Source organism: Pseudoalteromonas sp. GB43, from assembly GCF_054923805.1.
The window spans coordinates 807,401-865,071 of record NZ_JBPCHJ010000001.1 but is presented as its reverse complement, the minus strand read 5'-3'; the positions used below and the strand labels follow the sequence as shown (position 1 = coordinate 865,071).

The window sequence follows — 57,671 nt, the reverse complement described above, 5'->3', positions numbered from 1 at the left end:
CTGCACCAATCGTTTCATGGTCTATTAGTGGTTTGATGATTAAAGTTCAAAAATTAGAGGAAACACATCGAAAACTAGCAATGTATGATCATTTAACAGGATTGCTATCTCGTCGAGAGTTTCTAGCTCAAGGGAATGAACTATTGCAAATGTGTCAAAGTAATAATCAACCAGTTGTATTTGCTTATTTAGACTTAGATCACTTCAAAAAAATTAATGATACATACGGTCATGCTGCTGGAGATGAGGTATTGGTAAGTTTTGCAAACCTAGTCAAGAAAACTTTAAGGCAAGAGGATTTACTAGGTCGTTTAGGGGGCGAAGAGTTTGCTCTAATTTTGGTAAACACGCGAGTGGTAGAGGCAAAACAGAAGCTAGAATTGCTCCGTAAATCTGTCGCAAAGATGACAATTAATTACGCTGAGCAACCGCTAAAGATTACAGTTAGTTTAGGGGTAGCTGATTGGGACCGTCCTCATAAAGAAAACTTAATATCGTTAATGAAAAGAGCTGATAATGCACTTTATAGTGCTAAATCATCTGGGCGAAACCAGCTTGCATTTGCCAAGCTATTTTAATGGCTTGCTCCATAAAAACACTGATATATTGTTTGTTTTTGAAACATCTAAATTCTTTAAATAATTTTATTTTTTAAGTAGGGCGCATGTTACGATTTTTTTCTATAGACCAAGGTGTGATCACAGAAACAGAGCCAGCTGCTGATATGCCTCTTGCAACCGCTATTAAGAATGCCCATTGGATTGATACTATAAATCCGACTGAAGAAGAACGACAAGCGCTGGCAAGCACCCTTAATATCACCTTACCCGGCGCTGATGATGTTGAAGAAATCGAGGCCTCTTCCCGTTGCTTTATCGACCATGAAGGCTTGCATGTGCATGCGCTTTTCATGTCACCAAACGAAGGGCGCTTTAATACGGTAACCGTAGCTTGTTTGTTACAAGACAACTGTTTGCTGACAATCCGCGATGATGAACTAGCCGATTTTCGTCTATTACGACTACGTGCTCGGAAAGGGCAAGTGGCGTGTGATAATCCAAAGCAACTTTTGGTGACTTTATTTGACCAAAAAGTCGAAAACCACGCTGATATGCTTGAAGACATGCATCATCAGTTAGAAAAACTCAGTGCCTATGTACTTGAAGAGGATGACTCTGACTTAGAAGAAGCCGTTAGCCGAATTTCTCGCCTTGAAGATAATAACGGTAAGGTGCGTTTATGTTTGATGGATACGCGCCGGAATATTTCGTTTTTACTGCGCCACCTAGGAGCGCCGACAGAAGACCGCGAATCACTACGTGAAATTGTACTCGATATTGATACCCTTATGTCTCACTGTACATTTTTGTTTGATAAGGTGAATTTCTTAATGGACTCGACTCAGGGTTTTATTAACATCGAACAAAACCAAATTATCAAAACCTTCTCTATCGCCTCAGTGGTGTTTTTACCTCCAACCGTTGTCGCCAGTATTTATGGGATGAATTTTAACAGTATGCCTGAACTGCAATGGGCATGGGGTTACCCGTTTGCAATTGGCATTATGTTGCTGTCTGGCTTTGCACCTTACTTGTTCTTTAAACATAAAGGTTGGTTGTAACAAAGCATAAAAAAGCCCAGCAAATGCTGGGCAAGGGGTCTTCGGATAGACCTAGGGGGTTTAACCTTTCAATTCGCCGGTAGACGATTCGATATGTGCACGAACAAACCATTGGAATTGTTCTAAATCAGCCAGTTGGACCAGTGATCATATCTTCAGAAACTGGGTCTAGCTCACCAAGCTTATCGATAGCTGCACGGTGGTCTTTATTAACACCGTTATACACTTTATCAAGCGCTGTTAGGTGGTCAGTAACTAAGCCTTTACCAATTGAATAATCTTGCCAAGTACGGCGTTCTACAATTGATTGAGGTGTGCCAACAGGTACGCCGCCCATGGTTGCAATACGCTCTGCAATCGTGTCAGTCATCTCTTGCACTGCGCTTACTTGTGGGTCTAACATTTCGTGTACACCAATAAAATTAGGACCAACAACATTCCAATGAATGTGTTTTAAAGTGAGGTGTAAATCGATTAAAGCGACCATGCGTTGGTCTAGAATAGCAATCGTGTCCGCTGCAGCTTGGTCTTTAACACCCGGTGCTGTAAATTCTGCGATTTTTGATGATGAATTACTCATTACTCCTCCGAGATTATCTGTAAATTTCCTTTCGCTTTTAATCTAAAAAGCATGTGTAATTACACAGAAGCAAGCGTTGTGCCTAATAATTTTTAAATTATAAAATATTGAATTTAAAAGATTAATTTTATTTAAGTCTTGAGTGAGGGTGGTACTAGCTAAGAAGAAGTATGAAAACTCTGCACACCTTCTGTAAAAAATTCAGTGTGCAGATACAAAGTTACGACTTAAGAAAGTAAAGCCGCCGCTAAACGAACAAAATCAGATGAGGTTAGAATGCCCACTAGGTTGTTATCTTTATCAACCACAGGCATGCAGCCATGACGGTTTTCAACAAAAAACTTAGCAACTTCGTGTAGCGGTTGCTCTGGCGAGATACTGGTAAAATCGGTAGCCATAATATCAACTACTTTAGTTTGCTTTTCCTTGCGTTCGAGGGCGCTGGCACTGTAATTAGCCATGATATTCATTACCTGAGCAATCATGATTTTTTGCGTTAACATGCCAACCAAACCACCATGCTCATTGATCACAGGGATATGACGAACATTTTTCTCTTTCATTAGATTATGAGCATCATGCAGGGTATTTTGCGCGCTAATAGCAAATGGGTCTGGCGTCATTAAATCACTAACTAGGTGTGTCATGGCTACATCCTTACAATTAATCAAGTTGTGGTAAGTTTAGCGCTTATCTAGTTAATTTCACTTAAGTGAGATCAAAGTATTAGTGATTAACGGTGTAATTACTTATGCAGTTCAGCCGTAGGTAAAAAGATGTAATGAGGATAATTTTTACCTTTAAATATTAATTTTATGAAATTATTAGCTTGTTCAATTAGCGTATAAGCATCATGCGCTTTTTCACTTGGTTTTATGCCTTTTCCTAAAATGATTGTTAATTGTATGATGATTGTGCGCTCTAATAACGTTGACTCATGCAGTGCTGGCGAAGTTTGACTTGTGCAGGTTAATAAACCGCAGTGTGCTCTTTGCTCAAAACGTGGTTTGTTAGTGGGCTTGGAACGCTCAACATCAACTGCCTGCTCGGCAACGAGAAACCAGTCATAACCGGTGTCTATCGTAATGTTGGCGGCTTGCAGCATACTTTGCTCAAGCGCTGAGCGCTTTGAACCGTGACGAGTCTCGTATCGAAGGATATATTGATTATCTGCAAGCTGCTTAGTTGTTAGGCCAGGAATGTTTTTATCATTCGAATGTTGGCTGCTGGTGCAGCCAATTAATACAATGGCAATATAAGCTAATAATACGTGTTTCATGATTGTCTCGCTTATTGCCAATGGTTATTTAGTGCTTGTTGTTCGGCGTTACAATCTAACGGTTGGCCTTGAATGTGCTCGTCGATGTAACTATCAAGCGCAGGTGTTTTACTTGCTAAGCGATAGCTTTGGCTTGAAATTGCGCGTTGCTCGCTCGATGCATGAAGCTGCCAAATTCCTTGTTGTTTACAAGCAATATGTGTTTGCTGGGTAGTTTTAGAATACAGCGTGTATTGGCGGCAAAAATCGCCATTAGTATTAACAAAGCTAAGCTGTGCAGTTAGGCTTCTGTTTGTATCTAATAGTGTGTTGTCACCACTCAGTTGTTGATCTAATGCGTTGGCAATGGGTTGTTCCAAACCTTGTTGTTGAACAAAGCTAGCAATAGCGACTGTAAAAAGCACCGCAATACTTGCTGCAACGGCCATTTGTTTGCGACCAGCTAGTTTAATTTGCTGCCATTTAGATAGCGAAACGACATTCTCTTTATTATGTTGCTCGATTGTTTGTGCAAGTTCATCAGACAAGGGCATTGCATCAATCTGTGCTGCGTGTTGTTTAACGAGCATGTCAACTTCAGATAGTTCAGCTAGGCGTAAAGCGAGTTGCTCATCTTCAGCAATTGCATTACGTATTGCGTCCATTTCGTTTGCTGGTAATTCATTGTCTAAAAAAGCACTGAGTGTTTGGTCATCAATCTTCATGCGTTTTCCTTAGTGAAATCAGGCTTAATTAATTGATAAAGTGCAGCTCTGGCTCGTGACAATTTACTCATCACGGTGCCAACAGGTATTTCGAGGGTGTGCGCAACATCTTTGTAAGCCATACCTTGCACTGCCACGAGGGATACAATAGCGCGTTGTTCATCTGGCAAGGTTGTTAAAGCGTTATTTACCCGCTGCAAAGTCTCTTGGGTTGCGAAACTCTCTTGTTCATCGTCACAGATGGGTTCTTGAAGTTCTGTATTTTGAACTGCCTTTAAGCGCACTTTTTGCGAGCGGTATTCGTCAATCCAAACATTGCGACAAATCTTGAAAGCCCATTTTAGTGGTTCAATATCATCGGGCATGCCTTTTTGTAAAAGTTTCTCGATGGTCATTTGTACAATATCATCGGCATCTGCTTGATTGCCGGTAAGCGAAAATGCAAAACGTCGCAGCGCTGGTAATAAACTGGTTACTGTATTTGTCATAGTTTCCCTTATTGGTTAGGGCAAGGGCCGATTAATGAAATAACTCATCAATGATTCAGCCAACTCACACTACTATAACGAGCAAGAAAAAGTTTTATTCCCAATAAATGCAATTTTTCTTTCACTGAAACGTTATAGTAGTACCTAACTAAATGAGAAGTCACTGTAACATGAAATTGAAATCAGTCATTTTAAGTAGTTTGCTGTTTACTTCAAGTACGCTATCAGCTGCGATTATCAAGCCAATAAATGGTGTGATAGAACAGGTAGATCCTGTTATTAATCAACTTGAACCGCGCATAACCAGCCAAGTAGAAAGCATACGCAAACATGAGTTAATCGACGACGCAACAGCCATTGTGACCTCGCTACCCAAAAGGCTAGAGATACTTAATCAGTTGCAGGCTCCTGCATTTGTTGAAGTCGACGTTGAGCATGGTTTTCGTGCAGTTGAAAGGCAATGGATAATGCTCGCGAATGAACAACATCAGGCAAAACTGTTGCAAATTGGTGCGCAAATTATCGTCACTAAACAATACACGTCATTGGGTTTGTCATTAGTGCGGTTTGTTGTCCCGACCAATTACGATTCAAAAGCGCATTTGCAACGTTTACTTTTACTCGATGATGCAGCGTTACTGGACAGAAATCATATTTATCAAGCGCAAAATGGTTCTCAACAAGATGCGTCTTCATCAAAGCTTACAGCAATGTGTGACTGGTCTGTAAAAATTGGCATGATTGATAGTGCGATTGATACGACTCATCCGGGATTTAGTAACACACAGATAAAAATGCAGTCATTTCTTGCAAATGACTTAGTTTCACCCGATTTGCACGGCACTGCGGTTGCTGGCGTTTTGGTAGGTAAGTATGAGCAGCTCATGCCGTTATTAACTGAGGCAACATTATACAGCGCGGCGGTGTTTTATCAGCAGTCTGATTTATCACAAGGGGCGACATTAGCTGCAATAGTTGAAGCACTTGATTGGTTGGTTGCTAACGAGGTGCCTGTTATCAATATGAGTTTTACTGGGCCCGACAACGCTATTTTAGCGGCAGCAATCAATGCTACAGCGGCTAAACAAGTAACTTTAGTGGCGGCTGCAGGCAATGAAGGACCTGCTGCGCTGCCACTTTATCCTGCGGCATACCAACATGTCATTGCTGTCACGGCACTAGATAGCCAAAACCGAATTTATCGCTGGTCAAATAAAGGTGATTATATTGATTTTGCGGCATTAGGCGTCAATGTCATGACGTTAAAAGCTGGGGGGATCTTGGTCGGGAATCTGGAACCTCTATTGCTGCGCCGCGTATTTCAGCGGCGGCTGCATGCTTAGCGGCAAAGCCAAATGCTTCTCCTAAAAACATTTACCAGGCGTTACAGCAACAAGCGAATGATTTAGGTGAAGTAGGCAAAGATGCGGTGTTTGGACATGGCGTAATTGATTAAAAGCTGGCTTTTAATGACAGCGAAGCAATACTTTGGGTATAGGTGTTTGCTGCCAGCTTAGATTGATAATCGCCGTACTCTGCTTCAGTAACAATTTGCAAAGAGTCAAAAACAGAAAGCTGCCAAAATGCGCTGACTACACTGCGACTTTCATCCCGAGATGGCTCGCTTTGTGTAAGTGGTTGGCTGATAACTTCTTGGTAGTTTTTATCTTGATAGCGCCATCTTAATCCTGCTTTATTGCTTATATCAAACGCTTTAAAACGATGAGTGATGCCCGTATTTAAGCCCCAACTTTTAAAGTTAAATTGCTCTGAATCAGCATTTTCTCTATCTAAACTAGCGCCTAAAAGCAGCATCGTTTTACCCTGGTTAATAAAGTAATACAGGTTCGAATCAAACCCTAACCCTTTTGCATCGCGCATTGACTGTGTGGCGAATTGTTTATCTGAAGCCCTAATCGCAGTGCGCAGATAGGTTGTTGGATTAAAGTAATGGTCCACATACAAACTTGCTTGATCCAAGGTTAAAAATGTTTCTTTTGCTACTTTTGCTAAAGCGCCGTCATAACGAATACCTACATCAGTACCAGAAAGGCTATAGCTAGAATCAAGGCTGTATTGATGCAACGCCAAGTCGTACTGGTCAAGCTGATTATAATTGGTTTGCTCGTATCGATAACTTGGTGTGAACTTAAGGTTGTCAGTTGCATGTAACTCAGCGCTAACGCCGGCTTTAAGTATTGAACCCGTATCACTTTGTGAAGAAATATCATCTAACTCTTTAATGGCTAAATCGGAGTTAGTCGTTAAGCCAATTTGTGCATCAGCATGAAAAGTTGCATCCGAAGCAAATACTTGAATGCTTGTGGTTAACGCACTTAAAGTGATGAGCTTATTAATTGAACGCATAATAATCTCCTAAAGGAGCGCCGGGGGATAACCCGGCACGCTATTGGTTAAAGGCCTAAGTTCAGGCTGTTTTGAATGTTATTAACGACTTCGGTAGTTGTCGCTGCGGTTATTTGCTCAGCAACTTGTTGGTTAACGCTGTTGCTAACAGTTGATGAAATGGTTTGCTCAACACTACTTTGTACAGAGCTCATTGCAGCTTGTTGTACATTACTAGTCAGTGATGATTGCAGGTCATTAGTGATTTGCGAGGCTTGACTTAGACCAGCAGAGCTTAGCTCACTAGGCTCTAAAGACGCTAATACATCTGTTTGCTGACTCAATTGATTTTGCAATGCGTTGGTTGTGTTCGAATTAGTGTTCGCGACGGCTACATTACTAACAGCAGATGTCGCAGTTGACAGCATTGATTCACCAGCTAGTACTACGGTATTGGCAGCTTGAGAAGCGCTTGATACCGAGTTTGTTAAACCTAGTTCGGGTATAGTTTCAGCAGGCTGCTGTTCATCGTTTTTAAGCGTTGTTTGATTATTTGCTTGGCCGCTATTTGAGCTTTCAGTATTCACACCATCTGATGAATTTTGTGTTGTTTCCGAGCCCGACACTTGAGTTGATTGCATCATTGTCGTATTCGACGTTGCTTGGTTTGAACCAGTCGAAACTTGATTATCACTGGCTGTTTGCTGTTCAGATGCGACTGATAGTTGCACGTTAGCTGCTGATGAAGCCGCTGAAAAGCCTGTTGCAGTTACGACACAGATTGCGATAAGTGATTGTTTTAAATTTGTCATTGTCTCGTCCTCTTTTTTGCGAATTGACATAGAGGTAACGAGTGGGTGAAAGGTTTATTCCAAAAATTTTTAACTTTTTCCATCAAATTAGCTAACTTATTGAAAGCTAGACAGAGCTTTCACTTTTTGTTCATTCACAGGTCACTAAGCTTTAAATTTTTAAAGAAGCTACTGCAATGAAAACATGTTTAGTTTTAGCCTTATTATTTTGCTCTGGATCGGTTTTGGCTAATAGCGTCTGTGGTGGAACGACTGCCAATGGCTATGTGCGTAATGCAGTAAAACTACCCAGCAAGGGTGATAACTTTACCAGTTACAGCAAAATGGCAGAGCTGGCAGGGCGTACGTATGTTCATTCGCAGGTAAAAAACATCATTGTTGATGCCTACCAAGCGCTCCAGAAATCCCATCCTGATAAACGATACAAATACGCTGAAACGGGCTTAGAAAATGGCGGGAAATTTAGCCCGCATAAAACCCATCAAAATGGTTTGTCGGTTGATTTTATGACACCTGTTATTAACGAAAAGGGGCAATCAGTTCATTTGCCAACACATGTATTTAATCGTTTTGGCTACGATATTGAATTTGATAAACAAATACAGGTTTGAACAGTTTAAGATTGATTACACCGCTTTAGCAGCTCATATTGTTGAGCTACATAAATCGGCAACAGCAAAAGGTTACGATCTTTGGCGCGTGATCTTTGCCCCAAGCCTGCAAGCTGGGCTTTATAAAACCAAGTATGCCGATTATTTAAAAGAGCATATTCAGTTTTCGACTAAACCATCCTGGGTGCGACATGATGAGCATTACCATGTCGACTTTTTAGTGCCGTGTGAAAAATAGTCTTCAATTCATTACGGTTAGAATTGTTAATTAGATTATACGGTTTTAGTGAATAAGCAGCTGAAAGCTGATAAAGTGCGTTGCGCAAAACATGGATGTTTCAACTTGTGCCACTTTTAAGTAAGTCCCTCACGTTTTCTTTAAGAAAAATAGAATCATGCCTCTGTTTGTATTTAATATGCTTAAAGCCTCACTATGCACATAGCTTAAGCATTTTAATTTAGAATTTACTATTAAATATAGAATTTAAAAATATGAAAAAATTAATACAAATCTTTGCTATTTTATTCTTTGTATCAACTTTATCTGCTTGTATGACAACTTATAACCCTGTTCCTCAAGGATATCAGGGCGAAACAGCAACTATAGATGACACCTTCAGAACCATGGCAACTAGTACAGGTCGCTTCTTTTACTTGAGTAAAGTGAATGGTAAAGATGTCAATAACGCTATTAGGGCAACAAACCAAGCTACTTATGGACAAGGTATGGTTCTGTCACCAGTGGGGTTTAGTCGAAAAGTACCAGCAGAGGAAATGACACTAACACTTGTAGCGCAGGTCCATCATGCCGCACCTATTAACTATATGTTTAATTCAGGAACGAATTACATTGTTACAGGTGATGTATCTTTTATTCCAGAAGCAGGACAAAGCTATCTAGTAAAGGGATATTTGAGTAGTGACTTTTCGTCTGTTTGGCTTGTAAATAGCGCTGGTGAGCAAGTATCTGATGCTGTTGTTTTAAAAGGTGATCCTGATAAGAGTACAGCTGTAATCGCCAAATTAGTTAAGGGTAAAGTTGTACTTCCCGAGCCGCCAAAAACGCAAGCGACTATTAAAAAGCAGGTTGCTATCACAACAGAGTCATTTGATAACCCATTGTTTTTTCTTGAGCAGGGGCTAAGCGCAGAAGCTATTATTAAGAAGTTAGGTGAGCCTGATCATATTCGTTATATTGAAAAAGGCTTTTTTAATAACAAGCCTGAAATACAAATATTTCATTTCACAAATCTTGGCAGTGTTCAAATGGTTAAGTCACCTGCAGATGGGCAGTTTTACTCAAAGTTAACTTATAATGTTAATAGCCAAGAGCATTATCAGTTTGTTGATGTAGTGAACCAAGCTGATGGTACCGAAACTCAAATCCTTGGTAAGAAATTTTATAATATCGGTGTTTATAAAGAGCAATACCTAGACGCATTAGCGAATAAGCTCTGGCAAAATAAATATACTGTCGATGGGCGTATGCTAGATGGTGTCGCGTACTATTGTAAAATTATTGCCAATGCACAAACGATGCGTTATCAAGCTATGCTAAAAAGCCTTGTTGCAGATAAAGATGTTCCTTCAAAGTTACGTCGTCATTGTAAAGCAACCAAAAAAGACATAGACAAATTAAAGCTCGCAACTGTTGAGCAGTTTGAATTTATGTAGTTTAAATCCAAGCCAATTCACTTAATCAAGTGAATTGGTATTTCAATCTTAATAATTATTTAAAACAAACTAAACATCACTGAAGCGATTAACAGTATTGCCATTAGGTAGTTAAATGCTTTTAAGCGCTTTGGGCTGGCAAGCCAGTGTTGTAGCTTTTCGCCAAGTAGAGTCCACGAGCTGACACAAGGCAGGTTAATTAAACCAAATACGAGGCTTACGATTAACACTGAGGTGAGGTTTTTATCTGGGGCATATAAACTAACCGCGCTTAATGCCATTGCCCACGCTTTTGGGTTCACCCATTGAAATAGTGCAGCCTGAATAAAAGTAAACGGCTTACTTTCACTACTGGCTTTTTGTTGTGCGTTACTTGTGGCAATTTTAAACGCCAGATAGAGCAAGTAAGCAATGCAAAATACTTTCAATATCAAATAGCTTGGTGGAAACAAGTCAAATAGCTGCATGATGCCAAGGCCCACCAAAACTAACATCAACATAAAGCCAAACGTTACGCCAAGTAAGTGTGGTGTGGTTCTTTTAAAGCCAAAGTTAGCACCTGAGCTCATCAACATTAAGTTATTTGGCCCGGGTAATTGATGATACCAAAGCAAATAATGCCAAGGCTGTTAAAATTTCGAAACTCATCGCTATCTCTCCATTTGAATTAAGATGCAATTATAAGTTGTAATGCGCGCAATTTTTGCGCTTAATGTTGTTTTGTATATTTAAAGTTCACAATGAAAAATGAAAAAAGATAAAATTAACGACAGAATATTGCATGAGCTTAAACGCAATGGCCGAATTGCCAATGCCGAGCTGGCAGATAAAGTGGGTTTATCGCCATCGGCATGCCTTCGTAGAGTGCAAGAGCTAGAAAAGCTTGGGGTTATTGCGGGGTATCGGGCGGTTATTAATAATCAGGCTGTTGGCCTTGGGTTTATCGCTTATGTTGGGGTTGGTTTAAATGAGCACTCAACCGTCTCTCAGCGAGCATTCGAACACGCTCTTGAGTTTATTGATGAAGTAAAAGAGTGCCACAATGTAACTGGCTCGTTTGAATATTTGTTGAGAGTTGAGACGGCGGATCTCAAGTCCTATAAAGCATTTCATGCTGATGTACTTGGCTCAATCCCACAAGTACGAACCATTACAACTCATGTAGTGATGGAATCGCCGAAGGATGAACGCGCTTAGTAAATAGGTTTAGAGCCTTTATATAGAAAACGTTTGGAAAAAGGCATTAGCAAGCGCTAGTGCCTTTTTTGTTTAACGGACAGTTAGCGCAATAATCAGCGGTTACAAGTTGGTAGTGTAAGCAGCAGGTTTTACGCATAAATGTCAGCGTATTGTTTTGATCACGAAAGCGATGTTTACCACATAGCTTTTGCCATGGTTGAAAACGCTTTGCTATAAATTCTATCGATTTCTCTGGTCAGCAAGCGATTAACGCTGCGTGGAAAGTATCACTTTGTAAACGTTTTAATAATCCTTTATTTAGCCTGTATTGCAATGGCAAGTTATTATACCAAGCTTGCTGGTGGTCAAATAAATGATTGGCTGCCAGTTCAATCAAATCTGCATTATTAAAAGAGTCTTGTTGAGCCATGATATTTAAATTAGCCAAACCATAAATATGTGAGCCCGTTACCCGCTGCTTAATATTGACCAGATCAGGAATGCAACCAAGGTGCTCTACACAGGCTACTAATAAGTAAATAACTTGCCAGCTCAGTTGTAAATAGAGGTTGATTGCGACATATCCCTCAGTAACATTTGTCCCTCTTAATTTTATAGCGTTAGCTAAATCGGTTAATTGCTTGCTAGTTAAACATTGACTGCTAAACCATTGCTCATCGATTGTTGGAGTTAAAAACGTCAGCAGTGAGCACTGCTGACGTAAGGCTAACTCAAGCTTATTATGCTGTTGTGTTTGCAAGTGCATATTGCGCTAATGGGTTTTGCAAATCACCTGCATACTGCAAGCTTGAAGCTGGGTCGGTAATATCAACCATTTGTTGGTTGTTACGCAGCTGTAAGCGGTTTAAGCAAGATAATGGGAATGACTCAGCAAATAAATCATGCTCAGCAAACTTGTCTTTAAGTGCAGGATGACTCGCCTGATACTGAACAATTGTATCGGCGACGGCTTGCCAAAACTGTTGTTCGGTCAGTAGGCCATCAGTTACTAAAATTGCCGAAAGGTAACGGAAGAAGCAATCGAAAATATCAGTAAAAATAGACAACACGGCAACGCCTTCTGGAATGGTTACCTTAATCCGCTTTATTTCATCATTCAGCTCGATATTACTATTTAATAAGGCAATTTCTTCACCAATGTCTTTAATGAATACCCCTACCGGAACATGATTATTAAATCGAACGATGAGATTTTCACCATGTGGCATAAAGACTAAATCATACTGGTAAAAACAATGTAGCAATGGTGTCATATAAGCCTGTAAGTAGTGGGCTAGCCACTTATCAGCACTAAGCCCCGATTTGGCAATTTTAGCACTTACAAATGAACGGCCTTCGCTATCGATATGAAGCAGACTTGCCATAGTGGCAAGGCTTTCATTCTCGTCCATATATTGAGCAGGATTTTCACGCCAAAGAGCCGCCATCATTTTCTTATAAGGGTTATCGCCAAGCGCTGGATGAGTGTAATACTGCTCATCAAAGCCAAGGGTTGCGACTTCTCTTAAAGGTTGAAACTTCAGAGATTTTAAATAGCTATCTTGGTTTACTAAGTCGAACAACCATTGATTTATTGCCGGAGTTACTTTCATATAGGCGCTCGATAAGCCCCGCATAAAGCCCATATTTAAAATCGATAAGGCGGTTTTAACATAGCATTTGTGTGGCTTGCTGATGTTATACAGGGTACGAATTGATTGCTGAGGTAAATAACTATCTTGTGAGTAGCCTAAACAGACAATATGTTTTTGCGAGATGTGATAGCTATAAACATGGACTAATTTGTTAAACCATTGCCATGGGTGCATAGGAAATAACAGATAGTCACTTGGCTTTAAACCTTGCTCAGTCAGTGCTTTTTCAAAGCGTAAACGCTCAGCTAAATCAAGCTCATCGGCAATCAAGCTCTCGTATTTATAATCATCGGTACTTTTAAAGGTGGTGTGCTGTTTGTGACACGCAAGCCATATAATTTGAAATGGGTTTGCGGCTTCCGGCGTATATTGGTGAAAATCTTGTGAGTTAAAACCAATCCGACCATTGTTGGCAATAAAGCTTGGGTGACCCATGGTCATTTGGGTTTCGATCACTTGAAAATCTGCGTCTGCTAATTGCTGAGCGCTATAGCGATTATTTTTAAATTTAAATGCAAAGCCACTGAGTGTGCTCGCGAGTTCTTCGAGATAGGTGCCAAGCATTGATTTATCTATGTTTAACTTGTCATTACACTCAAGCACAAACGCAATAGCATCTAATGGTTGACTGTGATCAAGCGCCATTTTAGTAATGCTACTTGGCTCAACTTGTAGGTGATTAAGCAGCATTGATTCACCTTTAAACTGATAGCTTTGCCCACCCATGGTATGCAACACGTAATGGTTTGGTTTTTCACTGTCGTAGCTAAATAGTCGTTCGTGATAAAACTCACTGAGCATTTTGGCAATCAGTAAACGGTTTGCGTATTGCCACGCTTGTTGGTCTAGATGTGAGGTACTGCAAGATGGCGTTGCTTGTTGCACTGCGGGACCTTGCTGTGAAGTGTCGAAGCGAGACGAAAGATGCTGTAAGTAATTAAAATAATTCTTTTTCTAAACTACCTAGTAATGCAGTTTTCTCACTCAATTTAATAACTTTATGATGGCTGAAACCTGCCTTTAAGTTAAGGCGATGAATTTTATGATTGGCTACATCTGGCTCCACAATCACTCGCTCACATGAGAGGGTATTAAACATAAACTCTAACACCGACTGCATAACAGCAAGACTAAACCCTGCCACAGAGAACTGCTTTGGAGCGAGTAAAATATGCATGCCTAAATCGCCGTTTTTAAGCGCTAGGTGGTTCTCAAGTTTTAGTATGTGTGGTTTGTAAATCTCAATTAAAGCAATCGGTGTTTGGTTTATTTCAAGCAAATAGGCTTGTTGAGCCTCATCTTTATTAAGTGTTGTATAAAAATCTAAAATCTCTTCGGGAGAATGTTCCATTGCTCCCCAAAATTGAGCTTGGGGATGTTTAAGCCAAGGGGTAATCGTCGTTAGATCGTGTTCAGGGTTTAATGTTCTGATTTTTACATCACCAAGCAAAGCGTGCTTAATATGAGTTTCAGTAATATTTTTCATAGTCGTGTTCTCTTAAAAATTAATAACTGTGAATAGGGTCTGTTGAGGTATGTTTGTTGCGTAAAAAAAGCAGATAAAACAAACATAAAGTGATGGCAAAGCCAACAGAGCCCGTCAGTAATGGGGTGTTTAGTTCAAAGCGAGAGACTAAATCTCCCGCTAAAAATGAGGCGCAGATGACGCCGATATTTTGCATAAAATGAAGCTTGGCAAAGTCGCTTGAGTAAAAGCGTGGTTCGCTCATTGCAAACAACATGACTTGCAGACGCACGGTCAGTAAAAATAGCCCAATAGCAAATACAACACGGCCGAACACAAGCCATTGCCAGTGTGAGCTAAGTTGTATAAATAGGCCGATACTGCTTAATACAAGTGCATAGGCGATTGTTTTACTGTGTTGATTGGTTGCAGGTTTGTTTTTGGTTGTAATCAAAATGACAAGTGCAACCCAAGCAGGGATAGCAAACACAGCGCCAGCTAACAGTGCATTGCTGAAATCACTTACTTGTTGCCAAAGTAGCGTAAAGTATGGCGTTGCTAAGAACATGCTGAAGTACACGCCCATAGATATAACCCCTAAGCGAATAATGTAGCCAGGGAAACGCTTTCGTTTTACTGATGATGCGGTTAATTCCCGTGGCTTGTAGCTTACTTTTAATAAGTAAATTAAATACAAGCAGAGCATAACCTGTAAGCAGTCGCCCGCAGCCATCACTAAATATAAAAAGCGCGGCTCAATACTTTGAATGATTAAGCCACCTAATAAAGCACCGCCAATACCACCAAAGTGTAAAAGCACACTAAATAAAGCAACGACACCGAGGTGCTGTTGTTTTTCTTCGATACTTAGAACAAAGGGGTAAATAAGCAGGTAACTTGCTTTAAATACCAGCATCAGCTGTGATAACAGCCAAAAGCTCCACACGTTTTCGCTGTAAAAGCACGCAACACCCAATAGCCCAGCCATTATCTGGGTAATAGCCCATAAATACAGCTCGTGCACGTGCTGCGCTATTTTCGCCCATACAGGGAAAGCACACATCACAGTGATGCAGCAAACAGCGATATAGGCACCAATGTGATTACTTGATTGCAAACCAAATTGGGCACTAAAAAACTGCGGGTAAAAGGGCAAAATCATGGTGTCGCAAACAACAGATATAATCGTCAGCAGCACCAAGCTTGACTTTAATGCGGGTTGTTTCATGCTATTTGCTTCTGTTTTTCGTTGACAACATCGGGTAAACCAAACTCTTGAAAGGCAATTTGTGTTTCAACAGGGTAGGGTGCATAACCTAAGATTGAGCGCAGAATATGGCTGTTTCGATAGCGGCCATGCCCAGATCTGGCGTTACAAAACCATGACTGTGCAGCTCAGCATTTTGTACAAACAACCTTTGTAGCTTGTCGATACTATAATTTCGCTCAACAGCAAAGCACCCGTTATCTAGCCAATTTATTTCGCTCATCAAGCCACTTAGAAAATCGGGTAGCTGATAACTAAAGCCTGTTGCCATAATGACCTGATTACTATGTAAGCTAAATTCAGCCTGCTGTTCACTGTGTCTAAAAACTAGTTTACTGCCTTGTTTTTTAATGAGCTCGCTGTTGGTTAGTAACCTTGCACGGTTCACACCTTGAATATCAAGTTGATAGAGCTGATCATAAATCTGATTAATTAACTCTGAGTTGATACCTTTGTATAAATTACGTTGCGTGGCTAGTAACTCCTGTTTGGTGGTCTGTTCTAGGTTATAAAAGTAATCAACATACTCAGGAGAGGTCATTTCTAGCGTGAGTTTCGTGTACTCAAGAGGAAAGAAACGCGGCGCTCGCGTTACCCAATTGAGTTGGTAGTTATGTTGTTTAATATCACACAACAAATCATAAAATACTTCAGCAGCACTTTGCCCTGAGCCAATTACAGTAATGCTCTTGCTATTTACTAATTCATCCCGTTTATACAGATATTCAGTGGCATGGCAGAGCTGTGTATCTTCTGCCTGAACAGCGGGTGGGTAATAAGGTGAGGGACCTGTGCCCAGTACCAAGTGACGACAATAAAGCGTTTTAGTTTGCTTTGCAGATTCGACAGTGAGTACATAGAGCTGCTTAGTGTGATCAAATTGGCTATGAATGACTTTATGACCAAATTGTATGTTACTTAATTGGCTTGCTGCCCATTGGCAATACTGGTTGTATTGCTCGCGCAGTAAAAAGAAACTTTCTCGAATATAAAACTGATACAGCTTACCTTGTTGTTTCGCATAGTTTAAAAAGCTGTATGGATTGGTTGGATCTGCCAATGTAACTAAATCTGACATAAATGGTGTTTGTAATGTAACGCCATCGAGCATCAGCCCTGGATGCCAATTAAATTCATCACGTTGTTCTAAAAATAACGAATCAAGTTTTTCAATTGGCTCAGCTAAACATGCCAAACTGAGGTTAAACGGACCAAGACCTACGGCAATTAAATCGTACACTTTATTCATAGCTAGTTTCCTCTACTTTTAGACGTGCCTTGATGCTGTAGGCGCAGGCTTTAATATCAGCTGCAATACTTTTAATGTCTTCAATCTGTGTGTTTGGATTAAGTAGCGTGAACTTTAAGTAGTTGATACCTCTAAATTTGGTGCGAGCAATGGCACACTCACCTTGTTTGAATAGCTCATCTTTAATTTGATAATTAAGCAGGTTTAATTGCTCATCACTGAGGTTTTTATCGTTAAAGCGAAACACTAAGGTGCTCAGTTCAGGTTGATGAATTAGCTCAAATTCAGGGTCTTGTTTGAGTGCCACATAACTACTACGGGCTAATGCCATAACAGAAGAAAACACTTTGCCAATCTGTTCGTGACCATAATGCGTAAAGTTAGCCAAAGTTTTAAGGCATCAAAACGGCGAGTCGTTTGAATGCTTTTATCAACAAGGTTTGGCGCTGCTTGCGGGTTGTCGTTAAACGGATTTAAATAATCAGCATGATGAGTTAAATGTTTAAATTGTTTTTTATCAGCAACAATAAATGCACTGCTGCTGACAGGTTGTAAGAATGATTTGTGGTAATCTAACGTCACCGAGTCAGCCAGTTCAATGCCATTGAGTAAGTGACGGTGATCATCAGCGGCAAGTAGTCCACAGCCATAAGCTGCATCGACATGAAGCCATAAATTATCAGCTTTGCACCGCGTTTTTAGCTTATCGATAGGGTCTATTGAACCAAAGTCAGTTGTGCCTGCGGTGGCAACAAGCGCTATAGGAATATTGCCTTGTGCTTTACATTCATCAATCGCTGCATCAAGTGCGGCTAGGTCCATTTTAAACTCTTTATCAACTGTAACCGGAACAACCGCGTTATAGCCAAGGCCCAGTAAAGCGGCTGACTTTTGAATACTAAAATGGCTGACTTCAGAGCAAAAAATACGGTAGCGATGAGCATCTGGGCCTAAACCAAAATCGCGAATAAGGTGCCCTGATAAGCGCTCTGCTGCATGGTCTCTAGCAAGTAACAATGCCATTAAATTAGATTGACTGCCGCCACTTGTGAATATGCCATCGGCAGTAGCACTTAAGCCAATGCGTTCGATACTCCAGTCAATTATCTTTTGCTCAATGAGCGTCCCGCCAGCACTTTGGTCCCAGGTGTCTAACGAAGAATTTATAGCAGTTAATAACTGTTCGGCTATCACCGCAGGGTAAGCAACGGGGCAGTTTAGATGGGCAACATACTTTGGATGATGAAAATAGACAGCATGATCTAAATACAACGATTTTACTTCATTTAGCGCTTGCTCAACGTTATTGAGAGGTTGATTTAGTTCTACTCTGGCTATTTGTTTACTGAGCTCTTTGTGGCAGACGCCAGAATGAACTTGTTTTGCAGAACGCAGCGCTTGATGGATGAGCGACATTGTTTGCATTGAAGCCATCTCATATTTGAGTAAATTATTTTCGTTAAAAATAAACGCATGGGGCTGTTCATCAACGTTTATTGATGAATGAGCATTAAGCACGGGGGCTAATTGATTCACGACTCAATTCCTTCTTGGTTAATTTGAATTGGGATCGTAATGATAGTGATTATCAATATCAATAATAATAAATCATTAATTTACTTTACAATTTAGTTACCTTTAATAAGTTGAAAGTGTTTTGTTTTTAAATTTATCTAGTAATAAATAATTGCCATTTAGTCATAAATTATGACTAAGTTAGTCCCTTTTTCAGGTTCTGTTTGACAGCATTTTTTGCTTTTTCGATGAAAATGCTCACAAATAAAAGCAATAAAGCCATCATTTAAAAAAACAATAATAGGTAGGTGAGAGGTTTTAAGAGCTAAGTAAACACACTTTGAGCTGCTATAAAATGCGTAAGCAAAGGGAGGGTTCTGCGAATAGTTATTTTAAGAAAGACTGTGTTACAAATTTGGTGAGTATTAAATTAATTAAAAAAGTTGCCATCGCTCTTAGCGAGAATGGCAACAGGGAACTTTAGTTTATAAAAACACATAAGCAGCGGGGAGCAGCATACCGCCAATGACTAAAACTGAGCGGCTGCCCCATGGGCTATTTTTACCTTTGATCATAAACAAGCCGCTGATCGCTAAAAACAGCAGCAGCCCTGCAAAAATATCAGAAAAAATAACCCACGATTCGTTTGTCTCGTTCAAGTGTAAACGGTTAAATGCTTGAAATACATGACGAGGCTCAATGGCTTCATAGCTTATGATATCTTTATTAAGTTTAAGGCTGAGATTGTTACCGTTTTTTAAAAACACCTTAAACTCTTGCGGCGACACCCAATAAGAGGCCTTTACCGGCTCGCTTACATCAGCATGAGAGATAATTTGTTCAATCAGCAACTCGTCATTATCTAATTGCCAAGTTTCATCGCTCACACTGATTTGCTGGTGGCTTACTTTGTAGTTTGGGTTCCAATCATCTTTGTGGTTCACTGCAATGCCAGAAACCGCAAAGATAATCACTAAACCAACACAAAAATAACCAATATCGCGGTGTAAGTTTCTGTTTAACTTAAACCAGTTGATACTTGATTTATTACTCAATGATTTCAACTCCGCTCGGTACGAGCTGATAAATAGCCATTGCTTCAGTCACTGAATTTGCATCAAAGCTTTCGCCGGCTTGCTGCGCTTTGTGAGCAAGTAACGCTTTAGTGCGGCCAAGGCTAAGCTGAATTTTATCGAGCTTACCAGTTACGATAGCTTTACTGCCTTTAGCCGTCATCGGGAATACCATGTCGCCATCTTCAACTTTGATACGTAAGTTTTCAAAGCGTTTGTCTGATGCGAGCGTCATCCAGCAACCACGTTTTTCGCAAACCCCAGTGATAGTCCCTTCCACGGTAATTGGACTTGCAAGGTAATCGTCTGGTGAGGCCATAACAGTCGAAATTTTAATGAGTTTGTCACTGTCGACTTGATTGCCAAACTGTAAGCTAAAGGCGTGCTGGCTAAAGCTTAAAAGCGCCAATGAGAATACAATAAATGTTTTTGATTTTAGGAACATAGCGGTTGCTTCTTGAAATAAAATTAAGCCTTAGTTTAAGCGATTTACTTGTATGATAAAAGCTTAATGAGATTAAAAATGATTTGTAATTATATCAAACCTAGATCAATTGCTTTTAATGCTGCACGGGTTCTATCACGTACATCTAGCTTTCTGAGAATAAAAGACACTTGATTACGGATAGTCCCTTCAGACTTATAAAGTGCCTCGGCGATTTCACTATTTGAATAGCCTGCAGCGATTAAATTGAGCACTCTAAGCTCGCTTTTACTTAATTTATCAGGAGTTGCTAAAGAAGTATCGGTTGTTTTAGTGGGCTTATTCAAAATTCGCTCGGTGATCGCAGGAGCTAGCGCTGAGCCACCTTTAGCAAGTGTTTCGATGGCGCTGACCAAGCGCTCTAAATTAATATCTTTTAACGCATAACCCTTAGCGCCATAGCGAATACATTCTAGCACTTGTTCACTATCATCAAAGGTCGTGAGTACCAGTACTGGTTGCCTCAGCTGTTGTGCTTGCATACTTTTCAGTACGCCAATACCGTCTAGAATAGGCATGCGAATATCAAGGAGTACAACATCAATAGAATGTTGCTTGAGCATCTCAAGAGCCGTTTGGCCATTGTCAGCCTCAGCCACGACTTGAATACTTGCTTTAAGGGCGAGTAAGCTTTTTAAGCCTTCTCTTAATAATGTTTGGTCATCAACGAGTAATACCCTAATCATTTTTTACGCCAAAGTATGTGGATTAAGTTTATGAGGTAACGTTGCAGCAATCGCAAACCCATTATTATTTTGTTCAAACTCGATTGCCCCTCGCACTAAAGCTAAGCGCTCTTGCATGCTTGTTAAGCCATTGCCTAAGTTCAGCTTGGGCATTTCGCCGCCGTTATCATAAATAGTGAGATGCACTGAATCAGATTGGAGGTCTAAGCTTACCGACAGCTCGGTCGCATCACTGTGTTTAATACAATTCGTAATCGCTTCTTGCACAGTATGAAATAACGTTTGTGCCAATAACGTATCACTTATTTTTATATTTTCATCGTAATTGAGTGTGACATTTAAGCCTGTAACATGGCTGCACAGTGAATTAAGCGATGCATGTAAATCAATGGTTTGGTTTTCTCGCATTGACGAGACAGAGTCACGCACATCATTTAATAACAAGCGGGTAATTTGCTGTGCTTTAGTTATGTGTTTTGGTGCTTCATGATTAGCACAATGATTGGCGACTTCTAAGTGAATACTGAGTCCTGTAAGGTGGTGGCCAAGGGTATCATGTAAATCTCTGGCAATACGAATACGTTCATCGCGAGTTGCGGTGTCGTTTAAAAGCGCTTGAGTTGCTTTTAATTCACGTAATAAATGGGCTGCTTGTTCTTTGGCTTTACGCTCAGAAATAAGCCGAGTAGCAAAGCGATAGGCAAAGCTATTGTATAAAGTGAAAGCCAACCCGTTGAGCAATACAAATTGCTTATCAAAGCCATAGTGAAGCGTCAGCGCCATCAAAAAGGGCAGGCAAATGAGTAAATAGAGACTGGCTTTGTTTGGCTCGTAATCGCTGAATTTAACTAAGAAGATGATCAATAGAATTGCAACAAAGCCAATATTAAATAGCCACATCAATAGCACAACATTAGCGATAGTGAAGTTCAAAATACGGGTTTGATAGTGCTTAAATCGTGATCTGAAAAACTCAAAATAAATTAAAAAAGCAAAAAAGCTTATAAATAACACACTGATCAAAAACGTATTTATTGTACTAAAACTTAGCTGCGCTGACTCTGCTCTTTGCGACCAAGCGTGCAGAGTATAAATAAACACAAACCCCCAGGTGATTGCTGAGAGTATGAAATCGCTTCGATGTATCAACGTTTGCAAGAGTTTGTTCATACGCTTAGTTTAATTCGCAATTATTCGTTTATGTATATGACAAATGTCACGATTAAATATGTGACATTTGCAGCAAGTCAGCCCTAATGGTGAGGCGTTAAACTGCATTAAAACACCAATATAGGGACATTATCATGACCAAACATGAATTTCTGCGAAATAGTCTTTTTTCTTATCTGTTGATTGCAGCTTATTGTTTAGCAGCATTATTTGTTGATGATGCCAAGACCGATGAGCAATCACAGCAATGGCAAATGGAGGTCGGTGCTGCACAATTGGCTATTGATACAGCATGGCGAGATCACGATATTCAAACCATGGTCTTGCCATATTTCAACGCCCGAAAAGGCAACTGGCGCATAGGGCCTAAATATGGCTTAGTGCAATATGCCTTTTTACAAGGCGCAGAATTTGAAGCGTCAATGGGGCTTAGTCTCCGAGATGAAACCTACGATAGCAGTTTAATCTTTAGTGATGAGTTGTCGGATGATGAGGTTTTCACTGACTATAAAGACGGTAAAGGTGAGCTAACTTTCAGAACTCAGCTGCAATATAAACAGCTTTTTGTTCGTTTAGCGCAAGATATTTCGAATCACTCCGATGGACTTACGTTTCTTGCCCGCTATAACCTACCGATTTATGGCCAAGGATTAGGGTTACAGCTAAGTGCTGATCTCGGTTTTTATTGGCAAGATAAAAAATACACTCAATACCTGTATGGCATAGCTAATGGCAATATCGCCCCTGAGTTTGGCAGATATGAATATCAGCCAAGTGCAGCCCTTAACCCATTTACCTCGCTAAACCTGACTTATGTTTTTAATGAGCAGTGGTCTGTTTTTACGAGCTTGCGGTATGAGCAACTTGACTCAACTATCAAAAAAAGCCCGCTCGTGGGTGAAACTGCCAAGCAGCAATTCGCTGCAACTATAAATTATCGTTTTTAGAAAAAGGGATGAGCAATGAATTATCTACTGAGATTATGCATTTTACTCTTACTAACTGGTTGCAATAGCGCTGAAGAGGAAGTGTTTGACGAAGACGATTTATACCAAGGTGTCTATGAAAGTGACTATTATGTTTATAACTTTAGCGAGTACCCGGTTGATTTTTATATGATGAACCTACGAAACAACACACCAACAAGCGCAATTTATAAGGAGCAGAACTTCCAAAAATCAATCGATGGCTACGGTGGTTTTGAAAAGCTTAACTTTAAGCGTTCTGTGGTCGGAAAGGTTGGCTTTGCAGCTTTTTATGATGCTGAAATAAAAGCTCATCTACAAAAGTGGGTTGTTAGTGATATAGCTAATTATGTGATCATTTATATGGATGGCGGAACGCTGAAACTGGCTTTTTTAGCACGCACTGAGGCTGTAGTTAGTGGTGATTACCCTGTGGTTAGGCTGGTTAGTTTTATCGGCAATACGAACTACAGCTATAAACTTGCTAATAGTGAATTAACTGAAGCAACAGCAACAGCTTATATACCGTTAACTCATTGCGCTAGTGACTTACAAATTGCTGGTTTTGAATTTGATTTTTGTAACTTAGAGCTGCGTGGTTACTTAATTGTGCTGCTACCTAATGAGCAACTAGCAATCATCAAAGAGTAGTGCTTTATGACAATTTCGTGAATATTGTGATAATGTAACTTTTTATTGTTTCATTGCTTTATAATGCCTTTTTTATTTGTATGATAAAGCTGGTTTTTAGCTTGGAGTTAGCATGGTTTCACGTCGAGAATTTTTAGTAGGGGCGGGCACATTGGCCTTTTTAGGATTATCAAAAAGTGCCATAGGTAAAGTGTCGTTAGGTGATTTAAAAACAACGGCTGTGGGCTTTGGTCCGTTAATTCCTGATCCAGATAAATTGCTCGACTTACCCGAGGGCTTTAGTTATCAAGTAGTTTCAAGCCTAGGTGAGAAAATGTCTGATGGGTTTACAGTACCGGACAAAGCTGATGGCATGGGCTGTCTAGCGCTTGGTAATGACCGTGTTGCATTAGTGCGAAACCATGAGCTGAAACCAAAAGACTTAGCGAAAGCTGAAGCAAGTATTGCCAATCATAAAACACCTCTGGCTTTTGATACTAACAGTGACGGTGTGGCGTTACCGGGTGGCACAAGTCATATCATTTATAACCTAAAAACCCATCAAAAAGAGCAAGAATACTTGTCATTGGTCGGCACTATTCGTAACTGTTCTGGCGGTATCACGCCTTGGGGCACCTGGCTTACGTGCGAAGAAACCACAGATACCAAAGCCGATGGATTTAACCAAGATCATGGTTATATTTTTGAAGTACCCGCAAATAGCAAAGGCTTAATTAAACCTGAGCCATTAAAAGCCATGGGTCGATTTAACCACGAAGCGGCTGCTGTTGATCCGCGCACCGGCATTGTTTATTTAACTGAAGATAAAGGTGATAGTGTCTTTTATCGTTTTATTCCAAATGAATATGGCAAGCTGCATAAAGGCGGGCAATTACAAGCTATGGTGGTAAAAGGTAAGCCACAATTCGATAGCCGTAACTGGAATAATAAAGCCATGGGGCTACATCAAGAGCTTGAGGTTGAGTGGGTCAATCTAGATAACCCTGAAAGCCCGAAAGACGACCTACGCCTACGCGGCTACAAACAAGGTGCAGCATTGTTTGCTCGCGGTGAAGGTATTCACTGGGGTGATAAAGAGCTTTATTTTTGCTGTACCAATGGTGGTAAAAAACAACTTGGTCAGGTTATGAAATATCAGCCATCAGAATTTGAGGGCACAGATAAAGAAGCACAGCAACCTGGTAAGATCTCGTTGTTTGTAGAAAGTACTAGCAAAACTCTCTACAACTTTGGCGATAACCTAACCGTGTCACCTAATGGTCACTTAATTGTCTGTGAAGACCAATACACCGATGTGGTTGATAATCATCTTCGTGGTGTGACACCCCAAGGCCAAGTTTATAATTTTGCCCGCTTAGTGGCGCAAACTGAGCTGGCTGGTGCCTGTTTTTCACCCGATGGTAGCACTTTGTTTGTGAACGTTTACTCACCTTCAAAAACACTTGCTATAACAGGCCCATGGCATCAATTTAGTGTTTAATTAAAGTCTATTTTAAATAGCCACTGCGAGGTGGCTTTTTTTGTATCACGAAAATTTATGTTCCTCTTTTTATAATCAGCTGTTCTAGTTAGAATCACTTTGTTTCACAGGAAAATAATAATAAAACGAAAATGGAGTTGATATGTCTGTTACTGAGCAGAGTCGAGAGCAAGTTAAAGCAAAACTAGTTAAGCAAAGTCCACTTGCAGCCGCAATCGGCGTAGCGTGCTGGAGTATCCCAATCATTATTTTATGGATCACAGTATTTTCAATTAAAAGTGCTATTGGGCCAGTAATGTTAGTGATTAGCGGCGTACTCGTTGGCCTAGCCGTTCGTATTCATGGGCGTGGCTATGATCGTATCTTTTCAGTTATTTCACTTATTGCATACCTATCTGTAATCGCTGTTGCGCTCAGTTCAGAGGTTTTGATCAGCGGTACATTGTCTTTATCAATTTATGCTTTGTTATTTGCACTTGGCTCTTGGTCAGCAGCATTTATTGCACGTAAAAGCATTCCATTTATTGACCATAAGTTATTTGCTGAGGTGTATGAATCGGGGGAGCTGGCAGGGTATAAAAAAATTAAAAATCATTGGTTGGTAGTATTACCGAGTACCCTAATTGCTACATCATGTTTGAGTTTTGCAGGCGCCGTTGGTGCATTTGCTCACCAGCAGTATTTGTTTGTTGAAAGACAGGTGGAGCAAGAGCAACATCAAGCAGCTAAGTTTAGAGCAAAACATATTCCAACAGATGATGAGTTTCTTGCAACCTTGTCTGACAAAAAAGCATTTAGCTATGCTTTTGCCTACTATTCGGGTCGTCACTTTGATGAGCGAGGCGTTTATCAGGGGAATTTTCCACAAGATACATTTAAATCAGAAACTATTTTACGTTATCTCGTTGAACATAAAAATGAACCTAGAGCGCAATTTATTCTGGGTAGAATGCTTGCTTTTGAGCGTGGTGAAGCACTCATGGCAAGCTCAAGGCAGAGCGGTGATCAGTTCGCTCGGCTATATGACATTTATCAATTCGGTTGCCATATAGATGCAAAGCAAGGACGTACGCTATTGCAAAGCTTTAAAAAACTCGTAACAGAGCAGTCGGTGATCATCGATATTCAGCAAATGCAGAGTAATGATTTTCGTGATTATTGCGACATTCTAGATGACACCGAATTTGATTACCGTTATATCCGTGATTACAAAAGCTAATCCCCAAGGTCACTAATTATTAGTAACGGAAAGTTCTTTGCTGAGCGGGGCTGCCAATCTGCAAACTCAATATTACTCACATTCAGTGTATTGAGTGCTTTTTTTGAGTAGCTCCAGCCTCTGGCTTTTTGTGCCACAGCTGCACGTTTTAGCTCTTTAGATAAACCAATCGTTAGCAAGTCATGATTAACTCCGCGTTTTGCATAAAAGGCTTTTTCACGAGCCATGGCTTTTGCGATTATTTCATCGTATTGAGTGCGCAAAGCCTGCCACTTGGTTGTTTTTTCTGGCTCTTTTAAATGGCTTACCATGGCATCAATATCACTATCTCGCCAGCGAGCTGAAGCGGCATCGCCGTGCCAACCGACAATGGCGTTCTTAGCTATGGTGGTAGGGTTTCCTGCAAGTAATACGTAATTAGCACACGACGAAAAGCAAAATTGTTTTACATGAACTTTTAAATTATGCGCCAAAATCAATTCGGCGAGATCCATACCTAAATCAATGTTTCCGCCACCACTGGTGATTTGTATGCTGTTTATGTTTTGCTGCTCAGCCAAAAGCTGTGCAACATGTTGATTGTTTTTGGCATTAATTTCGCCTTGATAAATAATGCGCTGCTCGCTCAGTGACACACCGGCAAAGCTTAACCAAGGGATGATTAAAAACAGACTAAAAAATACACGTAACATAAAACGCTAACCTTATAAATTATATGATAATTCTATCATGCTTTTAGGGTTTTTTAGCGGCTTTTTTGGCGCTGACTTTAGCTGCATGTTTAGCTATCCACTTAGTCATTTTTTTCATTAAAGCGGGCGGAAAATCATGGCCCATTCCGGGCACGACTCTTAACTTACTGCGCTTTATTAACAGGGCGGTGTTGATACCCGCAGACAGCGGCATAACAAGATCAGCACTGCCGTGAATTACTAACGTGGGCGCTTTAATCTTTTTTAGTAATTGCTCGCGATAAGGCGTTGCGGCAATGGCTGCAAGCTGACGTTTAAAGCCTGTTTGATTTGTGTGGTCGCTCAATATAGCGTTCAGCGTTGGCGTATAAAGCGTGTTCATCTTGTGGGTAGGCTGGGCTGCCAATGAGTTGGTTGAGCCTAACATTGTAATCAATCGCGGCTTCTTTATTATTGCTTCGGGGGCGTATTTTAGCGAGCTTTACCAACAGGTTAATGTTTGAACCCGAAAACGATAACGGCGAGCTACTCGACATAATTGAAGTTAAGCTCAGTACACGTTTTTTATACTTTGCCGCGGCAATTTGCGCAATCATGCCACCCATCGACGCCCCCACTAAGTGCGCTTTTTTGATAGCCAGTGCATCCATTAATTCTTTTACATCGCGAGCCATGTCATCGAGCGAATAGGGCAGCTTTGCGCGAATGGGTAATCGGCGGCTAAGCCAATGCTTTACTAGACTCGGCTTGCCTAACTCATCTAACGATGAGGATAGCCCTGCATCACGATTATCAAAACGAATAACCCGAAAGCCTTTTTCGACCAAGCCAAAATATAGCGACTCTGGCCAAACGGTAAATTGAGCACCTAAGCCAATAATTAAGATGATCACCGGCGCATTTTTATCGCCTTCATCTTGATAACTAATACAGATACCGCTGGCTGTAAGGATATGTTCCATAGACTGACAAATAGGCTTACGCAGGTACCATCAGCTTAATGTGTGAAGTTGGCAATTTAGTGACAGTAAAAAGAATACTGATAATAGGAGCAGTAATAGGGACGGTAAGAAAAATAGACAGCATATGACTACATGCTGTCTATTTTCAGGGAGCTTACTTAGAAGTAAGCGGTAACGCCAATCCAGAAGTTACGGCCTTTATCTTTAACGTTGTAGTCGTCTGTGAATGTAACTTCGCTAACTACACCGCGACCTGTTAGGTATTCGTACTCACCATCGCCATTTAGGTCGGTATAGCTAGTGCTATATGAGGTGAAATCTTCGTCTAATAGGTTGTTTACACGGGCATTGATTTGCACGTACTCATTTACATAAAACTGCGCACCTAAATTAAGTAGGTTGTAGTTTTTGTAATACAGCGCTTTATCGTGCACGTTATCCCAACCGCGGTAACGGTCTGAACGATATACACCTTGTAGGTATAAGTTCATAAAGTCAGTCGCTTCCCAGTTTAGGGTTAGGTTTGCCATGTGCTCAGCTGAGTTAGTTAATGGTTGACCTTGTTCAGGACCGCTCTTTTGTTCGCTATCAGTCCACGTGTAGTTACCGTTAATAGACACTGTTTTAGTGATTGTGTATTGACCAGCAATTTCAACACCTTGAAGGTCTACTTCGTCGATATTGATCTTTTGGCTGTAGCTATCGTAGCCAAGCTGATCATATTGACCTAGGTTCACACATGGACGTACGTCGTTAGTTTGTTCACAGCTTAAAATTGTATCGCCGCTGGCAATTTTGTCTTCAAACTTGGTGTTGTAGTAAGTCACGTTAATGTTGTGATCGTCATCAAGTGAAGTCCAGTAAAGTGCAACTTCTGAGTTAACACTGGTTTCTGGTTCTAATTCAGGGTTACCTGCAAATGGGCTTGTGCCTTGGCCACCAAATCCGGTGATCCCGTCATAAAGGTCAGTTGTTTTTGGTGTTTTGTAACCTGTACTTACACCACCTTTTAAGGTCCAAGTGTCAGATAAGTTATATACACCGTAAACACGAGGTGATACTTGGCTACCAAATACATCGTGGTCATCGTAACGAGCACCTAGTGTAAAGGTGAAGTTATCAGTTGCCATCCAGTTATCTTCGGCAAAGATTGAGTACATGTTTTGCTCTTGTACTTTGCCAGCTTGATCACTTTCAAGACCAAATACACCGTCTTTTAATTCACCGTCGATAAGCTGGCCACCAATTGCTAGGTTATGGCTGCCAAAGCGCCCCTCGATTGGAATATCAAAACGTAAGTCATAGGTATATTGGCTGCTTTCAAGTGGGCGAGCAGGGCGTGGTAAGAATGTTTCTTCAGCTAAGTCTTTACGTGCTTGCTCGTCCATTCCTTCGTATTCGCCAGTACCATCGTACATAGCTTGCAGCTCTAATCGCTCGCTTACACTCAGTGGTAAAGTACGGCCATTGTTTTGCGTATCAACATAAGACACAGAGGCTTTTACCGTTGCCCAGTTAAGATCGCCATCATAACTGAGTGACCACCATTCACGGTCAAACTCTTGGTCTGCCGCGTAACCTGCGCGCGGGTTTACTTGGCCGCGGCGATCTTGCCAAATTGATTCAATGTTATCTTTAGTACCAAGTGGGTAAGTAATGGTGCCTGATTCAATGTCGTAGCTAGGTGTGTTGTCGTACACTTGGCTTGAATTGTCATAATCAAAACGTAAATGATGAGATTCAAACGGGGTATAAGTTAACGTAAAACCATACTGCTCATTTGTGTTATCAACGGTACGACCGCCACTGCCAAAGCCTAATGAACGAGTATGTACAACACCGTTAGGATCGGTCGCAGGTTCAAATGTTGGCGATGATGCTTGTTGTTCGTAAACACTGCCGCGCACACCTAAACTTAATACGTCTTTAATTAGCGGGCCCATCACACTAAAGTCAGTGGTAATGTCATCACCAAAATCATCGTTTTGCTGTAGTGAACGGCTAAAAGATACTGCACCACTCCAGCTGTCAGTGTGCTTTTTAGTGATGATATTGATTACACCACCCAGCGCATCTGCACCATAAAGTGTTGATGCAGGACCGCGAATTACTTCAACTCGCTCAATCGCATCAACCGGTGGTACGTGGTTAAACGCGTTGCCACCAAAATTGTTTGGGTAAATGTCGCCATGGTTATTTTGGCGTTTACCATCAATTAGTAACAGGGTGTATTCACCTGTTAAACCACGCATACTCACACTGCCTTGGCCCGTTTTATCACGAGTTGTGCCAATGTCGATACCTTCTAAATACTGCACAGCATCAAGTACTGAGGTGAAGGCATGAGACTTAATATCTTCATTGGTGATAATTGAAATACTTGCAGGTGCTTCGGTAACTTTTTGCTCAAAACCTGTTGCAGTGATTACTAAGCGTTCCATATCTTGTTTTGGCTTAGCGTCATCAGCAAAGGCTGAAAAATGTGTTGCTATGGCAAGTGCCAGTAAGCTTGGTTTTATTGATTTCATTGTAGGGTTCCAGTTCTTTTTGTAGGTTATCCCTTTGAGGGACGCTGCGTATAGTACAGAAATGAAAAATACAATCAATAATTATTCTTATTTAGATTAATCTTTTTCAAGTTGCATTTACAGTTATTACAACTTTTTTCTATTTATGTTTTTGTTGATTAGTAAAATAAGATGATTAAAGCGAAGTCAATTTACAATCTTAAAGCCTGTTAATGTATAGTGCTTCCATCATCACCATAAAAATTAAAATAATGAATTCAGACATCTCTTTAGCGCGCTTTAAGCAGTTTCCTGTGCTTATGTGGATCTTCTTATTTGGCTCGTTTATTACCCGTGGCAGCTATTACATGGTATGGCCATTTCTCGCGGTGATTTTGTACGAAAAGTTTGCTTTATCGGCAACAGAAGTCGGGTTGGTACTTACCAGTGCTGCGGTGATTTCGGTGTTTACCAGTTTTATTGGCAGTAGCCTATCCGATAAAGTGGGCCGGCATACGCTGATGTACATTACCGGCGTGCTGTATATCATTTCTTTCTCGCTGTTGGCTGAGGTAGAAACCGTGGCCGGTTATGTGATTGTGATGACCTTATGCTCGATTGCGACTGCGCTTTGGCGACCATTAACCAGTGCGGCAATTGGCGATATTATTGATGATGCACAAACTCGTGAGCTGGCCATGCAGTCGCTGTACTTTATTGTTAATGTGGGCTGTGCGGTGGGCCCATTAGCTGGGGTATGGCTAGGTTTAACCGGTGAGCAGTCGAGCTTTTATATTACCGCAGGGGCATTTGCTATTTTATTAGTGCTGCTTGTTTGGGGCTTTAATTTTAGTGATAAAGCCGCCAAAAGTACTGCCGCAATCGACGAGCCAGAAGAGAAAAAACCAGCTGTACAAGGCAAGCAAATCTTACGTATTCTATTTGCAGATAAGCTGCTGCAGTGTTTAATTTTAGCCAATATTATGTGCATGTTTATTTATGCGCAAATGGATAGTTCACTCATACAATACCTAACTCGTGCAGAGGCACCCGACCTACTTGCATTGATTTCTGCGCTTATTTTTACCAATGCGTTAGTGATCATTTCAAGTCAATTTCTGCTGTTAAAAATGATGGCGCGATTTAGCCTAACGGTGCGCATTCAAATTGGCTTGGTGCTATTGATGATGTCGCAGTTTTGGCTAGCACTTAATCCAATCGATTTATTCTGGGGCTGGATTGGTGCGATAGTGGTGATGAGTTTGTTTGAAACCATTTTGTTTCCGACGATGAACGTTCACCTTGATAGGTTGGCGCCTTCACATCTTCGTGGTGCCTACTTTGGCGCAGCTTCGTTTTATGATTTAGGGTTTGCTTTAGCGCCACTAGGAGGTGGTTTAATTTTAGACTATTATGATGGCCCAACGTTATTTTTCGCAGCGGGAGGGCTTTGCATTGTGGTGATTTATTTATACGCCATACTCGAAAAGTTACCCAGACCCGATTTTGCAAACCCAAGCTCGTAACCTTTAAATAGCCCCTTCATGGGTTTAAACAATTAATGACAGCGATATCAATTTACGTATTTTTTCCGAGATATTAGTTTGTAGTATCGGCTTATAATGTTAAAAAATTGTTTACCATACCGATAAGAACTCAATGAACGCACCTTACTCTTTGTGCAAACGCTCGCTATTATGCTCGGCTGTATTGCTGACACTTGCTGCTTGTGGCGGCTCAGGCTCAGATGAAAAACAAACAACAACCCCTCCTGTAACCGAAACACCACAAAATCAAGCGCCGCAAATCAGTGGTCAATCACAGACTTTACGTGTTGGTGAAACCTTAAGCTTTAGTCCTGAAGTCTCTGATCCAGATAATGACCCTCTTACTTTGTCTGTAACAAACTTACCAAGTTGGCTAAGTTTTAATGAAGCCTCAGCAAGTATCAGTGGCACGCCAGAGCAAGCAGGTAAGTATGCAAACATTGAGTTTACGGTCACTGATGGGCAGCTGTCTGCCCAGCTTTTGATTGATATTAATGTAGAAGCCAAGCTTGTCGAAAATACGCCGCCAACGCTCACGTCTACACCATCGGATAGCAATGAAGGCCAAGCTTATACTTACCAGCTAACATTTACTGATGCACAAAATGACACTGTGGTAATAAGTGAAGTTAGTAAACCTGATTGGCTTAGCTTTGATGCGACTAACCTCAGTTTTAGCGGCACGCCCTTGTTTGCGAATACGGGCGAACAGCAAATTCGTTTTCGTTATTCAGATGGCGAAGTGACGCAGCAGGCAGAGCAAACATTTAACATCGCTGCCAGAGCAAACTCAGCGCCAGTGGTTTCTCCACTGAGTAGTGAAGTGCGTGCTGAGCAGGCATTGAGTGTGCAGTTAGTCAGCAACGATGCAGACAACGATGATGTGAGCTTAACCGTAACAGGTTTACCAACGTGGCTAAGTTTTGATGAGCAAACTAGCACCTTATCTGGCACCGCGAGTAATGAAGAACTTGGTGAACATAAATTCACAATCACAGCCTCTGATTCACGTACAGAGACTAGCTTCGAGTTTGTGTTAAACATTACTCAAAGTTATGTGACCGAGGCACTCGAAACGGGTAATGCGCTGGTTGTGCCAAACAGCGAATTACTTCTTGATGCGACACTTAATGAAATTGATACCCACAAAGCGCGCTTTCAAAACATTAAAAATAGCTTATTTGGGTTTGGCTCAAGCTCCACCCTTGATGAATTAAGCTGGTATCCAACCTGGGATGCAACGCTATTAAATGCCACGTATCCATTCAATGAGCCGGTACTACTTACCAACAATAGTTGGCAAGATGGCTACGAGACAAAAATTAGAAATCTTGCTTTAGTCGGGACTAGTGATGGTGAGCAAGGCCGTTACTTGGTATTTGGTAGTAATCCTTATCGAAATACCATTAACGAGCAAATGACTCAGTTTTTGAAAAACAGCACCACATGGTTAGCTGGCAGAGAAATAACCGCAGAGCAGCCACTCAAACTTGTATTAGCACAACTAGATCAAAGCTATTACTTTCAAGATAGGATCAAAACGCGAGAGTGGTTTGATAGTCAATATGAAGGCATGGTGAGCTATAACGACAATGCAAGTTGTGACAACGACGCTTTAGCGGCGTGTTTAACAACTGACACGGATGTACTGATTATTTCTCAGCATGAGCGTGAAGGATTAAATATTGATAATGTTGTGGCTGCAGTAAAGCAAGCGCAAGAAAACGATATAGCAGTGATCTATATTCAGCGTGATGGTAGTCAAACGGCATTAGGTAAAGCGCTATTTGAATTACTCCATGTGAGCGTTGCAGGTGATAACTACTGGCACCGATTAGAACTGGCAAATTGGAACCCAGTTGCTATCAACGACAGCTTGCCAACTGATGCGCAAACTATTAAAGACTTACTTAGCCGCTTTAAAAGCAGCGAATTTAGTGTTGATTTAAGTGCTTGCGATAATCGAAGCTGTCCAGCTGAAAGCCAATATCAGCAACAGTTTAGTGATGCGGCAACGATCATTAATTCGGTGTTTAGAGGTTTTGACCAAGCGAAAACAGATATCTTTACTGAGCAGGGCTATCGCTTTTACCAGTTACTGGCGCTGCTTGCAGATCATTATCGCCAAGTTGTGAGCTTCCCGATGGATAAGCTAAGCACCGAGAATACAAGCTTCTTTCGTGCCCTGTTTACCGATCATGCGGTATTAAATATACGTAAAGTTAATCCACTTCAAGTTGATATGGGGAATTTCAGCCGTAGTGATTTTAGTCATGTAACACCTAAAACCGTCACCGTGAATATGCAGAGTAAGGCGTATTTTCGCTCAACGGGTGTGTATGCCTTGCCGGGTCAAACATTTGCTATCAAACGCACTGATAATCAAGCAGTGAATACCAAGGTGTTTGTTAATACTCTGCGCGATGGCGCAACACATTACATGAGCAGCAATGGCTATAATCGACCCGCTAAATTGCAGTCGGTTCATGTGCCTATAGAGACAAATGAAACGGTCTATTTTACGTCACCTTATGGTGGACCAATTCAAATTGAGTTTGATCAAAATGATTTAGATGTCAGCTTTGAATTTAGCAATGTAGGTGAGCACCCGTATTGGCGTAGCAGCAGTGATGATGAGCGCTTTGCTGAGTTGCTTGAAAAAGGGGATTATGATTGGGCTGAGGTCGCAACCGGTGGTTTTGAGGTGCATTCAAAGCTCGAGAAAATGCGTATTTCAATTAACGATGGTTATTGGCGTTTGTAGCGTCTGACTTCGCCCATGCTGTAGAGCGTTATACCCATAACTATCCACATGTACTTGCTGGTTTCAAAGGGCCGGGCATCGATGTGGTTAGCGAAATTCATGACTTTGCGAGTGAACGCAATATTGAAGTACAAACAATTGATATTGTAAAACATATGAATGCAGACCAACCGACCTGTGGTTGGGGCTGTTCGGGCAATCCGTATGACGCAGGTTGGAATTTTAATCCAACAGGGCATGGCGATATCCATGAGTTAGGGCATGGTCTTGAAAGAGGGCGCTTCCGTATCGAAGGGTTTGGTGGCCATTCAAATACCAATTTTTACTCCTACTACAGTAAGTCGAAGTTTGAGGATGAAACCGGCTTTTCGGCATCGTGCCAAAACTTGCCATTCGAGAACTTGTTCGATCATTTACAAGCCAGTAAACAAAGCGCAGACGCATTTGCTTATATGCAAGATTTAGCGATGTCAGAGTGGTCGCAAAGTCACGCTATTTATTTACAAATTATGATGGCCGCACAGGCACACAATAAGCTTGAAAACGGCTGGCATTTATACCCTCGCTTACACATTTTGGAGCGTGCGTTTAATCTAGCTGATAACAGCGAGACTAATTGGCAGGCACAAAAAGATACACTTGGCTTTTCAAGCTACAGCTTGTCAGAGGCACAAAGCATAGGCAACAATGATTGGCTCCTAATCGCACTTTCAGAAGCAACCGAGCTCGATTTGAGCGACTACTTCAGCATGTGGGGCATGGCAACGTCAGACAAAGCAAAACAGCAGGTTAAAGCGAAAAACTACACGGTATTAGGTGATGTTTACTATGCCTCATCTGCCACCGGCTATTGTACGACGTTAAATCAAACAGAAGTTGCAATTAATGGGACGCAAAGCTGGCCTGAATAATACACCGCGTTGTTAAGTTGATTGGTATTCGTATTTAAAACGCCAGCGAAATATTTCGCTGGCGTTTTTATCATTAGATTAGTGAAATTAGCTACAACTGCTACCTTTATAACTCACACATTTAACGTTGAGGTGTAACATGGCTGTTTCTGCAATCCCAAAAGGTTACCATGCGGTAACCCCGTATTTGGTTATTGAAGGTGCCACTAAGGCGATAGAGTTCTACAAACAAGCTTTTGCTGCTGAACTTGTAATGCAAATGCCTCTACCTGATGGTGGGGTGGCACATGCTGAAATAAAAATAGCCGACTCTCATATTATGCTTTCTGATAATTGCCCTGATGTGCAATTTAAGTCGCCGCAACAACTTGGCGGTACGCCGGTGAGCATTATGCTGTATGTTGAAGATGTCGATGCTGTTTTTGCTAAAGCCTTATCGCTTGGGGCGAAAGAGCTGCGTCCAGTACATGACCAATTTTATGGCGATAGGTCAGGGACTCTAGAAGACCCTTTTGGTCATATTTGGACTATAGGGACACACAAAGAAGACCTCAGTGAGCAAGAGCTTATGCAACGTATGAGCGAGCTTATGAGTAAAGAGCAAGATGCTTAATACCTATCTGCAAATTATAGTTAATCATTTTGTTCTGATATTTAAATCCGGATAAGAAGGGTATTCGTATGTATGTTAAAACATATGAGTTATCCCATGAAAAAACGAGTTTTATATTGGCTACAAAATGATTTACGCCTAGCTGATAATGAAATTTTATCTGAATTAGCAGATTTTGCTGGCGAGCTTGATTTAGTGTTTGTGATTGAACCGCGTTGGTTTAGGCAAACAAATTACCAACAGAAGCCATATGGGGAACATAAGTACAACTTTTTACTTGAGAGCCTATCTGCATTTGCAAACGCAGTTGAGAATCTTGGCCAAACACTTCATGTGATCACAGGTGAGCCTGAGTATGTAATCAGCCAGCGTTTGCAAAAATATAATATTGAAACATTGGTTTGTACCGAGCAAGTTGGCGTTTATGAGCAAAAACAGCTCGAAAAAATTAAAGCTTTATGCCCTCAAGCTGCCGTGAAAACTTATCAGCAAGATACCTTGTTTAAAGCAGCGGACTTACCTTTTCAGCTTGATGAATTACCAAAAAATTTTACCGCCTTTCGAAAAAAGGTAGAAGCTGAGCCAACCTTTATAGCTGCACCGCGACCTGCGGTCAGCCGATTACCTCACCCAGTACAGTTATGCGCTGAACACAATATTGCTGACGTAGTTACCCAGTCAGCTAGCTTTAAAGGAGGTTTATTTGCAGCTCAGCAACATTGCAGTGCGTACTTTTCCTCAAAAGCACCAAGCAGCTATAAAGAGACTCGCAATGAGTTAGATGGCTTTAGCAACAGCACTAAGTTTAGTGTTTGGCTCGCTGGAGGCACAATTAGTGCTAAACAACTGTATAACGAAGTTGAAAAATATGAGCATCAAAACGGTGCAAATGAGTCGAGCTATTGGATAAAGTTTGAATTGCTATGGCGCGAATATTTCAAATGGCATGCACTGCAAGCGGGAGCAAAGCTTTTTTTATTCAAAGGTCAAAAGCAAAATGCGCCGCTAACAACGTTTAACAGCCAGCGTTTCACTGCTTGGTGTAATGGCTGCACTCCATTTCCATTGGTAAATGCGATAATGCATGAACTCAACACAACAGGCTTTATATCTAACCGCTCGCGGCAGATTGCGGCAAGTTGTTTGGTTAATGAGTTAGCTCTTGATTGGCGCTATGGTGCAGCTTACTTCGAACAGCAACTTATTGATTATGATGTGGCTGCAAATTGGGGCAATTGGCAATATATTGCGGGTGTCGGTGTCGACCCTAGAGGTGGGCGTCACTTTCATATCAATAAGCAAACAGCGCTTTATGATCCTTTGTCACGTTACATTCGCAAATGGAATGGCGAGCAAACGACCACAACGCTTTTTGACTCGGTTGATGAGGTTGACTGGCCGTCAAGGTGAAAAATACCAATCCGCAATAAATCTGTAAGAGTATATTTATTTGATTATATTTTAGTATTTTTTGCCTTTTTAACTAAAATAATGAATAAGACTTAATTGTTTATCATTAGGCTAGTTATTAAGGCAGATTATGGCATTTAGTGAAGCTTACAATGAACTAAAGTCGCAGCTAGGACTAGATATTGCACAGTTGCTTCTCGAAAGTGGTGATGTGGGAGTTTGGCTCTGGAATGTGCAAACAGGCGAAACAATTTTTAATGATAAATGGGCAGATATCATTGGCTATTCTCTGTGCGAACTAGAACCCGTTTCAATTGATACTTGGCTTACCTTTGCTCACCCTGAAGACTTAGTGAAATCTGAGCAATTATTAAATGAGCACTTCGAAGGTGAATCAGCGCGATATGTCTGTGAAGCGCGTATGAAACATAAACGAGGCCACTGGGTTAAAGTGCTTGATAAAGGCCAAGTACAAACGTGGGATGAAAACGGTAATCCAGAATGGATGGTTGGAATACATATTGATATTACGGAACAATGGCAAAAAGAACGCGAAATTGAATTCCTACATCAAGAACTAAAAAAGTTCATTGATAACCTCCCAGGCTTTGTTTATCAATATGTAATAGACAATAAAGATGAAGCGTTTTTCCCATTTGCTACATCAAAAGTATTTGATATCTATGGCTGCTCTCCCAAAGATATTGAGTCATCAGCAGATAGAGTTATGCAAGCGATACATCAAGATGATCTGGAACGTATTGTACGAAGTATTGAGCATTCACGTGCAGAGCTAACTGATTGGTGTGAAGTGTTTCGCGTTAACCACCCCAAAAAAGGACAGATCTGGATTTCGGCAAAATCATCTCCTATAGCCCGAGCTGATGGCAGTGTAGAATGGAATGGTTATTCTGAGGATGTTACAGAGGAAGTTAAAAGTAATGAGAGAATTAAACTATTAACGGCTGTTTTTTCTACAACTAGCCGAGGGATTCTGATCACCACCGCTGAGTCTGTGATTGTTGATGTAAATCCTGCTTTTGAGCAAATAACAGGGTTTAAGAAGCATGAGGTAATAGGTAAAAAACCTTCAATACTTTCTGCAAAGAAGCAACCAGATGAGTTTTATCAACAAATGTGGACTGAGTTGCTCGATAAAGGCTGTTGGCAAGGAGAGGTATGGAATAAGCGAAAGTCAGGAGAGGTGTTTCCTGAGCAATTATCCATAGATGCACTGTATGATGAAAATGGCTTAGTTTCTCATTATATCGGTGCATTTGATGATATCTCTTCGGCGGTAGAAAAGCGCCAGCTTCTCAATGAGCTAGTTAATCAAGATCCACTTACTAAGCTATTGAATCGCAGAGGACTCGATATTCAATTGCGTGCTTTCTCACAAAGAACGCCAGCAGAGCATAACCAATTTGCATTGATCTATCTTGATCTTGATAATTTCAAACTCGTTAATGATACATATGGTCATGAACAGGGTGATAATTTGTTACTGGACATTAGTCAGCAATTGCGTTTACAAATGAGAGATAAAGATGTGCTATCGCGCATTGGTGGTGATGAGTTTGTTATTGTTTTACCTTCATTAACAAAGGCTAGTTTGTGCCAAGATATAGCGCTACGATGTCAGCAGGCGGTTAAAAAAGTAGCGCAAGATTATGAAACGGTTCAGCCGGTAAGTGCGAGCTTTGGTATCGCCATGTATCCTTTACACGGACACAGTGCAAAGGAACTTTTGGCCATCGCTGATAAACAAATGTATGAAATGAAATTGGCTCTAAAAGTCTCACCACTCGGTTGATATTTCAACACTAGGCAGTTTATTCAAAAGCGGAAGTAATGCGCGTTCTTTGCGCAAATCTTTACGCTCGTTTTCTAAATCTTTGCGTTCTCGATAAAGCTCTTTTTGCTGAGTATTATTAAGTTGGTTACTGTTAAGCTCGCCACGAATATCTTTTAATCGACGGTCGATATCGTCAATGCGATTATCAATATAACTCAGTCTTTGTTGCACTTGATATCTATCGTTACCTTCTTGCCATGCTTTACGAAACGCTGTGCTATTACAGACACCATTGTATGACGCGCCTTGCATGCCTAACGTAAAGCCATTTTCCGGTTCACAGTATGTAGCGATATCCTGATCGTATCCCACTTTATATTTAGCAATGTCAGCATTTACACCATACTCACTGCATTGTGATAGTGCATCTATGCCATCGCGATACTCAGTGCCATCTGCACCATGTTTATAACCAATACCATACCAGTCAGCTTGTAAACATTCATTTTTGCTAACCGAGGTGCAGCCTGCTAATACGATTAGGGGCAGTAGAGGAAGAGTCCATTTTCTCATTAAAATCTCAGCTTATGATATTAATAACCTAATAGATTCTAGCCCGAAAAGTTCGTTGTTAGAAAGCTGTTTTTACTTCAAAGCAATTAATTCAAAATGATGGCCTGAACTTCATTCACCATTGGCAGAATTTCTGAGCAACACGTAAATTAGGCTGAACATTCTTTAAATGAGTTAACTGTAAGATGCAAAGTAAAGTGAAATGGCAGCGCTTTATCAATAAATGGCGGTCAAAAAACATAATTTTAAACCATAGCTTTAATAGTTCTGTGGGCGACATAAGTTTTGCGCTATTCAATTGCCATTGGGTTTGATGCTTGACGGTTATTGGGCAAGGCAAGTGTCCTGGGTAAGTTTGCCAAGGCGCAAGTAAAGCTCGTGGGTAATCGGTTTTTAACCATCGTTGATAAAAACGGTGTTTGCGAACGTACTCCACCGGTAAACCCAACGGATACTGTAGGACCTTCCACGAATAAAATGGATGGAAAAACTCCATTTTAAATTCGCAAACCTGCTCGTTAGGAACACTCAAATGGTGGTGTTGATCGTTAAGCAGCAAGAATAATTGAAATGCTTTTTCAAGTGGTAATTCAGCGAGTGGTTCGAAGCTAATTTTTAAGTTAGCTATCAGTTTTTGTTGTAATTGTTCAGCATTATGAACAACTGACTTAGGTAAAAAAGCGTATTGTTGTTTGAGGTAAGCACTGATTAGTTTATCTAAGTTGTTTTCTTTTGCTGCAGCATAAATTTCATCACCGTAATAAATAAGCCCGACCCCAACACTACCGCCATTTCCTGACCAGCTTATTTGTGGTCTGCATACGTTAGTGAAATCTTGATGTTTCGCTTTACGCCAATATTTGCCAAGGCGCTGTTCGACAGATAGCCGCTGGGTGTCTGAAACTTGTATTACTTCTAATGGTACTGCATTTTGTGATGCATATTGTTTAGCACAAAATAGATCTTGGCTATCAGATTGCGAAAAGTTAAACGACTTCAATTGCACGCCTTGGCGCAATAACTCACTGTTAATAAGCCTAGAGTCTAAACCGCCAGATAAAGTGCTAAGAATTGTTTTATCTTTATGTTTTGCCTTTGCAACTAAAGTTTTAAAAGCCTTTGAGATCCCTTCAATTGCATCTGGTGCAACGAGCTTTTGTTTTGCAAGTGATACCCAATCAAAATATCTTTTTCTAGTTACACCCTGTTTTGCATTAAAGCATAGCATTTCACTTGGATATGAGCATTTTACGTCTTTAAACGGCGTATGATCTAAAAGAGGATAACCAAGCACGGCAAGCTCAGTTAATGCATCCGGATTGTTCTGTAGTTGGATATCCAACTGCTTGAATAAATTAAGGTTAGTGGAAAATAGTAAACCATACTGTGTTTGTAAGGTATAAAAAGGTTTTAATCCAAGTGGATCAGTCGCTAATGTTAGGCGCTGGCTCTGCAGATCAAATTGACAAAAGCTAAATACTCCTTCGCATTGCTGCAAAGAAAAGTCGAGAGACTCGCAGCCCGCAAGTGTAATTAGGTCCTGTGTTCTAGAGCTTGATATGAGAGGGTGTCCAATGAGTGTTGCAATTTGCGACTCAGTTCGCAACCAGCTCGACTGCTGATAGGCATCAAAATCATACTGAAAAATGGCTCCATACTCGCAATTAAAAAAACGAACATGTTTTTCTTCATAGTTACTAAATACATTAGCTAGTTGATTTATATACTTAAAGTCAGTTTTATCTGAATCATTGAATTGGAAATAACCTGCAATAATAGCCATGTTAACCACCTTTTCGTTTGCTAACTTATTAGTAAAGTTGCAAGCCATAGGCCAAAACGAATAAAGGCCTTAAACAAGGCCTTTGGTAACATTACAAAATTACAAACGCAGATCAGCGATTGTTAAGTTGTTGGTTGATTTCATCAAATATACTCGCATCATCAATGGTAGATGGAATTTGTAGTTCTTCACCATCGACCAATTGGCGTAAGTTCTTTCTGAGTATTTTTCCTGAACGGGTTTTTGGTAGGCGCTCAACATGCAAAACATTCTTTAAGCAGGCAATGGCACCAATTTGATGCCTTACAGAATGGACTAGCTGTTGCTCGACTTCTTTGCTATCGCCAAGGTAATCGTCTTTGAGCACTATCATCGCCATAGGTAATTGCCCTTTGAGTGCATCGTTAACGCCAAATACTGCACATTCAGCAACAGCAGGGTGGGCTGCAACAATTTCTTCCATTTCACCGGTTGATAAGCGATGACCCGCAACGTTAATTACATCGTCGGTACGACCCATAATAAATAGATAACCATCGTCATCAATATAGCCACCATCACCAGAGAGGTAATAACCCGGATACTCGCTTAAATAACCCGCTTGAAAGCGTTCATTGTTTTGCCAAATTGTTGGTAAGCAGCCAGGAGGTAAAGGCAGTTTAATTACCACCGCACCATTTTCGTTTGCTGAGCACTGCTGTCCATTCATATCAAGAATTTGTACATCAAAGCCCGGTGTTGGCACTGTTGAGCTACCCGCCTTAGTGGCAAGCTGTTCAATACCAATTGGATTACACGCAATGGCCCAACCAGTTTCTGTTTGCCACCAATGGTCAAGTACGGGCAAGCCGGTGTTGTCTTTTAGCCATTCATACGTGGGAGGATTTAAGCGTTCACCGGCCAAGAATAAACGTTTTAAACTCGAAGTATCGTATTGTTTAAAGCCCTCTGCGGTAGGGTCTTCTTTTTTAATAGCGCGAAACGCAGTAGGAGCACTGAATAAGGCGGTGACTTTGTAATCTTCAACAACACGCCAAAACGCACTGGCATCAGGGGTTCTTATGGGTTTGCCTTCATAAAGTACGGTAGCGCAGCGATAAATAAGCGGTGCATATACAATGTATGAGTGACCTACCACCCAGCCAATATCAGAAGCAGCCCAAAATACTTCGCCGGGTTTCATGCCATACACGGTCTCCATGCTGTAATGCATTGCAACAGCGTGACCACCGTTTTCTCGAACCACCCCTTTAGGTGTGCCTGTGGTGCCTGAGGTGTAAAGAATATAAAGCGGGTCGTCACCTGCAACCGGCACGGCATCGACTGCACTTGCTGCATCAGTGGCTGATTGCCAATCGATGTCTCGGTCATCTTGCATCTCGGCAATGGCTTGCTCACGCTGAAAGACAATACAGTGTTCAACAGTATGCTGGGCGTTTTCGAGTGCTTCATCAAGCAGTGGTTTATATTCAATCACATGATTGATTTCGACCCCGCAAGACGCAGTAAGCACAAGCTTAGGCTTTGCATCATCAATACGCACCGCGAGTTCGTGCGGTGCAAAACCACCAAATACAACGGAGTGAATGGCACCAAGGCGAGCACATGCTAGCATACCAATAACCGCTTGTGGGATCATTGGCATATAAATGACTACACGGTCACCTTTGCTTACGCCAAGGGATTGCATGAGTCCTGCAAATTTAGCAACTTGAGTTTGTAACTCGCCATAAGTGTATTGTTGTTTAGTATTGGTAACAGGGGAGTCGTAAATTAGTGCAGTTTGGTCGCCATAGCCTGCTTCGACATGTTGGTCGAGGGCTAGATAACAAGTGTTTAGTTGACCATCGGCAAACCAATGGTAAAAATCATTATCGTCATATTGATAAGGGGCACTTGGCTCTTTAAACCAAGGAATTCGTTTACTTTGCTCAAGCCAAAACTGACCCGGATCGCGCTGGAACTGTTGGTATTGTTGTTGATATTCGCCCGCCATTGTGAGGCTCCTATACTTTTTAGTGAGAGATTTGTACAACGTACTAAAAAATATAGGGCTATATTTGATTAAATAATATGCGACCTTGGTCGGCATTAATGGGGCTAAATGTCGTGAAATCGCCCGGATTTTGGGCGATTTCAGGGAATCGAGATGCTAATTAAACCTGTTGTTCACTAATAAGCGGTAAGCAAATAATGATTCTTAACGCCACCTAACTCACTGTGCTCAGCCTTGATAGTACCTTTGAACGTTTCTATTAGGCTTTTACAAATCGCAAGTCCAAGGCCTGAGCCACCCGTTTGGCGGCTACGCGATTTATCAACGCGGTATAAACGTTCGAATATTTCAACTAACTGATTGTTGGTCACGCCGGGTGGAGTATCTTCAATGCTAAAAGTAATACTCTGCGCTGAGGCTGTCGCTATAAATTTAATTTTGCCCGGTTTATCAGTATAAAAGGTACTGTTTGATAAAAGGTTAGCCAGTACTTGCTTAATTTTATCGATATCCCATGTCACCTTTAAATCAGCAGTAACATGAATGTCACTGGTAAATTCAAAGCCTTTGCTTTGTACAAAAGCAGCAAAGTCTTGCTGCCAAACGGATAATACATCAGCAAGTAAATAGGGTTTTAGGTTTAGGTATAGGCTATCTGAGTCTGCTTGTGCTAGTTGGTGGATATCACGGATCAGTACATTGATATCGGTTAGCTTTCGATTAATTGCATCGTAAGAGGCATCAACGTCTTTTGCGATATTGTATTGCAATGCTTCAACTTGCAATTGTAGCGCTGTGAGTGGTGTGCGAATTTCATGGGATACATCGGCTAGTAAGCGGTTCTTCTTATCAACGACTTCTTGTAATAGTTGTGCTCGCTCGCTGGCAAGTTTACGCTTTTTAAATGAGCGGTAACCAAAGCCTGATATCAATAAAATCACACAGCTTAGGCCGAGTAACCAGGCTTTAAATTGCCATTCACTTTCGCTTAGTTGTGCTGCTTGAATTTGTTTATCTGCACTTAATTGGTTTATTTCTTGCTGATTTCGCATAAAGGCGACTTGGCTTTGCATCGCGGCCACAGTTAAGTCGTGCTGATTTTTACCCGTTTTATTTTCAAGGGTTTGATAGCGGCTTTGCGATTCAAATGCCTGTTTATAAAGTTGTAATGCAAGGTAAGAGTCAGTGAGTAATTTATTTAAGCTAATTTGATCTTCGACATCTTGTAACTCATTAGCCTGGTTTAAGGCCTGTTCTGCGGTTTTAATTGCTTTTGCATGGTCATTAAGAGCTTGATAGATACGTGTTTGGGTGATCGCTAAAGACACTAAATGGGAGCGGAAATTAAAGTCAGTGGCGATTGCCATGGCGCGATCAATATAGGCTTGCGCTTCACTAATGTTATTTTGTTTTAGAGCAATTAACGCCATTAAATTATATGAACGGCACAATCCTGTGTTTGAAGATGAGGTTAGATAATAGCTAATCGACTTTTCAGCATAGTCTGTGGCTGTTGTAAGCTCACCTTGTTTTAGCGCTGCATAGCCGACCTTCATGGCACTATTACCGATATCGACTTTAGAGCCAATTTCTAAATCCAGAACGTGCGACATTTTAAAGTGCTTTAACGATTGGGCACTGTCACCCATACGTCGATAAACTTCGCCAATTTCATAAAGTGCATCAGCAATGCCTTTTTTATCGTCAAGTTTTTGATGTAAAGAAAACGACAAAGTAAGATTGGCTAGTGCGTCGTGGTGGTCACCAATAATTGCTTCAATAATACCTAAGTTCTGCAATGCAGAGGCATAAGATTTATCGTCATCAAACTCTTGTAAAATATTGACTGCTTTTTGTGCTTCATTGAGGGCAGCTATGTACTTATCTTGCCAGCGTAAAATGGCTGCTAATCGCTCATAGGACTGGGCGATCAGCACTGAGTTATTTATCTGTTTGGCAATGGATAATGCATCGCGGTAGTGTTGCTCTGCCTTAAGAAAGTTACTTTTTCTGCCTTGTGCGTAACCTTGAATAAGCATTGCTCGTACTGTTACTGACTGGTTATTGTGCTTTTCCCCGTAATCAAGCAGCTGCTCTGCATAGCTAAGAGCTTGGTCATAATCGCCACTGCCCATATTCATAAATGCCAGCGATTCGAATGCATCTTGTATGATGTTAGGTTCATTGGAAAGGGTCGAGTCGTTAGTTAATTGCTCAAATATTTTAGTGGCTTGGTTTGGATTACTGTTACGTAACAATTGTGCTTCGTTAAGCTTCTCTAAGGCTTGTTCAGGGGTAATAGCAAGGGTATTTAGCGATAAGCAGCTAAGCAAAATAGCTAAAGCTAAGCCTTTGTAAGATGATTGCGTGTTTTTCATTATAATCTAGGTAAAGGCAGATGCCATTTTTGTAAAATTGCTTGGTATTGACCGTTTTGTTTCAATGCTTTTATGGCATCACTCAATTGCATAGCAAGTTGTTTGTCCAATTTTAGATTCGCGGCTAAATAAAGGCCTGATGGGTAGTCGTCTAAGTGGAGGCTCTTATTAATGTCACTAGGGAGAACTCCTGATAACGCGAGTTCGTTTTGTAAGGTCAGGGTGTTGGTTAGTACAAAATCAATTCGTCCTTTCTCTAGCATTTGCCAAAGTTGATGGTAATGACTGACCAGCACCAAATTTTTATTTTCATTAAAGCCGGCTTGTTTCAAATAATGTTCACTTGAATAGCCACGAATTGTTGCCACACGATATTTCTTTGCTTGTTTTAAGCTTTTTAGTTCGTGGTTTTGTTTGGCAAGCCCAACTAAATAAGCATCGGCAAAATAGGTTTGTGCTAGCCATTGGAATTTATATTCACGAGACTCATTTTTTAGCAATGAAATCATCAATATGCTTGGGTCATTTTGAAACTCATGAAAAGCTCGGGCCATTGGCATAATTGCGAATTCGCCAGCGATGTTTGTTTTCGCTAGGGCAGACTTTATCACTTCAACAAGCGCACCATCGGCTTTACCTTGTTGATTTTTAAAATGGTATGGGGGTAAATCTTCGGCAATAAAGGTCAGTGTTTTCGCCGTTGTAGCACTACTGATAAAGCAGAAGATAATAACAATCAGCAATGAACGAAGAAGCATAAAGAACCTACACCTTTAAACATATTGTTAACATAGTAATGAATATTAATAAAAAGGTATAGGTTTTTAATCGGTGAGTCGGAATTAGTTGTTCTTTTTGCTTCGTGGCGCACCGAGTAAAATACCGATGTGGCAAACACAGACAGATAAAAACGCACTCAATCCTAATGCACCGCCGTAGCCATGTAAGCGCGGCACGAGGTACTCAAACAACAAAGCAAATAGTAATGACGCAATGGCTAATGTAAAAATGCCAAAGCGTTTTGGTGCGCTCATACCGATGAAAGTACCACCGAAAAATGCCACGCTGTATAGCTCAACATCAACGGGAAATAGACTCAAAATCGCAAATGCAATAATGCTGGTGGCCGCTGATGCGCGAATGCCGTCGAAGCGATTATGATGTGCTAAAAAGTAGGTTGAGTAAGCACCTAATAACGCTGTTATCGCAATAAATATATTCATCAAAAAATCCCTTTTGCAAGCATATAAAGCGCCACACTGGCAAAAGCCACACTACCAAGTCGGCCGCCAAAACCTGCAAATAGATTCATAGTCAAAATATAAAGACTGGCACCGATCAATGAAATAAGACTTAGCTCCCAATAACTGTTTATTAAACTTGAAGAGCACATGCCAGCAAAGCTACCAGCGTAAATGGCCGCATAAGGGTGTGATTTTAACGTTCTTGAAAAAGGTAAAAACGTACCGATTAAGCCTGTCGCAGCAGCGGCTACAACAATAGGAACACGAAAATATTCGTGTAAGACGAAACAGATAAAGCAGCCAAAAAAGAAACAAATATACTTTATTAAAAAAAACCGAAAGTGCTCAAAGCTACTCATGTTTTTAAGCTTTGCTGTGTAATTTAAGATAAAAAGCTTAAGTGATTTCATACTCACTTATAGGTAGTTAGAAAGATAGTGATTTTCACATTATCTAACCACAAAGTACAATTATAAAAGGCATCTGACTTTGCAAGATGCCTTTAAAAATTATGATTGCTGGTGTCGTGGTGACCTAATGCTGTGGTGCCCATAAAGAGATACGATAAGAAAACATCCAAGTGGTACAACAAACGAAACCGCAGTGTTAAAAGCATCTATGGTTGCGGCTTGGATCAGAGGTAAAAATGCGCCCCCTAAAATTGCCATTACTAAACCAGCTGCACCAACTTTTGCATCTTCGCCAAGGCCTTCAAGTGCTGTGCCGTAGATGGTTGGAAACATCAAAGATAGACAGCTTGAAATAGCTACAAGTGCGACTACACCCACTAAATTCACTTGTGTGGTAACAATAAAACACAGCACGGCTGCAATTAAAGCCATAAAACGCAGTAATTTAGCGCCGCTAATAAAGCGCATTAGCCATGTCATAATGAAACGAGATACTAAAAACACCAACATCGAATATTGTAAGACTTGGCCGCCGGTAACTTCTGTAGTGTTAAGTGCTTCCATGGTGTAGCCAATGGTGTAGGTCCATACACAGGTTTGCGCGCCAACATTAAAAAATTGTGCCAGCACACCAAATCGATAATGCTTGTTTTGATACAAATGTTGAAAGGTCTTTTTAAGTTTACGCGGCTGCGATGTTACTTTTGTTTCTGTTGCAGGAGAGCGGCTAAAGAAGATACATAGCCATAGTAAGATTAAGCAACAGGCCATACCCACATACGGCACCATCACAGCATCGAGCTCTGCACTCACAACGGTTTTTAATTGCGCTTCACTCATCAGGGCACGGCTTGCGCTATCAGCTTGATTTAAGTTCGGTAAGATCAACGTCGCCGCTAAAAACACACCAATATTAGTCCCAACAGGGTTAAATGCTTGCGCGAGGTTAAGTCTGCGGGTTGCTGTTTGCTCGCATCCTAACTGCATGACGTAGGGATTGGCAGAGGTTTCTAAAATAGACAAACCACCAGCAAGAATAAACAAGGCCAATAAAAAGTGGCTATAGAGCATGGTTTGACTAGCAGGGTAAAACAATAAGGCACCACAAGCGGTCATGGCTAAACCCACTAACAGCCCTGTTTTATAATTAAACCGTCTATTGATCATGGCCGCCGGTAAAGCTAAGCAAAAATACGCGCCGTAATAACTAAACTGCACCAGTGCTGATTGCAACGCACTCATAGAAAATGTTTTGCTAAAAACTTTCACTAATGGGTCTGTCATATTGGCCGCAGTACCCCAAGCAGCAAAGCAAATCGTAAGCAGAATAAAAGGCCAAAGCATTTGGCGCGATACAATAGCGGACTGTGTTTGCATAGTTCACCAGGTTAATGTGTTCATATTGTTGTGGCCGACAGTATTCACGACTATAAACAATAAATCAACCTAGTTGATTTATTATTTTGACTGGTAGATAGTACTGCAAACAGGTCTAATAGGCCGCTTATCAAGCTTGTATCAAGAAGGATGTTATGAAGAGCAGTTTATCGCGAGCACCAAGAAGCAATAACGAGCGCGCAATCTTAAGTTTAATTAGGCAACAGCAAAGCATGCCTAAAGCACAAATAGCAAAAGCGTTAGCCTTGTCTGCTCAGGCGGCAACAGTGAATATTAATAAGCTTGAAGAAGATAAGCTGTTGCTTCGTGATGCACCTGTTAAAGGGCGAGTAGGGCAGCCAAGTGTGCCGTTTAGGCTCAACCCAGATGGTGCATTTAGTTTTGGTTTGAAAATCGGGCGACGACGCTTTGACCTGATACTCGTTGACTTACAAAGCACGCAAAGGACGTCTGTATCTGTTGAGGTGCATGAAGCATCGGTTGAAGAGCTTAAATCATTTTTAGAAACACATATCCCAAAGCTAATCAGTCAATTAGAGACTGAGCTGCGCTCACATGTGTGTGGGCTTGGGGTCGCTATGCCGTTTGATATTTGGCAATGGCAAGCCGCTTCAGGCTCAGCAACCAATACACTTAGTCAGTGGCAAAACTTCGACTTAAAAGGTTACTTAGAAAGCCAGTTCCAGCTCCCTGTTTATATTAGTAACGACAATAACGCTGCCTGCTGTGCAGAGCTAAGCCTTGGTAACCCTAATAACTACAGCGATTTTTTGTATGTTTATTTGGGGGCTTTTTTAGGTGGGGCTGTGGTGATTAACCAGCAACTTCTCGAAGGTAAAAGTGGTAATGCCGGTGCTATAGGCTCAATGCTAAACACTGATCGTGAACAGTTACTTAGCCAATGTTCATTACTTTCACTGCAAAGCGAGTTTGATAAGCTGCAGTTGGGTATTTCAGTGTATGAGCTAACAGACAGTCAGTTTTCAGATCATAAACGACTTGTTCAGCCTTGGCTTGAAAAAGCCGCTGAGGCTATCAGTATTGCCATGCATAACAGTTTAAGTTTATTAGATATGCAAGCTGTGATTATTGATTCGCCGTTACCGAGTAAAGCACTTGAACAGCTCAAGCAGTTATCAATTGCCGCATTTGCACGTTTAGATAGTCGTGGACTACGTAGCTGTGAAGTGGGTTTAGGCGTGTGCGGGGAAAAAGCGCAGTCGATAGGTTCTGCTCAACTTGCGCTTAGTCATCATTATTTTTAAGAGGAGTGAGCATCTCACTCCTGCTTAATTCATTACTTCTGATATTGTTTGAACCACGCAAGCGTGTATTCAATTTTCGAAATCATACGTGATGGACGACCCGCAATACCATGGGGTGAGCCCGGTACACGAATAAGCACGGTATCTACCTTTTGCAGTTTTAATGCTTGATAGAATTGCTCTGATTCTGAAATTGGCGTACGGCGGTCTTCTTCACCTGTCATGATCAATGATGGCGTGGTGACGTTACCCACTAATGAAAGCGGCGAACGTTTCCAGTAGTGCTCAACATTATCCCAAGGCATGCCAGGGAACTGGTTACGAATTTGACCAATATAGCTGTCAGCTGAAAGCGTTTTACTTAACCAGTTGATCACAGGCTTGGTAATTGCCGCAGCGTTGAAGCGGTTTGTTAAACCAACCGCATAAGCCGTTGCAATACCACCTGCTGAACCACCCGCAATAAATAGGTTATCTTTGTCGATAAAGCCTTTAGCAATCATGGCATCAACTGCTGAGTTGTGGTCAGCAAAGTCTTCTTCTGAACTGTATTTACCATCTAGCAGTAGTGCAAAGTCTTTACCGTAACTTGTTGAGCCACGGTAATTCACATACACAACCACATAACCTTCAGCGGCATAACGTTGTAATTCAGCAGTAAAGCTTGGGCCATAGGCAAGATGTGGATCGCCATGAATTTCAACCATTAATGGGTATTGTTTGTTCTCATCAAAATCAGGTGGCGTAATGTACCAACCTTGAATAGCTTGGCCATCGAACTGTGACTTAACATTTAGTTCGTGCACTTTACCAAGATTTTTATGGCCTAACACATCTTCATTTAATGAAGTTAGCGTTTTACTTTTACCCTTGTATAGGTAGCCTAAATCAGCTGGGCGGTATTCACTGCCTGTGGTGTACGCAATAGCGCCATTATTGGCCATGCTGAAACTACCACTGATATACGGACGACCAATTGAAGTGCCCGATACCGTATCAGTTAAGTCAGTGACCTTACCGCGGCTGTTTACTTTAGCGAGCTTACGCTTGCCAAAATCATCGTACTGAATAACAAAGTCGCCATCGCCTGACCACTTATAATCAGCCACTGAGCGGTCTAATTTTTCAGTAATATGCTTGATTGATTTATCGTCTAAATCGAGCATAGATAGTGTTGAGTTAATGTAAGGCACAGGGGCGTTGTCACGCGCAACAAAGGCTAGTTCATCACCGTCTTCAGCGTAACGCGGATTACTTTCACGGCCTGGTAAATCAGTTAGTTGCGTAAGCTCACCTGATTTTACATTGATTTCATAGAGGTCTGACTCAGTTGTACGATATTCCCACTCATCATTGCGATCAGCAGAAAAAGCCAGTTTTGTGTTGCTTGGATCCCATGCCAGTGGGCCATAATGCTGATAATCACCCGATGTTAATTGGCGTGGTGTGCCACCCGAAACCGGAATAACAAAAACGTGACGATATGAAGGCTCTAAAAAGCCAGCGCCATCAGCTTGATAGCGTGCTTTTTCAAACACTCTCACTGGTTTTGACCACTCAGCGCCTTTTGGTTTTTTCGGTAATTTGACTGATTTAGCGAACGCAGATTTGCCTTCAGGAATGCTCATAGTGAAAGCAATTTGTGCAGAGTCATTCGACCACGTTAAGTTTCGTACTGATTTTGGTAGTTGCGTTAATAATGCTTGTTTGTCTTGCGCTAACCAATAAACGTGAAGTTGATTCGAACCGCTTGAGTTGCTGGTAAAAGCAATTTTCTTGCTATCTGGAGACCAAGTGGGTTGGCTGTAGTTATGCTCATCAGAAAACAGCGGCGTGTGTTGACCTGACTTTATATCGTACAGCCAAAAGCTACGCTTGTTACCATCTTTCATGATGTCGTAGCCGCTGCGCACATAAACGATTTTTTTACCGTCTGGGCTTATTTGTGGGTCGCCTGCGAATTCAAGTTGAAAAATATCTTCAGAGACAAACTTGTCGTTAGCATATACTTGAGCCGTCGTTGCTGCGCACAGCAAACTTGCTCCAATAAGAATTGTTTTTTTTAATTGCATGGAATGGTCTTTTTTTAGCCGTAAAATTTTATCCTAAAAGCAGACCATTTACTGCGCAAGCACATTGAGACCAAAATGCCGTAACGAGAGTTAAATAGACTCAAACTCTATTTGTACTTGCTAGTACCTGATTTTAAAGGCTTAGGCAAACTTAAAATAGTCATCCCAACGCGCATCTAAACGCTGTTTGGCCTTATCTAAATCAACCGCTGTATAAACGTCATTTTGTTGATTAACCAGCTCAAGCCTTACTAGCTTGTCTAAAGCGTCATCAATTTCAAAGTCAAGCTGGCAATGATGCTGCGCGTTAAACCATTGCTCAATTTGACTATCTAATTGCTGTGCAGTCATCGCTGATTCGCTTTTTAGTAAAAAGGTGTAGGCAAGTAGCGCTTCTTTAACATCTTCTTCTTCAGCTGCATCGACTAGGGTATGAAAAACCCCGGCGTTGTTATCGAGGTTTTTAAAATACAAATTGTCGGCCAGTGCTTTCATAAAACGAATTTTGCGGTTTTTAAACTTGCTCCATTCTTTAAAAATAAAGCTGCCAAACACCCCCATGCCGATTGCAAAGGTAATAAAGTGTTGCTGACTCATATGCACTTCTTCACTGCGCCAACCACCCCAAAAGGCAATCATAGCAATCAGGAGTAAAATTGACGCACCTAATTTTGTTACCAGTACCACAGCTCCACCAATCAGTGCTGATGAACCAATAATCAGTTTATCTATTGGACGCATTTTTACTTCGCTATTCGGAAACAGCATTTCTAAATCGGCTTTTGGCACATTCTGGAATAATTTGACGATGGTTGAGTTTGGCTCAAAGCCTACCGGCATTTTGCCTTTTTCTAAAAAGTACTGCTCGTCTTTAAAGCGGATGAATATGGCAACGCGGTCATAGTTAGTAAACTGAATCTGCTTTTTCTTAAGCCCCCAAAAACTGCGTAGCGTCTCGGTTTTTTGCGATTCGCCGCGACGGTAAAAGACCACTTCTGCAAAGTCATCAAACTCAACGGCTAAACGTACTTTAAATAAAGACTCTTCATTCAGTGCATCTTGTAAGTCTTGATTGGTAATGGTTTCAAAATTGGCAGCATTGAGTACTTTGGCAAACTCTTTTGCAAAGGCAGATTGGTAGCTGGCACGTTGCTCGTTGGTAATCGGTGTTAGCGTGCGGGTGTCGCTATTTGGGTCAAATGGCGCATAGTTGTTTTTTAAAGACTCCAGCAGCTCGTGATATTGATAATGAGTCACGCTTTGCAAAAGAGTAGCAAACTCCATAAACGAAGCTGATTGCGGCTCACCCAAGTAAGCTTGGCAAAGATTTATGATGTCGTGTTTTCGGAAAGGGATGAATCGCGCGTTGCTCATAGATTTGTGTAATGTCATTAAAACTGGCTGGGATAATAAAAAAATAACGACAAAATTGCGACCGTTAGTGGCAAATGGCATGAACTTAGACTTTTTTACTGACTAAAACGGCTTATGTTTAGAATATTTACTCCAGTAAAAACGCTGGTTTTTCCCCTTTATAGTGGCTTTATCATGCACTTTTAAATTTGCTTTGCTAATGTTTAATTCATTGCAGCAAGTTGTCGTGATTAATTATGAATAAGCAAGCACCCCCTCCAGAAGTAAAGGCTGAGTTAAATTCAGTACCTCTTGTAGTAAAGCAATTCTTTATTAGCTTTTTTGTTGTCGTTTTATTGATGATAGTCGTGACTTATTTGTATAACTTTAATCGGCTTGAAAGTGATGTTTACTTAAATGGTGTGCTCAGTGATGCTATTAATTTGCTCATTTTGATTTGTATTTTTGCGTTTGTGCAAACCTCGGTGGTTGCTAAGCGCAGTTACTTATTTTTAAGTGTGGGTATCTTCCTTTGGAGCGTCGGACTTACATTTGATTTTTTAGATGAGCTGGTGTTCCAACCAATCTGGATCGGCATTTATATCGAAGATATTACCCGCACCTTAGGGATGCTTATCACTGGGTTTGGTCTTTATTTAGCGCTTACTGATTTAGCTAAAACCCGAGAGCAGCTCGAAGAAGAGCTAAAAACCGATGTATTAACAAAGGCGTACAATCGTCGTTATTTTTACCATTATGTGCAGCAAAACCAAAGTAAACCACATAGTTTAGTGATCGCCGATATTGATCATTTTAAGGCGATTAATGATGAATATGGTCATGATGTAGGCGATCAGGTATTGATAGACTTTGTTTATCAGTGTCACCAAGCATTAGGAGAAGACGTTCTATTTGCGCGAATTGGTGGTGAGGAGTTTGCAATGTATGTTGCCACAGATGATGCAGATGAATTACATGCTACCTGCGAGCAACTGCTGAGCCTGGCCAGTAATGTGATGGTGACACCGAGTAAAACGCTCAGCGTGAGTGTTGGTTCAGCGATCAAACGTGCTACTGAGACCTTTAGTAGTACCTTGAAACGTGCTGATCAAGCGCTTTATTTGGCTAAAAATCAGGGTCGTAGTCGCTATGTTCATAAACCGTAAGGGACGGTTAAGACTTTTTGTTGTAACCTAAAATGCAACAAAACGATTAAGGATGAATAATGGCGATTGCAAAAAAGCTTAAGCAAAAAACACGGCAGTTTATTGACTCAAAACATATGCTTAAATCGGTTACGGTGGCATCATTTTTAGAGTCAACCATAGTGCCTATTCCTCTTGAAGCTGTGCTTATTCCGTTAATGCAAGCCCGCCGTGAAAAGCTTTGGTTAATTGCCTTAATGGCGACCATAGGTTGTATAATCGGTGCTATTTTTGGCTATGCCCTCGGCTATTATCTATTTGATGTAGTGGGCGATTGGGTGATTAATACCTTCTCAAACCCTGAGCAATTCGAGCAAGTTAAGCAAAAAATGCAGGCACAAGGCTTTTGGTTTGTATTGACGCTCGGTATTGTGCCCATCCCATTTCAAATTGCCATGCTTGCCGCTGGGGCTACTAAGTATTCGATTTTTCTATTTTTACTGGCAACGGTCATTGCGCGTTCAATTCGCTACTTTGCTCTTGCTGCCGTTGTTTATTACGCGGGTAATCAGGCTGAGCGAATTATTCAAAAGCACAAAACCAAAGCCCTAGTGGCTATTTCTGTGTTAGTACTGTTACTTTGGTGGCTAAGTACACTCATTTAATACACTCATTTAACAAATAAAAAATACTGATTAGGGTTATCCTGTCTATACTTTGAAATAAGGAAAGCGCTTAATAAAAACAACAGGATGACCCATGAATACCCTAGTGGCTGCACTGCCTATTTTGGTGCTGATCTGGATGATGGTAAAAAGCAGCCCCATCGCCTCTTATATTGCCTTACCCATAACAGCGCTACTCGCTGCTTTACTGCAACTGTTTTACTTTCAAGCTGATTTAAGGCTGTTGCTTGCTAATTCGTTTGCTGGTGTATTGTCTGTTATGACGCCTATTTCGATTATTGCTGGGGCTATTTTACTTAACCGCATGTTGGCAATATCAGGGGCCGAAACCACGATCAAACATTGGCTCGAATCTATTAGCAGTAATCAAGTTGCACAGTTGATGATCATCGGCTGGGCATTTGCATTTATGCTCGAAGGTGCATCGGGATTTGGCACGCCTGCGGCCATCGCTGCGCCTATTTTGGTCGGGCTTGGTTTCTCGCCTTTTAAAGTGATTATTTTCACTCTTATTTTAAACTCGATTCCCGTATCTTTTGGTGCAGTTGGCACACCAACATGGTTTGGCTTTTCGGCGCTTCAATTAGATGACGGGCAAGTGCTGGCTATTTCAAGATGGACGGCGCTTTGTCATGTTATTGCTGCTTTGGTTATTCCTATGATTGCGCTGTGTCTTGTTTTACCACTAAAAAAGGTGCGTCAAAATAGCGTATTCATTTATTTAAGTGTGTTTTCATGTGTTTTGCCTTATTGGTTGTTTGCCCAGTGGAACTATGAATTTCCATCACTGATAGGTGGCGCAGTGGGTCTATTAGTCACTATCTATTTAGCAAGTCGGGGAGTGGGTTTAGATAACTCAGCTGTAAATGCACAAAGCACGAAAGGCAAAGCTGAGTTCACACCCAAAGCGCTATTTTTAGCATTATTCCCGTTATTACTTTTGATTGTTGTGCTGGTGATAACCCGTATTCATCAGTTGGGCATTAAAGCATTGCTTAACGACGAAACGCTATGGGTGAGTATTCATTTGGGCTTTGCACAATTTGAATTAAGCAAAGCACTGATCTTATCTTTACATGAGATATTTGGTACCTCAGTGGGGTGGTCGTATAAAACCTTGTTTGTACCAGCCTTGATCCCGTTTGTATTGGTGGTACTGATCTGCGTGCCGTTACTTAAAATGAGCAAGCCACAAGTAAAGCAAATGTGCTCCGACACCTTAGGCCGTATTGCTATGCCATGTATCGCTTTAATCGGGGCGCTGGTGATGGTGAATGTTTTAATGCAAGGCGGCCATAATGCGCCCATATTTTATATGGCGAGTACCTTTGCTGATTTAAGCGGGGAGCACTGGGTGTTATTTGCCTCATACTTGGGGGCACTCGGCACTTTCTTTTCAGGCTCTGCAACCGTGTCTAATCTTACCTTTGGCGGTATTCAATATGGTATTGCACAGCAAGTGGGCTTGTCAGAAACCTTAGTGCTTGCGTTGCAATCAACGGGGGCGGCGATGGGGAATATGATCTGCATTAGCAATATTATTGCTGTAGCCAGTATTGTTGGAGTGAATAATCAAGAAGTACCGTGCTTAAGAAAACCTTTTTGCCTATGCTAATTTACGGTGCAATAGTTGGGTGTTTTAGTTATCTATTTTACTGATTAAATATGTTCAGATAAAAAGGTGCCCAGATAAACCGAGCACCCTACAGAGTAACTTATTGAATAGCTTTTTTTACCTCGCGCCAGTCAATAATCTTAAAGTTTTGCGGTGCCTGTGGCATACGGTTGTAACCATCTTGCACAATTAGCACCCCTTCAGGGTAGCCCGGTAGTGCAGCTGGTGTGACCGTTAGGCCATCAGTTTCTGATACGCCATCTATTGCTAACTCCAGGTTATTGCTGATTGCAAATTTACCCGCAAACGCTAGGCTAGGGGTAGCGCCATCGATAATTTTATAAAGCACATAGCTGTAATCACCTTGGCTAGAAACCAC

Annotated in this window: 54 protein-coding genes and 2 pseudogenes (2 of these 56 running past the window's edge); 22 read left to right on the top strand and 34 right to left on the bottom strand. The window is 41.1% G+C overall.

Going from position 1 to position 57,671, the window contains the following annotated elements; translation table 11 throughout:
• Both ACRWSG_RS04050 and corA read left to right on the top strand, forming a co-directional pair.
• On the top strand, nt 1-578 hold the 3' portion of the coding sequence (locus tag ACRWSG_RS04050; RefSeq protein WP_138599888.1) for a GGDEF domain-containing protein. 196 nt of this gene lie to the left of the window's left edge; 578 of the gene's 774 nt are visible here — the last part of the coding sequence; its start codon lies off the left edge, out of view; it ends in the stop codon at nt 576-578.
• Nucleotides 579-664: 86 nt separating this feature from the next.
• The gene (gene corA, locus ACRWSG_RS04045) at nt 665-1,621 is read left to right on the top strand and encodes a magnesium/cobalt transporter CorA (protein WP_054551888.1); all 957 of its coding nucleotides are present in this window, start codon (nt 665-667) and stop codon (nt 1,619-1,621) included.
• 60 nt (nt 1,622-1,681) lie between these two features.
• Here the strand turns inward: corA and dps are convergent.
• From dps to ACRWSG_RS04020, 5 genes and pseudogenes are all read right to left on the bottom strand, one after another.
• Nucleotides 1,682-2,201, bottom strand: a pseudogene (dps, locus tag ACRWSG_RS04040) (DNA starvation/stationary phase protection protein Dps).
• Between the two features lie 227 nt (nt 2,202-2,428).
• Nucleotides 2,429-2,848, bottom strand: coding sequence for a CBS domain-containing protein (locus ACRWSG_RS04035; RefSeq protein WP_054551886.1), 420 nt, complete (start codon nt 2,846-2,848; stop codon nt 2,429-2,431).
• Between the two features lie 98 nt (nt 2,849-2,946).
• Nucleotides 2,947-3,480 carry a CC0125/CC1285 family lipoprotein gene (locus ACRWSG_RS04030; RefSeq protein WP_462165700.1) on the bottom strand — a complete coding sequence of 178 codons (534 nt, stop codon included), beginning with the start codon at nt 3,478-3,480 and terminating at the stop codon, nt 2,947-2,949.
• A gap of 11 nt (nt 3,481-3,491) precedes the next feature.
• Entirely contained in the window at nt 3,492-4,184 is a 693-nt protein-coding gene (locus ACRWSG_RS04025; protein WP_462165699.1) for an anti-sigma factor family protein, read from the bottom strand.
• Nucleotides 4,181-4,672, bottom strand: coding sequence for an RNA polymerase sigma factor (locus ACRWSG_RS04020; RefSeq protein WP_187489964.1), 492 nt, complete (start codon nt 4,670-4,672; stop codon nt 4,181-4,183). The genes ACRWSG_RS04025 and ACRWSG_RS04020 overlap by 4 nt, the downstream gene beginning before the upstream one ends.
• A gap of 170 nt (nt 4,673-4,842) precedes the next feature.
• On the opposite strand from ACRWSG_RS04020, the gene ACRWSG_RS04015 reads away from it, so the two are divergent.
• Both ACRWSG_RS04015 and ACRWSG_RS04010 read left to right on the top strand, forming a co-directional pair.
• Nucleotides 4,843-6,015: a S8 family serine peptidase gene (locus ACRWSG_RS04015; RefSeq protein ID WP_462165698.1), complete on the top strand. Its 1,173-nt coding sequence runs from the start codon at nt 4,843-4,845 to the stop codon at nt 6,013-6,015.
• Complete coding sequence (locus ACRWSG_RS04010; RefSeq protein WP_462166892.1) at nt 5,913-6,128, top strand: S8 family serine peptidase; 216 nt, start codon at nt 5,913-5,915, stop codon at nt 6,126-6,128. Before ACRWSG_RS04015 ends, ACRWSG_RS04010 begins: the two co-directional genes overlap by 103 nt.
• Here ACRWSG_RS04010 and ACRWSG_RS04005 read toward each other — a convergent pair.
• Both ACRWSG_RS04005 and ACRWSG_RS04000 read right to left on the bottom strand, forming a co-directional pair.
• Nucleotides 6,125-7,039, bottom strand: a complete 915-nt coding sequence (locus tag ACRWSG_RS04005) for a hypothetical protein (RefSeq protein WP_462165697.1) — start codon at nt 7,037-7,039, stop codon at nt 6,125-6,127. The genes ACRWSG_RS04010 and ACRWSG_RS04005 overlap by 4 nt on opposite strands.
• 47 nt (nt 7,040-7,086) lie before the next feature.
• The gene (locus ACRWSG_RS04000; protein WP_462165696.1) at nt 7,087-7,830 is read right to left on the bottom strand and encodes a hypothetical protein; all 744 of its coding nucleotides are present in this window, start codon (nt 7,828-7,830) and stop codon (nt 7,087-7,089) included.
• Between the two features lie 224 nt (nt 7,831-8,054).
• Between ACRWSG_RS04000 and ACRWSG_RS03995 the strand changes: the two genes are divergently transcribed.
• From ACRWSG_RS03995 to ACRWSG_RS03985, 3 genes are all read left to right on the top strand, one after another.
• The gene (locus tag ACRWSG_RS03995; protein WP_462165695.1) at nt 8,055-8,441 is read left to right on the top strand and encodes a penicillin-insensitive murein endopeptidase; all 387 of its coding nucleotides are present in this window, start codon (nt 8,055-8,057) and stop codon (nt 8,439-8,441) included.
• Nucleotides 8,413-8,679, top strand: a complete 267-nt coding sequence (locus ACRWSG_RS03990; protein ID WP_462165694.1) for a hypothetical protein — start codon at nt 8,413-8,415, stop codon at nt 8,677-8,679. Before ACRWSG_RS03995 ends, ACRWSG_RS03990 begins: the two co-directional genes overlap by 29 nt.
• Nucleotides 8,680-8,933: 254 nt before the next feature.
• Nucleotides 8,934-10,115 (top strand): hypothetical protein, encoded by a 1,182-nt coding sequence (locus tag ACRWSG_RS03985; protein ID WP_462165693.1) that lies wholly within the window; start codon nt 8,934-8,936, stop codon nt 10,113-10,115.
• Between the two features lie 59 nt (nt 10,116-10,174).
• On the opposite strand, the gene ACRWSG_RS03980 is transcribed toward ACRWSG_RS03985, so the two are convergent.
• On the bottom strand, nt 10,175-10,729 hold the full coding sequence (locus ACRWSG_RS03980) for a LysE family translocator (protein WP_462165692.1): 555 nt from the start codon (nt 10,727-10,729) through the stop codon (nt 10,175-10,177).
• A gap of 133 nt (nt 10,730-10,862) precedes the next feature.
• Between ACRWSG_RS03980 and ACRWSG_RS03975 the strand changes: the two genes are divergently transcribed.
• A complete protein-coding gene (locus ACRWSG_RS03975; RefSeq protein WP_054551870.1) occupies nt 10,863-11,312 on the top strand; it encodes an Lrp/AsnC family transcriptional regulator in 450 nt (149 codons plus the stop codon).
• A 46-nt stretch (nt 11,313-11,358) separates the two neighbouring features.
• On the opposite strand, the gene ACRWSG_RS03970 is transcribed toward ACRWSG_RS03975, so the two are convergent.
• The 12 genes from ACRWSG_RS03970 to ACRWSG_RS03915 form a co-directional block, all read right to left on the bottom strand.
• Nucleotides 11,359-11,451 carry a (2Fe-2S)-binding protein gene (locus ACRWSG_RS03970; RefSeq protein WP_462165691.1) on the bottom strand — a complete coding sequence of 31 codons (93 nt, stop codon included), beginning with the start codon at nt 11,449-11,451 and terminating at the stop codon, nt 11,359-11,361.
• A gap of 99 nt (nt 11,452-11,550) precedes the next feature.
• A complete protein-coding gene (locus ACRWSG_RS03965; RefSeq protein ID WP_462165690.1) occupies nt 11,551-12,060 on the bottom strand; it encodes a hypothetical protein in 510 nt (169 codons plus the stop codon).
• Nucleotides 12,035-13,834, bottom strand: coding sequence for an IucA/IucC family protein (locus tag ACRWSG_RS03960; protein ID WP_462165689.1), 1,800 nt, complete (start codon nt 13,832-13,834; stop codon nt 12,035-12,037). The genes ACRWSG_RS03965 and ACRWSG_RS03960 overlap by 26 nt, the downstream gene beginning before the upstream one ends.
• Nucleotides 13,835-13,886: 52 nt before the next feature.
• Nucleotides 13,887-14,435 carry a GNAT family N-acetyltransferase gene (locus tag ACRWSG_RS03955; protein WP_462165687.1) on the bottom strand — a complete coding sequence of 183 codons (549 nt, stop codon included), beginning with the start codon at nt 14,433-14,435 and terminating at the stop codon, nt 13,887-13,889.
• A gap of 19 nt (nt 14,436-14,454) precedes the next feature.
• A complete protein-coding gene (locus tag ACRWSG_RS03950; protein WP_462165686.1) occupies nt 14,455-15,642 on the bottom strand; it encodes an MFS transporter in 1,188 nt (395 codons plus the stop codon).
• An 88-nt stretch (nt 15,643-15,730) separates the two neighbouring features.
• Complete coding sequence (locus ACRWSG_RS03945; RefSeq protein ID WP_462165685.1) at nt 15,731-16,930, bottom strand: lysine N(6)-hydroxylase/L-ornithine N(5)-oxygenase family protein; 1,200 nt, start codon at nt 16,928-16,930, stop codon at nt 15,731-15,733.
• The gene (locus ACRWSG_RS03940; protein WP_462165684.1) at nt 16,923-17,261 is read right to left on the bottom strand and encodes a hypothetical protein; all 339 of its coding nucleotides are present in this window, start codon (nt 17,259-17,261) and stop codon (nt 16,923-16,925) included. The genes ACRWSG_RS03945 and ACRWSG_RS03940 overlap by 8 nt, the downstream gene beginning before the upstream one ends.
• Nucleotides 17,252-18,466, bottom strand: coding sequence for a pyridoxal phosphate-dependent decarboxylase family protein (locus ACRWSG_RS03935; protein WP_462165683.1), 1,215 nt, complete (start codon nt 18,464-18,466; stop codon nt 17,252-17,254). Before ACRWSG_RS03935 ends, ACRWSG_RS03940 begins: the two co-directional genes overlap by 10 nt.
• A 464-nt stretch (nt 18,467-18,930) precedes the next feature.
• Nucleotides 18,931-19,500 carry a PepSY-associated TM helix domain-containing protein gene (locus ACRWSG_RS03930; RefSeq protein ID WP_054551864.1) on the bottom strand — a complete coding sequence of 190 codons (570 nt, stop codon included), beginning with the start codon at nt 19,498-19,500 and terminating at the stop codon, nt 18,931-18,933.
• Nucleotides 19,493-19,963 carry a DUF4920 domain-containing protein gene (locus ACRWSG_RS03925; RefSeq protein WP_138619679.1) on the bottom strand — a complete coding sequence of 157 codons (471 nt, stop codon included), beginning with the start codon at nt 19,961-19,963 and terminating at the stop codon, nt 19,493-19,495. The genes ACRWSG_RS03930 and ACRWSG_RS03925 overlap by 8 nt, the downstream gene beginning before the upstream one ends.
• Nucleotides 19,964-20,052: 89 nt before the next feature.
• On the bottom strand, nt 20,053-20,688 hold the full coding sequence (locus ACRWSG_RS03920; RefSeq protein ID WP_054551862.1) for a response regulator: 636 nt from the start codon (nt 20,686-20,688) through the stop codon (nt 20,053-20,055).
• A 3-nt stretch (nt 20,689-20,691) separates the two neighbouring features.
• Nucleotides 20,692-21,789, bottom strand: a complete 1,098-nt coding sequence (locus ACRWSG_RS03915) for a sensor histidine kinase (RefSeq protein WP_462165682.1) — start codon at nt 21,787-21,789, stop codon at nt 20,692-20,694.
• Nucleotides 21,790-21,992: 203 nt separating this feature from the next.
• On the opposite strand from ACRWSG_RS03915, the gene ACRWSG_RS03910 reads away from it, so the two are divergent.
• From ACRWSG_RS03910 to ACRWSG_RS03895, 4 genes are all read left to right on the top strand, one after another.
• Entirely contained in the window at nt 21,993-22,805 is an 813-nt protein-coding gene (locus tag ACRWSG_RS03910; protein ID WP_462165681.1) for a MipA/OmpV family protein, read from the top strand.
• A gap of 15 nt (nt 22,806-22,820) precedes the next feature.
• Nucleotides 22,821-23,474, top strand: coding sequence for a hypothetical protein (locus ACRWSG_RS03905; RefSeq protein ID WP_462165680.1), 654 nt, complete (start codon nt 22,821-22,823; stop codon nt 23,472-23,474).
• 112 nt (nt 23,475-23,586) lie between these two features.
• Nucleotides 23,587-24,954 carry an alkaline phosphatase PhoX gene (locus ACRWSG_RS03900; RefSeq protein WP_194442746.1) on the top strand — a complete coding sequence of 456 codons (1,368 nt, stop codon included), beginning with the start codon at nt 23,587-23,589 and terminating at the stop codon, nt 24,952-24,954.
• Between the two features lie 142 nt (nt 24,955-25,096).
• Complete coding sequence (locus ACRWSG_RS03895) at nt 25,097-26,173, top strand: hypothetical protein (protein ID WP_462165679.1); 1,077 nt, start codon at nt 25,097-25,099, stop codon at nt 26,171-26,173.
• Here ACRWSG_RS03895 and ACRWSG_RS03890 read toward each other — a convergent pair.
• From ACRWSG_RS03890 to ACRWSG_RS03880, 3 genes and pseudogenes are all read right to left on the bottom strand, one after another.
• Nucleotides 26,170-26,865, bottom strand: coding sequence for an ATP-dependent Clp protease proteolytic subunit (locus ACRWSG_RS03890; RefSeq protein WP_138599910.1), 696 nt, complete (start codon nt 26,863-26,865; stop codon nt 26,170-26,172). The two genes, ACRWSG_RS03895 and ACRWSG_RS03890, sit on opposite strands and share 4 nt — an antisense overlap.
• A gap of 43 nt (nt 26,866-26,908) precedes the next feature.
• Nucleotides 26,909-27,827, bottom strand: a pseudogene (locus ACRWSG_RS03885) (alpha/beta fold hydrolase).
• A 158-nt stretch (nt 27,828-27,985) separates the two neighbouring features.
• The gene (locus ACRWSG_RS03880) at nt 27,986-30,355 is read right to left on the bottom strand and encodes a TonB-dependent receptor domain-containing protein (RefSeq protein WP_462165677.1); all 2,370 of its coding nucleotides are present in this window, start codon (nt 30,353-30,355) and stop codon (nt 27,986-27,988) included.
• A 251-nt stretch (nt 30,356-30,606) separates the two neighbouring features.
• Here ACRWSG_RS03880 and ACRWSG_RS03875 point away from each other — a divergent pair, with 251 nt between their 5' ends.
• From ACRWSG_RS03875 to ACRWSG_RS03850, 6 genes are all read left to right on the top strand, one after another.
• Entirely contained in the window at nt 30,607-31,860 is a 1,254-nt protein-coding gene (locus tag ACRWSG_RS03875) for an MFS transporter (RefSeq protein ID WP_462165676.1), read from the top strand.
• A 133-nt stretch (nt 31,861-31,993) separates the two neighbouring features.
• On the top strand, nt 31,994-34,645 hold the full coding sequence (locus ACRWSG_RS03870) for an ImpA family metalloprotease (RefSeq protein ID WP_462165674.1): 2,652 nt from the start codon (nt 31,994-31,996) through the stop codon (nt 34,643-34,645).
• Entirely contained in the window at nt 34,633-35,556 is a 924-nt protein-coding gene (locus tag ACRWSG_RS03865) for an ImpA family metalloprotease (RefSeq protein WP_462165673.1), read from the top strand. Before ACRWSG_RS03870 ends, ACRWSG_RS03865 begins: the two co-directional genes overlap by 13 nt.
• A gap of 139 nt (nt 35,557-35,695) precedes the next feature.
• Complete coding sequence (locus ACRWSG_RS03860; RefSeq protein ID WP_054551851.1) at nt 35,696-36,169, top strand: VOC family protein; 474 nt, start codon at nt 35,696-35,698, stop codon at nt 36,167-36,169.
• A 96-nt stretch (nt 36,170-36,265) separates the two neighbouring features.
• Nucleotides 36,266-37,579: a DASH family cryptochrome gene (locus tag ACRWSG_RS03855; RefSeq protein WP_166339146.1), complete on the top strand. Its 1,314-nt coding sequence runs from the start codon at nt 36,266-36,268 to the stop codon at nt 37,577-37,579.
• Nucleotides 37,580-37,709: 130 nt separating this feature from the next.
• Nucleotides 37,710-39,392 (top strand): sensor domain-containing diguanylate cyclase, encoded by a 1,683-nt coding sequence (locus ACRWSG_RS03850; protein ID WP_462165671.1) that lies wholly within the window; start codon nt 37,710-37,712, stop codon nt 39,390-39,392.
• Here the strand turns inward: ACRWSG_RS03850 and ACRWSG_RS03845 are convergent.
• The 8 genes from ACRWSG_RS03845 to fucP form a co-directional block, all read right to left on the bottom strand.
• Nucleotides 39,378-39,947: a DUF2799 domain-containing protein gene (locus ACRWSG_RS03845; RefSeq protein ID WP_462165670.1), complete on the bottom strand. Its 570-nt coding sequence runs from the start codon at nt 39,945-39,947 to the stop codon at nt 39,378-39,380. The genes ACRWSG_RS03850 and ACRWSG_RS03845 overlap by 15 nt on opposite strands.
• Nucleotides 39,948-40,062: 115 nt before the next feature.
• Nucleotides 40,063-41,730: an asparagine synthetase B family protein gene (locus ACRWSG_RS03840; protein ID WP_300542353.1), complete on the bottom strand. Its 1,668-nt coding sequence runs from the start codon at nt 41,728-41,730 to the stop codon at nt 40,063-40,065.
• A 112-nt stretch (nt 41,731-41,842) separates the two neighbouring features.
• Nucleotides 41,843-43,726 carry a propionyl-CoA synthetase gene (locus tag ACRWSG_RS03835; protein ID WP_462165669.1) on the bottom strand — a complete coding sequence of 628 codons (1,884 nt, stop codon included), beginning with the start codon at nt 43,724-43,726 and terminating at the stop codon, nt 41,843-41,845.
• A gap of 176 nt (nt 43,727-43,902) precedes the next feature.
• Complete coding sequence (locus tag ACRWSG_RS03830; protein WP_462165668.1) at nt 43,903-46,104, bottom strand: tetratricopeptide repeat protein; 2,202 nt, start codon at nt 46,102-46,104, stop codon at nt 43,903-43,905.
• Entirely contained in the window at nt 46,104-46,862 is a 759-nt protein-coding gene (locus tag ACRWSG_RS03825) for a substrate-binding periplasmic protein (RefSeq protein WP_054551844.1), read from the bottom strand. Before ACRWSG_RS03825 ends, ACRWSG_RS03830 begins: the two co-directional genes overlap by 1 nt.
• Before the next feature lie 84 nt (nt 46,863-46,946).
• Complete coding sequence (locus ACRWSG_RS03820) at nt 46,947-47,327, bottom strand: hypothetical protein (protein ID WP_054551843.1); 381 nt, start codon at nt 47,325-47,327, stop codon at nt 46,947-46,949.
• Nucleotides 47,327-47,707 carry a hypothetical protein gene (locus ACRWSG_RS03815; RefSeq protein WP_171041543.1) on the bottom strand — a complete coding sequence of 127 codons (381 nt, stop codon included), beginning with the start codon at nt 47,705-47,707 and terminating at the stop codon, nt 47,327-47,329. The genes ACRWSG_RS03820 and ACRWSG_RS03815 overlap by 1 nt, the downstream gene beginning before the upstream one ends.
• A gap of 150 nt (nt 47,708-47,857) precedes the next feature.
• Nucleotides 47,858-49,135: an L-fucose:H+ symporter permease gene (gene fucP / locus ACRWSG_RS03810; protein WP_462165667.1), complete on the bottom strand. Its 1,278-nt coding sequence runs from the start codon at nt 49,133-49,135 to the stop codon at nt 47,858-47,860.
• A 155-nt stretch (nt 49,136-49,290) separates the two neighbouring features.
• Between fucP and ACRWSG_RS03805 the strand changes: the two genes are divergently transcribed.
• Entirely contained in the window at nt 49,291-50,421 is a 1,131-nt protein-coding gene (locus tag ACRWSG_RS03805; protein WP_462165666.1) for an ROK family transcriptional regulator, read from the top strand.
• Nucleotides 50,422-50,453: 32 nt separating this feature from the next.
• Here the strand turns inward: ACRWSG_RS03805 and ACRWSG_RS03800 are convergent, their stop codons facing one another.
• Complete coding sequence (locus ACRWSG_RS03800) at nt 50,454-52,493, bottom strand: alpha/beta hydrolase family protein (protein WP_462165665.1); 2,040 nt, start codon at nt 52,491-52,493, stop codon at nt 50,454-50,456.
• 141 nt (nt 52,494-52,634) lie between these two features.
• Entirely contained in the window at nt 52,635-53,867 is a 1,233-nt protein-coding gene (locus tag ACRWSG_RS03795; protein ID WP_462166891.1) for a TMEM143 family protein, read from the bottom strand.
• A gap of 236 nt (nt 53,868-54,103) precedes the next feature.
• Here ACRWSG_RS03795 and ACRWSG_RS03790 point away from each other — a divergent pair, with 236 nt between their 5' ends.
• The 3 genes from ACRWSG_RS03790 to ACRWSG_RS03780 all read left to right on the top strand — a co-directional run bounded on the left by ACRWSG_RS03790 (nt 54,104) and on the right by ACRWSG_RS03780 (nt 57,292).
• Entirely contained in the window at nt 54,104-55,012 is a 909-nt protein-coding gene (locus ACRWSG_RS03790) for a GGDEF domain-containing protein (RefSeq protein WP_138599924.1), read from the top strand.
• Between the two features lie 59 nt (nt 55,013-55,071).
• A complete protein-coding gene (locus ACRWSG_RS03785; RefSeq protein WP_138599925.1) occupies nt 55,072-55,656 on the top strand; it encodes a YqaA family protein in 585 nt (194 codons plus the stop codon).
• A gap of 94 nt (nt 55,657-55,750) precedes the next feature.
• Nucleotides 55,751-57,292, top strand: coding sequence for an L-lactate permease (locus ACRWSG_RS03780; protein ID WP_462165664.1), 1,542 nt, complete (start codon nt 55,751-55,753; stop codon nt 57,290-57,292).
• A 100-nt stretch (nt 57,293-57,392) separates the two neighbouring features.
• On the opposite strand, the gene ACRWSG_RS03775 is transcribed toward ACRWSG_RS03780, so the two are convergent.
• Nucleotides 57,393-57,671: the 3' portion of a phytase gene (locus tag ACRWSG_RS03775; RefSeq protein ID WP_462165663.1), read on the bottom strand. Its footprint extends 1,650 nt past the window's final position; the window shows 279 of its 1,929 coding nt (coding positions 1,651-1,929); the start codon falls outside the window, past its right edge; its stop codon occupies nt 57,393-57,395.

Excerpts from the sequence above, each read along its gene's own strand:
- corA (WP_054551888.1), top strand. The coding sequence starts at position 665 with ATGTTACGATTTTTTTCTATAGACCAAGGTGTGATCACAGAAACAGAG.
- ACRWSG_RS04035 (WP_054551886.1), bottom strand. The coding sequence starts at position 2,848 with ATGACACACCTAGTTAGTGATTTAATGACGCCAGACCCATTTGCTATT.
- ACRWSG_RS04030 (WP_462165700.1), bottom strand. The coding sequence starts at position 3,480 with ATGAAACACGTATTATTAGCTTATATTGCCATTGTATTAATTGGCTGC.
- ACRWSG_RS04025 (WP_462165699.1), bottom strand. The coding sequence starts at position 4,184 with ATGAAGATTGATGACCAAACACTCAGTGCTTTTTTAGACAATGAATTA.
- ACRWSG_RS04020 (WP_187489964.1), bottom strand. The coding sequence starts at position 4,672 with ATGACAAATACAGTAACCAGTTTATTACCAGCGCTGCGACGTTTTGCA.
- ACRWSG_RS04015 (WP_462165698.1), top strand. The coding sequence starts at position 4,843 with ATGAAATTGAAATCAGTCATTTTAAGTAGTTTGCTGTTTACTTCAAGT.
- ACRWSG_RS04005 (WP_462165697.1), bottom strand. The coding sequence starts at position 7,039 with ATGCGTTCAATTAATAAGCTCATCACTTTAAGTGCGTTAACCACAAGC.
- ACRWSG_RS04000 (WP_462165696.1), bottom strand. The coding sequence starts at position 7,830 with ATGACAAATTTAAAACAATCACTTATCGCAATCTGTGTCGTAACTGCA.
- ACRWSG_RS03985 (WP_462165693.1), top strand. The coding sequence starts at position 8,934 with ATGAAAAAATTAATACAAATCTTTGCTATTTTATTCTTTGTATCAACT.
- ACRWSG_RS03975 (WP_054551870.1), top strand. The coding sequence starts at position 10,863 with ATGAAAAAAGATAAAATTAACGACAGAATATTGCATGAGCTTAAACGC.
- ACRWSG_RS03970 (WP_462165691.1), bottom strand. The coding sequence starts at position 11,451 with ATGCGTAAAACCTGCTGCTTACACTACCAACTTGTAACCGCTGATTAT.
- ACRWSG_RS03965 (WP_462165690.1), bottom strand. The coding sequence starts at position 12,060 with ATGCACTTGCAAACACAACAGCATAATAAGCTTGAGTTAGCCTTACGT.
- ACRWSG_RS03955 (WP_462165687.1), bottom strand. The coding sequence starts at position 14,435 with ATGAAAAATATTACTGAAACTCATATTAAGCACGCTTTGCTTGGTGAT.
- ACRWSG_RS03950 (WP_462165686.1), bottom strand. The coding sequence starts at position 15,642 with ATGAAACAACCCGCATTAAAGTCAAGCTTGGTGCTGCTGACGATTATA.
- ACRWSG_RS03945 (WP_462165685.1), bottom strand. The coding sequence starts at position 16,930 with ATGAATAAAGTGTACGATTTAATTGCCGTAGGTCTTGGTCCGTTTAAC.
- ACRWSG_RS03940 (WP_462165684.1), bottom strand. The coding sequence starts at position 17,261 with ATGGCATTAGCCCGTAGTAGTTATGTGGCACTCAAACAAGACCCTGAA.
- ACRWSG_RS03925 (WP_138619679.1), bottom strand. The coding sequence starts at position 19,963 with ATGTTCCTAAAATCAAAAACATTTATTGTATTCTCATTGGCGCTTTTA.
- ACRWSG_RS03920 (WP_054551862.1), bottom strand. The coding sequence starts at position 20,688 with ATGATTAGGGTATTACTCGTTGATGACCAAACATTATTAAGAGAAGGC.
- ACRWSG_RS03910 (WP_462165681.1), top strand. The coding sequence starts at position 21,993 with ATGACCAAACATGAATTTCTGCGAAATAGTCTTTTTTCTTATCTGTTG.
- ACRWSG_RS03905 (WP_462165680.1), top strand. The coding sequence starts at position 22,821 with ATGAATTATCTACTGAGATTATGCATTTTACTCTTACTAACTGGTTGC.
- ACRWSG_RS03900 (WP_194442746.1), top strand. The coding sequence starts at position 23,587 with ATGGTTTCACGTCGAGAATTTTTAGTAGGGGCGGGCACATTGGCCTTT.
- ACRWSG_RS03895 (WP_462165679.1), top strand. The coding sequence starts at position 25,097 with ATGTCTGTTACTGAGCAGAGTCGAGAGCAAGTTAAAGCAAAACTAGTT.
- ACRWSG_RS03890 (WP_138599910.1), bottom strand. The coding sequence starts at position 26,865 with ATGTTACGTGTATTTTTTAGTCTGTTTTTAATCATCCCTTGGTTAAGC.
- ACRWSG_RS03880 (WP_462165677.1), bottom strand. The coding sequence starts at position 30,355 with ATGAAATCAATAAAACCAAGCTTACTGGCACTTGCCATAGCAACACAT.
- ACRWSG_RS03875 (WP_462165676.1), top strand. The coding sequence starts at position 30,607 with ATGAATTCAGACATCTCTTTAGCGCGCTTTAAGCAGTTTCCTGTGCTT.
- ACRWSG_RS03870 (WP_462165674.1), top strand. The coding sequence starts at position 31,994 with ATGAACGCACCTTACTCTTTGTGCAAACGCTCGCTATTATGCTCGGCT.
- ACRWSG_RS03860 (WP_054551851.1), top strand. The coding sequence starts at position 35,696 with ATGGCTGTTTCTGCAATCCCAAAAGGTTACCATGCGGTAACCCCGTAT.
- ACRWSG_RS03855 (WP_166339146.1), top strand. The coding sequence starts at position 36,266 with ATGAAAAAACGAGTTTTATATTGGCTACAAAATGATTTACGCCTAGCT.
- ACRWSG_RS03850 (WP_462165671.1), top strand. The coding sequence starts at position 37,710 with ATGGCATTTAGTGAAGCTTACAATGAACTAAAGTCGCAGCTAGGACTA.
- ACRWSG_RS03845 (WP_462165670.1), bottom strand. The coding sequence starts at position 39,947 with ATGAGAAAATGGACTCTTCCTCTACTGCCCCTAATCGTATTAGCAGGC.
- ACRWSG_RS03840 (WP_300542353.1), bottom strand. The coding sequence starts at position 41,730 with ATGGCTATTATTGCAGGTTATTTCCAATTCAATGATTCAGATAAAACT.
- ACRWSG_RS03835 (WP_462165669.1), bottom strand. The coding sequence starts at position 43,726 with ATGGCGGGCGAATATCAACAACAATACCAACAGTTCCAGCGCGATCCG.
- ACRWSG_RS03830 (WP_462165668.1), bottom strand. The coding sequence starts at position 46,104 with ATGAAAAACACGCAATCATCTTACAAAGGCTTAGCTTTAGCTATTTTG.
- ACRWSG_RS03825 (WP_054551844.1), bottom strand. The coding sequence starts at position 46,862 with ATGCTTCTTCGTTCATTGCTGATTGTTATTATCTTCTGCTTTATCAGT.
- ACRWSG_RS03820 (WP_054551843.1), bottom strand. The coding sequence starts at position 47,327 with ATGAATATATTTATTGCGATAACAGCGTTATTAGGTGCTTACTCAACC.
- ACRWSG_RS03815 (WP_171041543.1), bottom strand. The coding sequence starts at position 47,707 with ATGAGTAGCTTTGAGCACTTTCGGTTTTTTTTAATAAAGTATATTTGT.
- fucP (WP_462165667.1), bottom strand. The coding sequence starts at position 49,135 with ATGCAAACACAGTCCGCTATTGTATCGCGCCAAATGCTTTGGCCTTTT.
- ACRWSG_RS03805 (WP_462165666.1), top strand. The coding sequence starts at position 49,291 with ATGAAGAGCAGTTTATCGCGAGCACCAAGAAGCAATAACGAGCGCGCA.
- ACRWSG_RS03800 (WP_462165665.1), bottom strand. The coding sequence starts at position 52,493 with ATGCAATTAAAAAAAACAATTCTTATTGGAGCAAGTTTGCTGTGCGCA.
- ACRWSG_RS03795 (WP_462166891.1), bottom strand. The coding sequence starts at position 53,867 with ATGAGCAACGCGCGATTCATCCCTTTCCGAAAACACGACATCATAAAT.
- ACRWSG_RS03790 (WP_138599924.1), top strand. The coding sequence starts at position 54,104 with ATGAATAAGCAAGCACCCCCTCCAGAAGTAAAGGCTGAGTTAAATTCA.
- ACRWSG_RS03785 (WP_138599925.1), top strand. The coding sequence starts at position 55,072 with ATGGCGATTGCAAAAAAGCTTAAGCAAAAAACACGGCAGTTTATTGAC.
- ACRWSG_RS03780 (WP_462165664.1), top strand. The coding sequence starts at position 55,751 with ATGAATACCCTAGTGGCTGCACTGCCTATTTTGGTGCTGATCTGGATG.